43 protein-coding genes, 1 tRNA gene and 1 pseudogene are annotated in these 43,606 nt (G+C 41.5%); 16 read left to right on the top strand and 29 right to left on the bottom strand.

Translation table 11 applies throughout. From position 1 onward, the window contains the following. Together ACM0OT_RS22875 and ACM0OT_RS22870 are read left to right on the top strand one after the other, a co-directional pair. The coding region (locus ACM0OT_RS22875) for an Hsp70 family protein (RefSeq protein WP_414566672.1) at positions 1-1,242 on the top strand (1,242 nt) is incomplete at its 5' end. 5 nt (positions 1,243-1,247) lie between these two features. Continuing rightward, a complete protein-coding gene (locus ACM0OT_RS22870) occupies positions 1,248-2,756 on the top strand; it encodes a J domain-containing protein (RefSeq protein ID WP_414566671.1) in 1,509 nt (502 codons plus the stop codon). 259 nt (positions 2,757-3,015) lie between these two features. Here the strand turns inward: ACM0OT_RS22870 and ACM0OT_RS22865 are convergent, their stop codons facing one another. The 5 genes from ACM0OT_RS22865 to ACM0OT_RS22845 form a co-directional block, all read right to left on the bottom strand. Beyond that, positions 3,016-3,327 (bottom strand): DUF6679 family protein, encoded by a 312-nt coding sequence (locus ACM0OT_RS22865; protein ID WP_414543867.1) that lies wholly within the window; start codon positions 3,325-3,327, stop codon positions 3,016-3,018. 522 nt (positions 3,328-3,849) lie between these two features. Then, positions 3,850-4,065, bottom strand: coding sequence for a hypothetical protein (locus ACM0OT_RS22860; protein ID WP_414566670.1), 216 nt, complete (start codon positions 4,063-4,065; stop codon positions 3,850-3,852). Between the two features lie 217 nt (positions 4,066-4,282). Next, a complete protein-coding gene (locus ACM0OT_RS22855) occupies positions 4,283-5,071 on the bottom strand; it encodes a Nif3-like dinuclear metal center hexameric protein (protein ID WP_414566669.1) in 789 nt (262 codons plus the stop codon). A 126-nt stretch (positions 5,072-5,197) separates the two neighbouring features. Continuing rightward, positions 5,198-5,611 carry a secondary thiamine-phosphate synthase enzyme YjbQ gene (locus ACM0OT_RS22850; protein ID WP_414566668.1) on the bottom strand — a complete coding sequence of 138 codons (414 nt, stop codon included), beginning with the start codon at positions 5,609-5,611 and terminating at the stop codon, positions 5,198-5,200. A gap of 81 nt (positions 5,612-5,692) precedes the next feature. Further along, positions 5,693-5,965 carry a hypothetical protein gene (locus ACM0OT_RS22845; RefSeq protein ID WP_414566667.1) on the bottom strand — a complete coding sequence of 91 codons (273 nt, stop codon included), beginning with the start codon at positions 5,963-5,965 and terminating at the stop codon, positions 5,693-5,695. Between ACM0OT_RS22845 and namA the strand changes: the two genes are divergently transcribed. Together namA and psb35 are read left to right on the top strand one after the other, a co-directional pair. Beyond that, entirely contained in the window at positions 5,959-7,026 is a 1,068-nt protein-coding gene (gene namA, locus ACM0OT_RS22840) for an NADPH dehydrogenase NamA (protein ID WP_414566666.1), read from the top strand. The two genes, ACM0OT_RS22845 and namA, sit on opposite strands and share 7 nt — an antisense overlap. A gap of 156 nt (positions 7,027-7,182) precedes the next feature. After that, positions 7,183-7,401 (top strand): photosystem II assembly protein Psb35, encoded by a 219-nt coding sequence (gene psb35, locus ACM0OT_RS22835; RefSeq protein ID WP_414566665.1) that lies wholly within the window; start codon positions 7,183-7,185, stop codon positions 7,399-7,401. Between the two features lie 83 nt (positions 7,402-7,484). On the opposite strand, the gene ACM0OT_RS22830 is transcribed toward psb35, so the two are convergent. The 7 genes from ACM0OT_RS22830 to ACM0OT_RS22800 all read right to left on the bottom strand — a co-directional run bounded on the left by ACM0OT_RS22830 (position 7,485) and on the right by ACM0OT_RS22800 (position 14,159). Continuing rightward, complete coding sequence (locus tag ACM0OT_RS22830; protein WP_414566664.1) at positions 7,485-7,907, bottom strand: TerB family tellurite resistance protein; 423 nt, start codon at positions 7,905-7,907, stop codon at positions 7,485-7,487. A 58-nt stretch (positions 7,908-7,965) separates the two neighbouring features. Then, positions 7,966-9,315, bottom strand: coding sequence for a 16S rRNA (cytosine(967)-C(5))-methyltransferase (locus tag ACM0OT_RS22825; RefSeq protein ID WP_414566663.1), 1,350 nt, complete (start codon positions 9,313-9,315; stop codon positions 7,966-7,968). Positions 9,316-9,450: 135 nt separating this feature from the next. Then, positions 9,451-9,720 carry a hypothetical protein gene (locus tag ACM0OT_RS22820; protein WP_414566662.1) on the bottom strand — a complete coding sequence of 90 codons (270 nt, stop codon included), beginning with the start codon at positions 9,718-9,720 and terminating at the stop codon, positions 9,451-9,453. Next, a complete protein-coding gene (locus tag ACM0OT_RS22815; RefSeq protein WP_414566661.1) occupies positions 9,717-9,935 on the bottom strand; it encodes a hypothetical protein in 219 nt (72 codons plus the stop codon). The genes ACM0OT_RS22820 and ACM0OT_RS22815 overlap by 4 nt, the downstream gene beginning before the upstream one ends. A 67-nt stretch (positions 9,936-10,002) precedes the next feature. Further along, positions 10,003-11,418 (bottom strand): glycoside hydrolase 100 family protein, encoded by a 1,416-nt coding sequence (locus ACM0OT_RS22810; protein ID WP_414566660.1) that lies wholly within the window; start codon positions 11,416-11,418, stop codon positions 10,003-10,005. 330 nt (positions 11,419-11,748) lie between these two features. Continuing rightward, positions 11,749-13,197: a glycoside hydrolase 100 family protein gene (locus ACM0OT_RS22805; protein ID WP_414566674.1), complete on the bottom strand. Its 1,449-nt coding sequence runs from the start codon at positions 13,195-13,197 to the stop codon at positions 11,749-11,751. 779 nt (positions 13,198-13,976) lie between these two features. Then, positions 13,977-14,159, bottom strand: coding sequence for a hypothetical protein (locus tag ACM0OT_RS22800; RefSeq protein ID WP_414566659.1), 183 nt, complete (start codon positions 14,157-14,159; stop codon positions 13,977-13,979). Positions 14,160-14,245: 86 nt separating this feature from the next. On the opposite strand from ACM0OT_RS22800, the gene ACM0OT_RS22795 reads away from it, so the two are divergent. Both ACM0OT_RS22795 and ACM0OT_RS22790 read left to right on the top strand, forming a co-directional pair. Next, the gene (locus ACM0OT_RS22795) at positions 14,246-15,439 is read left to right on the top strand and encodes a Coenzyme F420 hydrogenase/dehydrogenase, beta subunit C-terminal domain (RefSeq protein ID WP_414566658.1); all 1,194 of its coding nucleotides are present in this window, start codon (positions 14,246-14,248) and stop codon (positions 15,437-15,439) included. 34 nt (positions 15,440-15,473) lie between these two features. Next, positions 15,474-15,851 (top strand): GxxExxY protein, encoded by a 378-nt coding sequence (locus tag ACM0OT_RS22790; RefSeq protein WP_414566657.1) that lies wholly within the window; start codon positions 15,474-15,476, stop codon positions 15,849-15,851. Positions 15,852-15,918: 67 nt separating this feature from the next. On the opposite strand, the gene ACM0OT_RS22785 is transcribed toward ACM0OT_RS22790, so the two are convergent. After that, positions 15,919-17,148 (bottom strand): aminotransferase class I/II-fold pyridoxal phosphate-dependent enzyme, encoded by a 1,230-nt coding sequence (locus ACM0OT_RS22785; RefSeq protein ID WP_414566656.1) that lies wholly within the window; start codon positions 17,146-17,148, stop codon positions 15,919-15,921. A gap of 85 nt (positions 17,149-17,233) precedes the next feature. Between ACM0OT_RS22785 and ACM0OT_RS22780 the strand changes: the two genes are divergently transcribed. From ACM0OT_RS22780 to ACM0OT_RS22770, 3 genes are all read left to right on the top strand, one after another. Continuing rightward, positions 17,234-18,052 carry an acyl-CoA desaturase gene (locus ACM0OT_RS22780; protein ID WP_414566655.1) on the top strand — a complete coding sequence of 273 codons (819 nt, stop codon included), beginning with the start codon at positions 17,234-17,236 and terminating at the stop codon, positions 18,050-18,052. A 242-nt stretch (positions 18,053-18,294) separates the two neighbouring features. Beyond that, positions 18,295-19,347, top strand: coding sequence for a fatty acid desaturase (locus tag ACM0OT_RS22775; protein ID WP_414566654.1), 1,053 nt, complete (start codon positions 18,295-18,297; stop codon positions 19,345-19,347). A 202-nt stretch (positions 19,348-19,549) separates the two neighbouring features. After that, positions 19,550-20,617, top strand: coding sequence for a fatty acid desaturase (locus ACM0OT_RS22770; protein ID WP_414566653.1), 1,068 nt, complete (start codon positions 19,550-19,552; stop codon positions 20,615-20,617). 216 nt (positions 20,618-20,833) lie between these two features. On the opposite strand, the gene ACM0OT_RS22765 is transcribed toward ACM0OT_RS22770, so the two are convergent. Both ACM0OT_RS22765 and ACM0OT_RS22760 read right to left on the bottom strand, forming a co-directional pair. After that, the gene (locus ACM0OT_RS22765) at positions 20,834-21,280 is read right to left on the bottom strand and encodes an HNH endonuclease (protein ID WP_414566652.1); all 447 of its coding nucleotides are present in this window, start codon (positions 21,278-21,280) and stop codon (positions 20,834-20,836) included. Then, complete coding sequence (locus tag ACM0OT_RS22760; protein WP_414566651.1) at positions 21,250-21,519, bottom strand: hypothetical protein; 270 nt, start codon at positions 21,517-21,519, stop codon at positions 21,250-21,252. The genes ACM0OT_RS22765 and ACM0OT_RS22760 overlap by 31 nt, the downstream gene beginning before the upstream one ends. A 141-nt stretch (positions 21,520-21,660) precedes the next feature. Between ACM0OT_RS22760 and ACM0OT_RS22755 the strand changes: the two are divergent. Then, positions 21,661-21,972 (top strand): annotated as a pseudogene (locus ACM0OT_RS22755) (DUF2891 family protein); the annotation flags it as partial. 63 nt (positions 21,973-22,035) lie between these two features. Here ACM0OT_RS22755 and ACM0OT_RS22750 read toward each other — a convergent pair. The 6 genes from ACM0OT_RS22750 to psbZ all read right to left on the bottom strand — a co-directional run bounded on the left by ACM0OT_RS22750 (position 22,036) and on the right by psbZ (position 25,909). After that, positions 22,036-22,503 (bottom strand): GNAT family N-acetyltransferase, encoded by a 468-nt coding sequence (locus tag ACM0OT_RS22750; RefSeq protein ID WP_414566650.1) that lies wholly within the window; start codon positions 22,501-22,503, stop codon positions 22,036-22,038. Positions 22,504-22,519: 16 nt separating this feature from the next. Further along, on the bottom strand, positions 22,520-23,785 hold the full coding sequence (locus tag ACM0OT_RS22745; protein WP_414566649.1) for a glutamate-5-semialdehyde dehydrogenase: 1,266 nt from the start codon (positions 23,783-23,785) through the stop codon (positions 22,520-22,522). 4 nt (positions 23,786-23,789) lie between these two features. Next, positions 23,790-24,197: a hypothetical protein gene (locus tag ACM0OT_RS22740; protein ID WP_414566648.1), complete on the bottom strand. Its 408-nt coding sequence runs from the start codon at positions 24,195-24,197 to the stop codon at positions 23,790-23,792. A 612-nt stretch (positions 24,198-24,809) separates the two neighbouring features. Next, positions 24,810-24,881, bottom strand: a tRNA-Gly gene (locus ACM0OT_RS22735). Between the two features lie 97 nt (positions 24,882-24,978). Next, complete coding sequence (ribH, locus tag ACM0OT_RS22730) at positions 24,979-25,557, bottom strand: 6,7-dimethyl-8-ribityllumazine synthase (RefSeq protein WP_414542293.1); 579 nt, start codon at positions 25,555-25,557, stop codon at positions 24,979-24,981. Between the two features lie 163 nt (positions 25,558-25,720). After that, on the bottom strand, positions 25,721-25,909 hold the full coding sequence (gene psbZ / locus ACM0OT_RS22725; protein WP_414542292.1) for a photosystem II reaction center protein PsbZ: 189 nt from the start codon (positions 25,907-25,909) through the stop codon (positions 25,721-25,723). Positions 25,910-26,049: 140 nt separating this feature from the next. Between psbZ and ACM0OT_RS22720 the strand changes: the two genes are divergently transcribed. After that, positions 26,050-28,755 (top strand): CBS domain-containing protein, encoded by a 2,706-nt coding sequence (locus tag ACM0OT_RS22720; protein WP_414566647.1) that lies wholly within the window; start codon positions 26,050-26,052, stop codon positions 28,753-28,755. A 242-nt stretch (positions 28,756-28,997) separates the two neighbouring features. Here the strand turns inward: ACM0OT_RS22720 and ACM0OT_RS22715 are convergent, their stop codons facing one another. From ACM0OT_RS22715 to ACM0OT_RS22705, 3 genes are all read right to left on the bottom strand, one after another. Beyond that, positions 28,998-29,657, bottom strand: coding sequence for a Uma2 family endonuclease (locus ACM0OT_RS22715; RefSeq protein WP_414566646.1), 660 nt, complete (start codon positions 29,655-29,657; stop codon positions 28,998-29,000). A gap of 83 nt (positions 29,658-29,740) precedes the next feature. Further along, on the bottom strand, positions 29,741-29,899 hold the full coding sequence (locus ACM0OT_RS22710; RefSeq protein ID WP_414566645.1) for a hypothetical protein: 159 nt from the start codon (positions 29,897-29,899) through the stop codon (positions 29,741-29,743). Between the two features lie 85 nt (positions 29,900-29,984). Beyond that, entirely contained in the window at positions 29,985-31,808 is a 1,824-nt protein-coding gene (locus ACM0OT_RS22705) for a serine/threonine protein kinase (protein WP_414566644.1), read from the bottom strand. A gap of 272 nt (positions 31,809-32,080) precedes the next feature. On the opposite strand from ACM0OT_RS22705, the gene ACM0OT_RS22700 reads away from it, so the two are divergent. The 3 genes from ACM0OT_RS22700 to ACM0OT_RS22690 all read left to right on the top strand — a co-directional run bounded on the left by ACM0OT_RS22700 (position 32,081) and on the right by ACM0OT_RS22690 (position 34,962). Beyond that, positions 32,081-32,407, top strand: a complete 327-nt coding sequence (locus ACM0OT_RS22700) for a DUF6825 family protein (protein ID WP_414566643.1) — start codon at positions 32,081-32,083, stop codon at positions 32,405-32,407. Between the two features lie 110 nt (positions 32,408-32,517). Beyond that, complete coding sequence (locus ACM0OT_RS22695) at positions 32,518-34,203, top strand: ABC1 kinase family protein (RefSeq protein ID WP_414566642.1); 1,686 nt, start codon at positions 32,518-32,520, stop codon at positions 34,201-34,203. An 18-nt stretch (positions 34,204-34,221) separates the two neighbouring features. After that, positions 34,222-34,962, top strand: a complete 741-nt coding sequence (locus tag ACM0OT_RS22690; RefSeq protein WP_414566641.1) for a Stp1/IreP family PP2C-type Ser/Thr phosphatase — start codon at positions 34,222-34,224, stop codon at positions 34,960-34,962. Positions 34,963-35,070: 108 nt separating this feature from the next. Here the strand turns inward: ACM0OT_RS22690 and ACM0OT_RS22685 are convergent, their stop codons facing one another. Beyond that, the gene (locus ACM0OT_RS22685) at positions 35,071-35,286 is read right to left on the bottom strand and encodes a hypothetical protein (RefSeq protein WP_414566640.1); all 216 of its coding nucleotides are present in this window, start codon (positions 35,284-35,286) and stop codon (positions 35,071-35,073) included. Positions 35,287-35,735: 449 nt separating this feature from the next. Between ACM0OT_RS22685 and ACM0OT_RS22680 the strand changes: the two genes are divergently transcribed. After that, the gene (locus tag ACM0OT_RS22680; RefSeq protein WP_414542749.1) at positions 35,736-35,933 is read left to right on the top strand and encodes an NblA/ycf18 family protein; all 198 of its coding nucleotides are present in this window, start codon (positions 35,736-35,738) and stop codon (positions 35,931-35,933) included. Between the two features lie 459 nt (positions 35,934-36,392). On the opposite strand, the gene ACM0OT_RS22675 is transcribed toward ACM0OT_RS22680, so the two are convergent. The 3 genes from ACM0OT_RS22675 to ACM0OT_RS22665 all read right to left on the bottom strand — a co-directional run bounded on the left by ACM0OT_RS22675 (position 36,393) and on the right by ACM0OT_RS22665 (position 39,953). Beyond that, complete coding sequence (locus tag ACM0OT_RS22675; protein ID WP_414566639.1) at positions 36,393-37,946, bottom strand: serine/threonine-protein kinase; 1,554 nt, start codon at positions 37,944-37,946, stop codon at positions 36,393-36,395. Between the two features lie 280 nt (positions 37,947-38,226). After that, on the bottom strand, positions 38,227-38,673 hold the full coding sequence (locus ACM0OT_RS22670; RefSeq protein ID WP_414566638.1) for a hypothetical protein: 447 nt from the start codon (positions 38,671-38,673) through the stop codon (positions 38,227-38,229). A 68-nt stretch (positions 38,674-38,741) separates the two neighbouring features. Beyond that, entirely contained in the window at positions 38,742-39,953 is a 1,212-nt protein-coding gene (locus ACM0OT_RS22665; RefSeq protein WP_414566637.1) for an anhydro-N-acetylmuramic acid kinase, read from the bottom strand. 138 nt (positions 39,954-40,091) lie between these two features. On the opposite strand from ACM0OT_RS22665, the gene ACM0OT_RS22660 reads away from it, so the two are divergent. Beyond that, complete coding sequence (locus ACM0OT_RS22660) at positions 40,092-41,123, top strand: hypothetical protein (RefSeq protein ID WP_414566673.1); 1,032 nt, start codon at positions 40,092-40,094, stop codon at positions 41,121-41,123. A gap of 67 nt (positions 41,124-41,190) precedes the next feature. On the opposite strand, the gene ACM0OT_RS22655 is transcribed toward ACM0OT_RS22660, so the two are convergent. Next, a complete protein-coding gene (locus tag ACM0OT_RS22655) occupies positions 41,191-43,479 on the bottom strand; it encodes a filamentous hemagglutinin N-terminal domain-containing protein (protein ID WP_414566636.1) in 2,289 nt (762 codons plus the stop codon). Between the last annotated feature and the right edge of the window lie 127 nt (positions 43,480-43,606).

The raw sequence follows: 43,606 nt of genomic DNA, 5'->3' as shown, positions 1-43,606 counted from the left end.
GTCTTGGCTAATTTGTCAAGCTCACTCTATACCAAATTAGATGAGCTTACCCTGGAAGGAGTGTTAGATGTCAAGTGTAGTTTTGGTGATCCTCATTTGGGTGGTAAAGATTTTGATGAAATGATGATTTCTCTGTTGCTCAAAAAATTTGCAGCACAGTATCCAGAAATTTCAATTCATAACCGTGAGGCGGAATTGAAAGAAAAGGCAGAACAAGCAAAAAAGACACTTTCTGTAGAGCAATATTGTGATATCCGCATTCCCTCTTTTGCAACTAAAGATGGCAAAGGAATTGATTTAGATATTGAAATAACGCGCATAGAATTTGAACAAGCGATCGCTCCACTTTTAGAAAAAGCAAGAATTTGTATCCGACAAGCGTTAAATGCTAAAAAAATCCGTCCTAGTGCAATTGATCGAGTCCTGTTAGTGGGTGGGACAACCTATATTCCAGCAGTGCGGAATATGGTAGCAGAAATGTTCGGACAAGAGCCAAAATTATATGTTAATCCAGACTTGGCAGTTGGTGTTGGTGCTTGTATACAAGCTGCTCTGGCTCAGGGATTAATTAATGAGGAAAGTGGCATTATCCTAACAGATGTAGCTCCATTTGGTTTAGGGATTGATGTCGTCAGTATGATTGGTGGACAACTCATGTTGACTTATGAACCGTTGATTCAACCCAACACTACCATTCCTTATTCAGTTAAAAAAACATATACCTTACTTCATGCTGAACAACAGCAAGTTGAAGTTCGTCTATATCAAGATCACACAGGTAAGGCTAAACTTCCTGTAGATGCTATTGATACGGAGATTGCTGGGCAAATTACTGATATACCACCCGCACTAAATGGCAATCCTTATCCAATTGAGATTGAATTTTCTTACGATATTAATGGGATTGCTAAACTTACAGCCAGCATTCCTGATATTGGTAAGAGCGTTGAAATTGCCTACGGACATTCAGACAAACGCATGAGCGATGAGGAGAAACGAGTTGCTATTGAGCGTAGTCAGGAATTGTGGAAACAGAATGAACGGGCAAAGCAATATGAAAGCTTGATAAATAAAGCTGAACGCTTTATGGCTGGTATCCCACCTCAGGAACGATCGCCTCTTTCTCGCGCGGTCATGGATTTGAAAGAGGCCTTGATAACTGACAATTCCAGGTCGATTGATGAAGCGGGCGATCGCCTAATAGACATGATGTTTGAATGGGAAAATCAATTAGGGGTGTAATTAAGATGGCTTACGAACTATACCAAACACTAAATATTCCCACACAAGCATCTAGCGAAGAAATTCGACGTTCATACTATCGACTAGTACGCAAGCACTCACCTGAGAAAGATCCTGAACGGTTCAAGCTTATTCGTGAAGCATACGAAACTCTATCTGATTCTAAAGCCAAGCAAAACTATGATTCACTACAGCAGCATGGTGGACAAATCATTGAATTGCTAAGTCAAGCGGAAGATAGAATGCAGGAGGAAAATTGGACTGAAGCAATTCGTCTCCTCAAACATATTCTAGTGCTTTCTCCTGGTGCTGAAGCAATTCGTAATCGTCTGGGATTATGTTATGTCCATAATCAAGAATGGGATGAAGGCATCAAAATATATCAGATTTTAACTCAATCAAATCCTGATGTAGCTTTATACTGGTCGAATTTTGGTTATGCTTACAAAGAAAAAGCAGAATCTCTTTCAGACAGCGACTCCAGACGTTATAAAATTTATCAAGAAGCTAGAAGTTGCTTTCAGAAGTCGATTTATTTAGAGTCTTTCAATTCACAACCTTTCATAGTGATCGCCCAAACTTATTTAGCTGAAGAAAATTACGCAGAAGCTTTGAATTGGGCTGAAAAAGCTATAGGTGCAGATGGTAAAGTTGATTTCCAAGACTTTGATGCGCTGTTCTTAATTTGTATTATTCATTTACGTAATAATCAACTAGAACAAGTTAAGTCCACAGCAGAACGAATTATTTCTTGTCTACCAGCAGATGAAGATGTACGCAATTATGTCGCAGCTAAATTTGCTGTAATTGGCTTTGAACTGCTTGAACTTGGTACAAAATACATAAATCCTAACATATTAACAGCTGCACTAACTTTCATGGAAGCCGCAAAACGGTTTAGTCCTGGTAATGCTGAAATTGCAAAAGTACATAAGGATATTTCAGAAGTTGTTAGTGCTTTCAATCAATTTGATATTCTCAAAGAGGATTATCAAATTATCAACGGATTTAAAAGATTAGCAGCATTCAGTATTATGAATGCGTTAGGAACACACGAATCTGACTATGAAAGAGAGACAAATTTCAAGAGTATCATCGAAGAAATTAGCAACTCAACAGACAGTGAAGTTCTTGCATCTGCACGGCGGATAAAGTCTACATATCCTGCTATATATCAGTTGAATACTGAATTTTTTGCTCGGCTAGAAAAGGTAGCTAAGGAAATTTCTAGACAACAGCAGCATCAACAGCAGTATCAACCTACTACCAATTCTTCAGACAGTTGCTTTGTTGTCACAGCTACCTACGGCACACCCTATGCACCAGAAGTAATTAAATATCGTTACTTCAGGGATGAATATTTGACTAAGAACATTTTCGGCAGGAACTTTATTAGTCATTATTATCGTTTTGGCCCGATAGCAGCAAGCTACATTAAAAAGCACCCAAATTTAAAAAAACTGATGGCGTTTATACTGGGTAATATAGCTAAATACTTACCCAATCAAAAATAGCCAAATTTAAGTCCAAGATGCCGGATGCAACTAAAATGAGTACTTTTCTATCCTGAAATTGTTCAAGGAGTTCTGAATACTAAAGAACTGAATCAGGCATTGAAAAGTCAAGCAGGCGATCGCTTATCTGAATTCTCAGAGGAAAAACATAAAAGCGATCGCTTACTTTTATCATTGGACTTATCCAGAAATGTACAGCAGCTAAAATAGTGAGTCCTGAGCAAGATGTAATACTCAGGACTCAGGACTTAACATTTAGTTATTCAGGATTGGATTCAGGATAATGGTTACGAATCCGCTCCGCTTCTGGACAATCTTCTGTCAACAGAGGTTCTACATTACCGCGTGGCACTGAGGCTAATTTTTGGGTCACAGAGCCAATGCTTTCGAGACGAACCATCTCCTCCCAAGCACAAACTTCGTCTTCCTCTTCTGTTTCATAGCGTAGAGTGACTAAATCCCCCTCTATATCGAGGATGCGGGCTTTTTCGATCCAGCGTTGCTGGTCCCGCAAAAATACACATACCTCCCGCCCGTCGCAACACAGTTGATAAATCTTGCGGTGTAGCATGTACTGCTTCTGCCTTTTTAAACAACGTAGTTAAACCTGTGAAATTTGGGTTTTACCCCATTTAGATAACACCATGAGAGGTCGGTTCCGTGGTTCAGAATCAGTGCGTCTGATGAATCATAGGTATAGACAGACTCGGTTGTCTTCGTAAGAATCTAGATGAATCATCGACTTGAACTTACTGCACCGGTTGAACTCAATCCCCTTTAGGTCATTCAACGAATGTCTACTTCGTAGAAGTCACACAATTGGGTAACTCTCCTAACCAGGTTAATATTTTCTGATGAGTACTTCCTACAAGTATGTAATAAAAAATACTCTGAATCAAGCTTTAATTGCGGTTGTTTGATTTGCCTACTTGTAATCATTGGCATTGCTGGGAAGTCTGGGAACTCAGCTTTACATTTATCCCTAATGTATTTGATCTTAACTCATTCTCTTGCCGACCTTAATGGTTTTCAACAACATTCAGCAAAGAGTTTTGAGTTGAAGGCGGTTATCTGATGCCACGCGATGGCAAATTTACCGAATTGTGTCCTGTGCGAGAAATTTTATGGGCAGTGGAGATGACGCTTCTCGTTTAATTTTACCTACACTCACTGCATCGTATAGTGCCGTTAGGGCTGCTAAGTCTTCCGATTGATAGCACTTAGTCGCCAACACCTGATGAAGTAGACCCTCAGATTCAACACTAAGATATCCAGTTTGGAAAGCAGATTCAACGAGTGTGCGAATCATCTTGATTAGGGTATGGTGAGAGTTTTCTTATATCTAGTGTGAAACATTTTTGTTCCCGCCTAATTGATATAAAGCAGTAAATACTGGTGATTTTAATTACCTAAAATTGTGATCTGCGTCACAACAGATATGGTTTAGAGAGTTTATGTGACCGTATACTGGAAGCAGATAATACAAAGACAGACAAACCAATAATTTAGTTGCTCAAAAACTAATATTACTGGAAAAATTGCCGAAAATCTTCATCTTCGTGACTTAATTCCACCCAGTCAAGATTTAAAGACCGAAATTTTTGCACCAAGCGATCGCAAGCCGGGCGTTCAGTTGCATAATGTCCAGCATCAATCAAAATTAAACCGCGATCGCGGCTTTCTTGAAACTGATGAAACTTACAATCAGAAGTAAGATAAGCTTGGGCACCAGTTTTGACTACCGCCGAAATATAACTAGCACCAGAACCACCCAACACAGCCACACGGGAAATCTTTTGTTGTAAGTCAACAGTTGGGGAAAAAATTAAATTAGGCGGAGCAAGTCGGGCTTGAATCGTCGTTAGTAACTCCTGTAAAGTCAGAAATGGTTCTAGTAAACCCACACGACCGTAACCTAAACCTGCTTGAGTCGGAACTATGGGGGCGACTTCCTGCAACTTGAAAATTTGCGCCAAAACATCAGCAGTACCATCGTCTACTTGGTCGAAATTTGTGTGGGCACTATAAACGCCGATATTGTGAGTAAAAGCTAACTTTGCCATATCCGCGATGGCCTCACCACCACATAAAGACTTAAGTGGACTAAAAATCAGAGGATGATGAGCAAAAATCAGGTTAGCATTAACTGCGATCGCCTCCTGCATCACGGCCAAAGTCGGTGTCAAACAAACCAACACCCGCGCTGGTTCCTGCAAAACCCCCGGCTCAATTTGCCAGCCACAATTATCCCAACTTTCACACCAAGCAGGATTAGCCCATGCTTCAAACCAACTAATTAAATCAGCAATTTTCATATGTGGTGATCTGCTTTGATTCTTGAATTTATTTGCGTAGGTAGAGAATGGGGCGTCGGGAGTCGGTTCAAAACTAAATTTTTTTGACTTTTGAGTTTTGACTTCCCCAAAGGAGTTTCCCAGTCCCTAACTAGAAATGTGTACCACCAACTCTCTGGTATGACTACGCTGACGGTGTTCCCACACATAAATCCCTTGCCAAGTTCCCAAAACCAGATGACCACGATTAATGGGGATATGTTCAGAACTATGAGTTAGTGCTGTCCGGATATGTGCCGGCATATCGTCTGCACCTTCAGCATCGTGGATGTATTTACCCGATTCTGGGACAAGATTGGCCATAAAATTAGCTAAATCAACCAAAACATCAGGGTCAGCATTTTCTTGGATCACTAAACTAGCTGAAGTGTGGCGCAAAAATAAAGTGCAAAGACCCGTTTCCACCCCAGACTCTGCAACTATGGCTGCAATTTTTGCAGTGATATTTTGAAAAGATTTGCCAGTAGTAGAAATTTTCAGTAGCTTTTGGTAGTGAGCCATCTTTAACAGTATCTAGGCTAAAAGAAGTGTGCAAACAGTAATACTGCTTATTAGCATTATAGGTTTATTGCCACCAGACAATTACCAAATATAAACTGCACCCAAAAAAAAGGCAGAACAACGTTTTAACAGCTTACCATTAATAATTAGTCCACTTCCTGAGATTCTATTTTTAGGGAATACGAGAAAATAAATTATCCCCTCTTGTGAGTCTCTTGAGTAATTAGCAGGCAAAATGCCCGCACCACAAGAAACTTTGGGATATTTTTTGATTTGCCAGGTTCTGCATCCAGCTTGTAAATCCATCTCAGATTTATTTGACTTTGCAAGAGAAGGAATTAATCCCAATGGCACACTTGTTTGAAGCATTCACGATTCGTGAAGTCACCTTTCGCAACCGCATCGCTGTTTCACCCATGTGTCAATATTCCAGTACAGATGGATATGCTAACGACTGGCATTTGGTTCATCTGGCTTCGCGGGCTGTTGGTGGTGCTGGTTTAGTAATCACAGAAGCTGCGGCTGTAGAACCGCGCGGACGCATTACTCCCCAAGATTTAGGTATTTGGTCTGACGCACACATAGAAACTTTAGCCAAAATTGTGTCGCTAATTCATCAATTTGGTAGTGTTGCGGGAATTCAACTAGCTCATGCAGGGAGAAAGGCTAGTACAGCCAAACCGAGTAAGGGAGGAAAAGTGTTGAATGAATCTCAAGAAGGTTGGCGGCCTGTAGTTTCTAGTAGTGCGATCGCCTTCAGTAAAGAAAGTCCAGTACCCCAAGCCTTAAGTATTAGCGAAATTCAACAAGTTATTCAAGCCTTTGTCCAAGCTACCAAACGTTCCTTACAAGCAGGTTTTAAAGTCATTGAGATTCATGCAGCTCATGGCTATCTCATACATCAGTTTCTTTCACCCCTGGCTAACCATCGTCAAGATGATTACGGTGGGAGCTTTGCCAACCGGATTCGTCTATTAACAGAAATTGTGGAGCAAGTACGAGAAGTATGGCCCCAAAAATATCCTTTATTTGTCCGCATCTCTGCTACTGATTGGGTAGAGAAAGGATGGAACATTGAGGAAAGTGTAGCTTTAAGCAAACAACTCAAATTACTAGGTGTAGATTTAATTGATAGCTCCTCCGGAGGGATTATACCAGGCATCAATATCCCAGTGAAACTCGGCTATCAAACTCAGTTTGCCGAACGTATTCGCCAGGAAGCAAATATTCCTACAGGCGCAGTGGGTTTAATTAAATCTCCAGAACAAGCTGACAAAATTATTAGCTCAGGAGTAGCCGATTTAGTTTTATTAGGGCGTGAATTACTCCGCAATCCTTACTGGCCACACCTAGCAGCCAAACAACTAGGACACGATAAAATTTGGCCAATTCAATATGACCGAGCTTGGCTTTAACAGTATCAACCCAGTTTCTCTACTGTTTAAATTAGGTGTTCTTACTCCTGATATCCTCTAAAAATCAACAACTAGTTCAAACTTGGGGTGGATGTAAGTGATACGCTCTTTTTATAGTGTCTTAAGTAGTGTTGGTTAAATTAGGAGAATATACTCATGAATTTATTAATGCAAACAGCAACAGGAGAAGCCTCCCATTTTCCTTTAGCTTTTACTTTGGTGTATGTAGTTGGTTTTATTGCTGCTGTCACAATTGGTTCCATCGCTTGGTACAACTCTAAGCGTCCCGCTGGTTGGGAAAGCAAAGATCGTCCTGACTTTGTACCTAAAGTAGACAAAGAAGAAACTCCGGGTGTGGGTGAACCAAAGTCCTAAGTGGTTTTGAGTCGAATTACCAGACGCTGTTTATCGCGTCTGGTCAACTTATTATCTCCACTATCTGGGAGTGCAACTAAATATTAATTTTGCACCTCAACCCAGCGACGATAAAGCTTTTGAATTTGTTTGAGCAAAGCCTGATAAGCAGGTTGCGGAGAATCATTAAGTTTTGTTATTTCTTGTAATTTGGTCAGAAGTCGTGCTTCTTCTACAGCCACTTCCCCATCACTATAAATCAAGCCACTAATGGCTTCAATGAGATTTTCACAATCTTCTTGACTGGGGCGATCGCCTAAATAATCTTGCACCCAGTTATAACATTCTTGCGGTTGCACAGGAACCAGTTCGTACAGCCAAGGCTTAATCTCTGGATCGGTAGCCAAACCTTTTGCTTGAGCTATTTCCCGCAGATATTGCCGTTCTTCTGGCTGGATTCTGCCATCGATCCAGGCAGCTCCAATCAGGATTTTAACTAAATTTTTCACATGAGAATCAGTAACCATCGCTGCCTCCTCCGGTAGATTCGGGGCCTCCACAAAATAGTACAATCCCAAACAGTAATCATTCGGAATCGTTGGTTTTTCTTAAGCGCACCATGAAAAAGCCATCCATATGTTGTCGATGAGGCCAGACTTTAAGCCAGCCTTGGGGTGTGGAATCGGCAAAATAAGGGGAATCAATGCTGGGAGCCTCAATTTGCCAATGGGGATGATTAGCTAAGAAGGCAGAAATCACACCTTCATTTTCGGCTGGATGCAGGGTACAGGTAGCATAAACCAGTACACCACCGAATTTGACAAACTTTGATGTTTGTGCTATTAGTTCTGCTTGCAATATTGAAAGTTGCTGGACAGATGCTGGTGTTTGTCGCCAACGCGCATCAGCGTGACGGTGCAAAGTTCCCAAACCAGAGCATGGTGCATCGAGTAAGACGCGATCGCCTATATGATGAAATTGCGGTAAATTGCGGCTATCACCCGTGTAAATTTGGATAGATTGTAAATGTAGCCGTTGAGCATTTTCTTTGAGTTTACGCAATCGGGAAGCAGTGCGATCGCACGCCCATATTTTTCCTGTATCGCCCATCAACTCAGCAATATGAGTCGTTTTCCCCCCTGGTGCAGCACAAGCATCAATTATCTCCTCACCTGGTTGGGGGTCGAGTAAATGACTAACCAGTTGGGCGCTACTATCTTGTACAGACCACCAGCCATCACTGAAACCGGGGAGATTTTGGATTGCACCGACACTACCAATTAATCGTAAAGCTTGGGGTAAATGAAGAATCCGCTTCACCAATACACCAGCCGCCTCAAAAGCCGTCTCCACCTCCTCAATTGTCGTCCGTAGGGGATTAATTCGCAGGTCAATTGTCGGTGTTTGGTTCATCCAATCACACAGTTGTGCTGTTTGAGCCAAACCCAATTCATCGAACCACACCTGAATCATCCAATCAGGAAAACTGTGTAAAATTCCCAAACGTTCCACCGGATTTTCTGGTAGTACTAAAGGTTCTGGTGATTTGTCCGCCAGACGGATATAATGCCGTAATAGACCATTGACAAAACCCGTCAAACCAGAAAAGCCATTTTCCTTAGCCAGTTGGACAGTAGTATTCACAGCCGCCGAAGCCGGAATCCGTTCTTGATAACGCAGTTGGTATAAACCCAGATGTAGAATGCTGCGGAGGTCTTTAGGTTGTTGGTGAGATTTTTTGGTGGCCAGTTGATCTATCAAAGCGTCAAGGGTACGTTGCCTTCTGACACTGCCATATACTAATTCTGTCAACAAACGGCGGTCATTACCAGGTAAATTAACCTTTTGTAGCACTCGGTCTAAAGCGACATCAGCATAAGCCCCTTTGTGAACATCTCGCAAAGCGACAAAAGCTATTTGACGGGGGTTTGTCATCGAAAAATTTAAATCAGGGATGGGCAATATTTACCATTATCGCTCCAGGCGATCGCGGAGCGGATGGAAGGGCGATCGCCCACTCCATCACCCTCTTGTCTAGCATCACATATGGAACTGATGCAAAAACCCTACTTACAACTGAGATAGTAGGCTTTCATACTCTGTATGTGACCCTACCCAAAACCAAATAACTGTATCTCCCTCTAACTGTCCAACGGCTCGATAGCTTCTGCTGACTCTTGCAGAATAAATAGGTAATTCTGGATGCACTTTTTTGAAACGTAAACTGGGATGGTTTGAGTTGTGTTTAAATTGGCGATATGCTTCACGGGTTTGCTCCCGCACATTTTCAGGTAAATTACCAAAAGCTTGGCGAAACTGAGAAGTGATACGAGAATTCACAATGTATCGGGATCTAATTGTTGAGTTTTACCTGCACGATATTCAGCCATCGCTTGAGATGCCAAGAAAGCTAGGGCATCTGAAGAACGCTCAAAAGCTTCATCCCATCGCTTTTCATCTTCCAGTTCTTCTAAAATCATCCTAGCCATAGCATCTTGTTGACTGGCTGGTAAGCTTTTGAGTTGGATAATCGCTTGTTCTAGTAATTCTGTCATAGTGAATAATTATCCTCTGTTTGATTAATTTTCTCACAGAGTCAGAACTGGGAGGAAATGCTTTAAATTACAACTCACAAGACTGGGAAGGATTCTCCGAATCAAATTGCCCAAAACTGATTAATGCTAAATGCTCAGGATTTCGCATCAACTCCTTGGCCAACAAAAAGCCAGTAACAGTCCAGGTTTGATATCTCCTAGCTTTTTTACCAATTAATAACCCCCGCGTACCATCGTAATATTCCGGCCAATGGTCTACACTTAACCGTGCTTGGGCAATTTCCAAAGCTTGTTTGCCAATATAGCTTCTACCTGTTTTTTGAGCCGCCGCAATCAAAGACCACAATAATACTGGCCAACTACCACCATTATGGTATGACCACGGAATATTTCTGGGGTCACAGCCAGTAAAAATTCTGTACTCCTCTTTTTCTACAGCCGGAAAACAGATTTTCATCGGCATTTCTCCCACTAAGTCATCCCACTGTTCCTCAATGAGATTCATAATTGCTTGGGACTGTTGTTCGCTTGCTAACGAGGAAATAATAGCCATCATATTTCCCAGTGCAAAGAAACGAGTATCTAATTGCGATGGGCCAACATTACCTGCTAGGTAACCACCATGTTTAGGCAACCAAATCGCCAAATTAGCATAGGGAATTGAATCAGGATAGATATTAAATTGATTAACTGCTGACTCTCCGTATTCTTCACCCTTAAAGCGATAAATCTGATTCAATCGCTTCATATCAATCCAATAATGATGGCGAATATGATCTCTTAATAAAGGTAAGCGGTTATCAATCCCAATGACAATTTCTTCATCACCTGCACAAATCAGTAACTTTCGCGCCGCCCGCAATGCAGCATAAAATAAAGCCTGAATTTCCAACGGATAACCATAGATACCCATGCGCCGATAAATCATACAAGCGCCATCGGGAACTAACAGCGTTGGGTACATATCAAATCGCGTCGCCAAGCAAAGTTCCATAATTAACATGATTCCTTGCTGGAATTCTGGTTGCAAGGCGAAACTGATATCTTTTGTAGCTTTTACATAAGCGTATAGTATAATGACCCACCACAGACAAGAATCAACAGGTGTAACTCGGGCGATCGCATGTTCGCCAAAATCCGCTTCTAAGTATTCTTGCCCATTATCTGAGACAACTTTGAAGCTAGCTGGTATCAAACCTTGACCAGGAGTATAAGCATCTAATTGGCTTTTTTTAGGCTGTAACTTTAAAGTTTCTTCTAGAAAATTCCGAACAATATCATATTTACCTTTAATTAAAAAAAGTAAGGCTGAAGCAGCAAAATCTCTGATAAAACAATGGTCATGATGCAAATCGCCTAGTGAAGCGTCACAGGTAGCAACCGTACCTACAGGACGGCCTTGATAATAAATAATCGACTTTTCTAAAATTTCCCACGCCTGTTTCTCTAAGTCATCAACTATTACTAATTCCTCTCTTTCCATTGCGAGAAACGCTCCATTTTGATGGGATTTTGGCAAGAGAAAAATTAGATTTAACTCCGCCGTTTCAGTGTGTTTTCTTGGCGATGAATATAGACCCACTCAACTTTTTGCCACGTTCAATTGGGGGCGATATTCCACCGTCCATATTCTCAGGATAACCCAAGTTTCTCATTTACTTTATTGTCCCATAGGCTCCATATTCAAAGTGATCACAAAGAGCAATTTAGAAAATAAAAAAGCCCCTAATAACTACAAAGGGGCAGTAACTTTAAGGTTTATTTTGGACAATTTACACACTGCAATTGAAGTATCACCAGACTTATTGCTACTTTAATGAGACAGAAATGGATCTACACTGCCAATTTCAAATTCACACGCTCTAGAAATTACTTCTGGAGATAATTCATCAAAACTAACTAATGATAAATAAATAGGATTATCCATCAGTTCTTTAGCTAATAAGAAACCAGCAATTGTCCAGGTTTGATATTTCCTAGCTTGTTTGCCAATTAAACGTCCCTTCTTGCCATCATAATACTCCGGCCATTCATCTTCACATAGGCGTGACTTGGCAATTTCAATAGCCTTTCTTGCCAAAGCTATTTTGTTGGTTTTAACAGATGCTGCTGCCAACATCCACATTAAAACAGGCCAACTACCAGCATTATGATATGACCAAGGAATGTTTTTCGGGTCACATCCTGTAACTATTCTGTACTCTTCATTTTCTAAGGCTGGGAAACAGATTTTCATCGGCATATCTCCCACCAAGTCGTCCCATCGTTCCTCAATTAGATTCATAATAGCTTGTGACTGTTCTTCGGTGGCTAAATCAGAAATGATCGCCATCAAATTACCCAGCGCAAAGAAACGCGTATCTAACTGCGATGGCCCCACATTCCCAGCTAAATAACCGCCTTTTCTTGGTAGCCATTTATCTAATTCATAGTAGGGTAGAGAATCTACATAGATATTAAATAAATTGACCGCGGCTTTGCCATATTCTTCACTCTTGAAGCGATAAATTGCATTCAGACGATTAATATCGATCCAATAATGCTGGCGAATATGCGCGCACAAAAGCGGTAAGCGGTTATCAATGGCGGCGACAATATCTTGATTACCTTGGCAAATTAGCATCTCCCGCGCCGCCCGCAAAGCCGCATAAAATAACACTTGCAGTTCCAAAGGATGCCCATAAATGCCCATCCGACGGTCAATCATACAAGCACCGTCAGGAACCAACAGTGTGGGATACATATCAAAACGATTCGCCAAGCAGATTTCCATAATTAACCGGATACCATTTTGGAAATCAGGTTGATAGGCTATGGAATAATCTTTGGTGGCGACTATATAAGCACGCAATAAAATAATCCACCACAGACAAGAATCTACTGGAGTAACTCGGGCGATCGCGTGTTCGCCAAAATCCGCTTCTAAGTATTCTTGGCCATTAACAGATACAACTTTAAAGCTAGCCGGAATTAACCCTCGTCCGGGCTTATATGCGTCTAATTCTCTTTCTTTTGGCTGCAACTTTAAAGTTTCTTCGAGAAAATTCCGAACAATATCTGTTCTACCTTTAATCAAAAAAATTAAAGCTGACGAGACAAAATCTCGGACAAAACACTGGTCATAATTCAGTGCTTCCACAGACACATCATAAGCAGCTACAGTCCCAATGGGGCGACCTTGATAATAGAGAATTGACTGTTCTAGCGCTCGCCATGCTTGTTCTTCTATATTCTCATCTGTTAGTAATTCATTTATTGGCATCGCCATAGTAACTCCATTGAGGGGGTGAATGTGTAGTGGATGCGCCTTCATTAATTACTGCTATTTTTAGCATAGCAAAAGCTATGTTTTTCATGGCAGAGTTATTTTAATAAATAACCTATAAACAATCGATTAAGTTGATAATTTATCAGCCAATAATTTATTTTTAAAAATGATATTTTGGGTGATTTGCAATTAACGGTTTTTCACCTCAAGCAATACCGTGATATCTCAGAACAATCACATAAGATATATTTCTAGATTATTCGTCCCATAGTCTGTACATCAGGAACTTTACCTACCCAAACAGAAATATATCTCCGGTATTGTTCAAGGGGTGCTATTTAAACTATTCGCAGTATATTTACTGAATCTTCATTTAGACCTGAAAATTGCCAATTAAATTATTCCCCTATAAGTTAATAATTTATAATGTTTTTTCAGAATATGCAATACAAACGCGGAAAAATTTTAGATATCAATACTCCTATGGGGGTATATATATTAACTTAATTTTCTATTAAATGGTGGATTTTAGGGAATAAGCTCGGAAAATATATATTGCACATAACTTAAAATAGGTGCAGGTTTTTCGCTACATTTTACAAATTTACAGGTAACTCTCAATATTGACTGAAAGTAATTATTGAAACAATCATCAAGCTTTCATAATGAGAGTGGAATCATCGTGACTATATGCAAGTAATATTGAGTAATTTTGCTTAATTTATAAATAATTTACATAGAACAGTTATTAAACTAAATAATTAGCGAATTAGTCATTTTTTGTCTTGAAATTCTTGATAAGTGCGATTAATTGCTGGCATTGAAGTTTGGTTACTGGCAGAACCGTTAACATCAATGAGTTCTGGTTTAATTGGTGATTCACTAATAACCAAACTTTGTACAGTGCCGGCTAATTTGCGTTCTTCTTTGCGCCTTTGCGTCTTTGCGTGAAACAAAATTCCTTTTTCTCCTTTATCTTCAAGTTCATAGCCTGTGAAGGTATTGTAATAAAAGCGATTATTGGATAAAACAAAGAATTTATATGACTTCAGTTTCTCCTCACAAAAAAGCCAAAGCCCTCAAACCTACCAGCCGTCGCCCTGCTAAAGAACTTTGTAGCGAGTGCGGACTGTGTGATACATACTATATTCACTATGTCAAGGAAGCTTGCGCCTTTATTAATCAGCAAATAGGCGACTTAGAAGAAAAAACCCACAGGCGATCGCGTGACTTAGAAAACGACAATGAACTCTACTTTGGTGTGCATCAAGACATGATAGCCGCCCGGAAACAGCAGCCCATCGAAGGCGCACAATGGACGGGTATCGTTAGTAGCATTGCCATTGAAATGCTCAATCGCGGCTTAGTGGAAGGTGTCGTCTGTGTGCAAAACACTAAAGAAGACCGCTTTCAACCCATGCCTGTAATTGCTCGTACCCCAGAAGAAATACTGGCAGCGAAAGTAAATAAACCAACATTATCGCCCAACCTATCTATTTTGGAACAAATAGAGCAATCCGGAATGAAGCGATTATTAGTAATTGGTGTGGGTTGCCAAATTCAAGCACTCAGGGCTGTGGAAAAACAACTAGGTTTAGAAAAGTTGTATGTCTTAGGTACACCTTGTGTAGATAACGTGACCCGTGCAGGACTGCAAAAATTCTTAGAAACCACCAGCCGATCGCCTGAGACAGTAGTACATTATGAATTCATGCAAGACTTCCGGGTGCATTTCAAACATGAAGATGGTTCTACAGAAACAGTGCCATTCTTTGGTTTGAAGACGAATAAACTTAAAGACGTCTTTGCCCCTTCCTGTATGAGTTGTTTTGATTACGTCAACTCACTGGCAGATTTAGTTGTGGGTTATATGGGCGCACCCTTCGGTTGGCAGTGGATTGTGGTCAGGAATGATACAGGTAAGGAAATGTTGGATTTGGTGCAAGACCAGTTAGATACCCAGCCTGTGATGTCTCAAGGGAATAGGAAAGAGGCAGTGCAACAAAGTATTCCTGCTTACGATAAGGGTGTGACTTTGCCCATGTGGGCGGCGAAACTTATGGGTGTGGTGATTGAGAAGATTGGGCCTAAGGGTTTGGAGTATGCTCGGTTTTCCATTGATTCGCATTTTACACGGAATTATTTGTATGTGAAGCGGAATCATCCACAGAAGTTAGAGGAGCATGTACCGGAGTTTGCGAAGCGGATTGTTGGGCAGTATAAGTTACCGGAGTAATGTTTCGCGCAAAGGCGCAAAGGCGCAAAGAAAAATGAATGAGAATCAGATCGCTAAGGAGGTTGTTGATGCTGCGTATAAGATTCACACAAAGTTAGGCCCTGGACTACTGGAATCAGTGTATGAGGCAGTTCTGGCTTATGAATTAGAAAGTCGAGGATTATGGGTAGTTCGGCAGCAACCAATTCCATTAGTTTATATGGGTATACACCTAAAGGAAGGCTTTCGTTCTGACCTCATTGTTGAAGATAAGGTAATTATTGAAATCAAATCCTTGGAAGCCGTTCATCCAGTACACAAAAAGCAACTGATCACATATCTTCGCCTTGCCAACAAGCGCCTTGGTTTGCTCATCAACTTCGGTGAAGAACTGATTAAAGATGGCATAACACGACTTGTCAACGGACTATAATCACCTCATAAGACGCAAAAGAAACTCTTAATTCCTTTGCGTCTTTGCGCCTTTGCGCGAAACATTCTTATACCATCCCCACAGCGTCCATCGCCGCCTCTAGCGCGATCGCCACATGAGTCCAATGAGTCCCCCCTTGGCAATAAACCACATAAGGCTCTCTTAAAGGCCCATCCGCCGAAAACTCCAAAGTACTCCCCTCAATAAAAGTCCCCCCAGCCATCACCACCTGGCTCTCATACCCCGGTATATTATCGGGAATAGGGTCTAAATAAGAACCCACAGGTGAATGCTGTTGTATCGCCTTACAGAAAGCAATTAGCTTGGCAGCAGAACCCAACTTAATCGCCTGAATCACATCCCCACGCGGCGCCAAGGGTGCAGGATTCACCGGATAACCCAACTTATCAAACACATACCCAGTCAAATGAGTCCCCTTCATCGCCTCCCCCACCATCTGGGGAGCCAAAAATAAGCCTTGGAAGAGCAGACGGTTTTGGTCAAAGGTCGCACCACCATAACTACCAATACCGGGAGCAGTCAAACGACAAGCAGCTGCTTCTACTAAATCAGCTCGACCAGCCACATAACCACCGGCGTTGACAATCGTCCCCCCAGGATTTTTAATCAGCGACCCCGCCATTAAATCCGCACCCACATTTGTCGGTTCTTTGGTTTCAATAAATTCGCCATAACAGTTATCTACAAAACAGACAGTATTGGGGTTTTGTTGTTTAACTAGATGAACTATTTTTTCGATATCCGCAATTGATAAACTCGGTCGCCAGGAATAGCCGCAAGAACGTTGAATTAATACTAAACGCGTATTCTCAGCCACACTATGAGATAAGGTTTGCCAATCTATAGTTCCTTCTGGAGTTAGCTCCAATTCACGGTAATTTATGCCAAACTCAATAAGGGAACCTTGACCTTGACCCCGCAAACCAACGACTTCTTCCAGCGTATCGTAAGGAGAACCGACCACTGCTAACATCTCATCTCCAGGACGGAGAACACCAAATAAAGCACAGGCGATCGCATGAGTTCCAGAAACAAACTGTACTCGCACAGCCGCAGCTTCAGCACCCATGACTTCGGCAAAAACTTTATCTAAAGTTTCTCGTCCTAAATCATCGTGACCATAACCACTAACACCAGCAAAATGGTGTGCGCCTACACGGTGATTACGAAAGGCATCCAAGACTCTTTTTAGATTATGCTTGACCTGAGCGTCAATTCCAGAAAAAATCTCTATCAATGCCTGTTCTGCTTGTTGCAGCTGTTCCAAGCTGTTCATTAGTTCCTCTTTCAAAAAAAATTATAGATATGCGGATTTTCCAATCGCGCAGATTAGGCTGGACAATTTCAATTCGGGTTATTGCATGACAATTGCTACTTCAACTAAACCTCAAGTTAACTGGGTAAATACCCTGTTTTTCGTTTTTCTGCACATCGGCGCGCTTTTTGCCTTTGTTCCTGGTAACTTTAGCTGGGCGGCCGTTGGTGTGGGTTTGTTTCTTTATTGGGTGACAGGTGGTCTAGGTATTACCCTGGGATTTCACCGCCTGGTTACCCACCGCAGTTTTCAAACTCCCAAATGGCTAGAATATTTCTTGGTTTTTTGTGGGACATTGGCCTGTCAAGGTGGACCAATTGAGTGGATAGGGACACATCGCATTCATCATATACATTCTGATACCGAACCAGACCCCCATGATTCCAATAAAGGCTTCTGGTGGAGTCATATGGGTTGGCTAATTTATCATTCTCCCTCTCACGCTGACGTTCCTCGCTTCACCAAAGACATTGCAGAAGACCCAGTTTATCAGTTTTTACAGAAATATTTCATTTTGATTCAGGTGGCACTAGGTTTATTACTCATGTACCTGGGTGGCTGGCCTTTTGTGGTTTGGGGTATCTTTGTTCGCATTGTCTGGGTTTATCATTGCACCTGGCTTGTAAACAGTGCTACCCACAAATTTGGTTATCGCAGCCATGATTCAGGCGATCGCTCAACTAACTGCTGGTGGGTCGCCGTGCTAGTGTTCGGTGAAGGCTGGCATAATAACCACCATGCTTTTCAATACTCAGCTCGTCACGGGCTGGAATGGTGGGAAATCGATTTAACTTGGATGACCATTCAATTGCTGCAAGTATTTGGTCTAGCGACTAATGTCAAGTTGGCCGACAAAAAGCAGTAATTTGTCAACTCATGGTCAATAGTGGATAAATTACAGAATTTGTTCACTATTGGCTAAAAAGTAATTTCTACCAACAACTAATAACCATTCACACTCTCGGAAAATATTGACCACAGCTACTAAAAATAGTGCGCTTGTGTAGCTTAGGTTGCTATAATCCGAGACGCTAATGTTAAGAAATTTTGCGACAAGTCACTGTTTTCGGTGACTTGACAGTAACGCGTGTTGTTTTCCAGGTGTCCATGACTACATCAATAATCAACAGCCAAAAATTAGGCGATGACCTCGGCGATCCCAACCTGAAGTTAAAAGATATAATCAAAAGCTTGCCACGGGAATGTTTTCAAAAGAACCGTCGTCAAGCTTGGACACAAGCTATGCTCAGTGTCTCTATGGTTGCCTTGGGCTACTATATGCTGACAATCAGTCCTTGGTTTCTCTTGCCCCTAGCTTGGATTTTTACAGGTACTGCTTTAACAGGTTTTTTTGTAATTGGCCATGATTGTGGTCACAGATCTTTTGCCAACCGTCGTTGGGTAAATGATTTGGTGGGACACATATTTATGATGCCTTTAATTTATCCGTTTCACAGTTGGCGGATTAAGCATAACTATCACCATGCTCATACCAATAAGTTGGATGAGGATAATGCTTGGCATCCCATTAGAACACATGTGTTTGCCAATTGGACTCCCTTCAGACAGTCAGCCTTTGAAGGATTCATGCGTAAGCGTCTGTGGTGGGTAGGTTCCATAGGACATTGGGCAGTAGTGCATTTTGACTGGCGGAACTTCAAAACCAAAGACCAATCAAGTGTAAAGCTTTCGGTGGCTGTAGTCGTTGTATTTGCTGCGATCGCATTTCCTCTGTTGATTGCTACAACTGGTATTTGGGGATTTGTCAAATTTTGGCTACTCCCCTGGATGGTTTACCATTTTTGGATGAGTACCTTCACTATCGTTCACCACACTACCTCAGATGTGCCATTTGTGGCAGCAAACAAGTGGAATGAGGCTTTAGCACAGCTATTTGGTACCATTCACTGCGATTATCCCCGATGGGTAGAAATCCTGTGCCATGATATCAATGTCCATGTTCCGCATCACATTTCTACTGCTATTCCTTCTTATAATTTGCGGATGGCTTACAGTAGCATCAAGGAAAATTGGCAGCCTTATCTACATGATGAATGTCAGTTTTCTTGGTCTTTAATGAAGCAAATTACAGACGAATGTCAATTGTACCAAACTGATATTGGTTATCAAACTTTCAACGAATATTACGCAGGAAAATAAATAGCATTGCCAGTAGTTGGACTATGAGCGTATTTGCTGTTTGCAATATCGTTTATTATCCTGTAAATTGAATAGATTCTGGTAATTCTTTATCTACTTAAATTGTTAGGTGAATTACCAGAATTATCTTCTTGCGTATTAGTCAAAGCTGATACTAGAGATATGTCAAAAAAATCCGATTTATATCCCACAAAAGAATCCAGTGCAATCAAATACCATCGCTTTTAATAATCCTGATGACTGTAATTTGTCTGAAGAAAAAACCCAACTGCCCTTTACTCTTCAGGATTTGAAAGCCGCAATACCTGCTGAATGTTTTCAGCCTAGTGTGACCAAATCCCTATTTTACTTTTTTCGTGACATCCTGATTATCAGTGTGCTTTATGCCGTAGCACATTATCTGGATTCTTGGTATTTTTGGCCTATTTTTTGGGTCATGCAAGGAACAATGTTTTGGGCTTTGTTCGTAGTTGGGCATGACTGCGGACATCAATCTTTTTCTAAACAGAAATGGCTCAATGATTTAATTGGACATTTATCTCACACACCGATATTAGTTCCTTATCACGGTTGGAGAATTAGCCACAGAACTCACCACAAAAATACTGGCAATCTAGATAACGATGAAAGCTGGTACCCTGTGACGGAATCACAATATAAGGAAATGCCCTTGATGCAAAAGATAGGCAGATATTATGTCTTTCTTTTGGCTTATCCTGTATATTTATTTAAACGTTCTCCGGGTAAGGAAGGCTCTCACTTTTCACCGAGTAGCCCACTTTTTAAGCCATCTGAAAAATGGGATATTATCACCAGTACTGTACTCTGGATTGGCATGGTAGGTTTGCTGGGTTTCCTTACCTATCAATGGGGTTGGATGTGGTTACTAAAATACTACGCCATGCCTTACATTGTGTTTGTAATTTGGCTAGATTTGGTGACATTTTTGCATCATACAGAGCAAGATATTCCTTGGTATCGTGGAGAAGATTGGAATTTTCTCAAAGGTGCAATTTCTAGTATTGATAGAGATTACGGTTTTATCAATCATATCCATCACGATATTGGTACTCATGTTGCTCACCATATTTTCCTCAATATGCCTCACTACAATTTACTGAAGGCGACTGAGGCGATTAAACCAATTATGGGTGAATATTTCCGTAAGTCCTCAGAACCTATTTGGAAATCGCTATGGCGTTCTGCTATTAGCTGTCGTTTTGTCCCGGATACAGGTAGTAAGGTTTACTACACTTCGGATAAGAAGTAGATGACTAGCAGATGAAAATCTGGTGTTATGTAGTCCGCTTGTGCGGACTTTTTTTTGTCTCACACAAAGAGGAGAATAAAGATATTGAGTGTTGATTCTAAAATTGGATGGTAAATTTAAGGTGAAGGATATCTAAAAAGTTGTATGACTCTCACTATTAAAGATTTTGAGCTAGTCCCTTAATTGCATTCCAAGAAAATACTCAATGGATCTGGTTTATTTTTGAAGTGGATCTGATTGTGGCGGATGCCAACCTGCTTCTACCCAAAAACGACGAGCCACTTGAATTGAAGGCTCATCCCGACGTTCATCATTGAAGTCAAAGCGATTGCAAGTTGCTCTCCCTGTAAGTGTTGTACCGACAATTTTTATACCGTCTTTTGTCCAAATAAAATGATCTGACCATTGTTGCTGACGAGGATTAAACAAAGGTACTTGTTCTTGGGTTTGAGGATCAGTAGCTAATATGAAATTGTAGTGACGCTCATTACAGCGATGACAAGCTAATGCCAAATTATCCAGTTCATCAGAGCCACCCAAAGACTGGGGCATAATATGGTCAATGGTAAAACGGTCTGGACTCAGATATTCTGGAGAGTGACAGTATTCGCAAAGAAATTTAGCTCTTTGTCTTACAAGTCTTCGAGTTTGTTCGGACACCATTGACTTTTCGCTGCTAGTTGAGCATTAATCAAAGTAAAGATTCGCTCTAATTCGGAAATACCTACATATTCAGCTTCTTCTTCAGGAGTAAGAGTATTACTTTTTTTCTTTTCTAAAAGTTCTTCAAAACGTGACTGTAGTTCCTCAGTAAATTTAAATAGGTAGATGTTACCAAATTCGCTCATCCTCATGCCAGAAGATATTAAGGATGATGGTTGAACCATTAGTTGAGTCGTCATGGTGTGTTCACGGTGTCTTTAGTTATATTGTGCCTTAAATTCTAATTTAGAATACTAAGTTTTCTATTTATGTTGAGTATATTTTTCATTCTTGTTAAGCAAAGCTATGCTACAAAGGCTTGATGATTAGATTTTGCTAATTGGCTGACTACTTTTCTCCCTCAGTTACTTACTGAAGAAAAGGGAAACTGGTTACCACCTGTAAAAGTCACGAATCCTAACGACTTTTTACAATCTCATTTTCGCGGTCTTAATCTTAGTCGTGCTTGGATGATGGAAGGTATAATTTCAGGGTTGCCAATTGATGATTGTCGAGTTGATGTACTTCGTTGTGCTGCTGATTTACATCGTCAATTTGGGCTAATAGATGTCGCAGATGAACATTATTCCAGTAGTCATTGGTTAGGGACGTTTGCGGTTTATCTCGTAACTGCGCGTGGATTATTTCAGTAACACGCTACATAAGACTACAAAAATATGTTGCTTGCAGGAATTACAGCAATTGCTTTTCGGAAACTAGACAAGGCGTTTTTCTAAGAAAAGACTTAATGGATCTGGTTGATAATCTCCAAATGAAGGGATTCTATAAAAACCAAGTTTTTCATATAGTCCAATGGCTTCTGGTTGATAGATGCCTGTTTCTATCCGCAGCGTATAAATATTGGACTGCTTTGCGGTTAATTCTATTTGATTTAGGATTTTTTTGCCAATTCCTTTCCCTCTAAAACCGGGTTTCGTATACATACGCTTCACTTCTGCGTAACCCTCTGGAAAATATTTTAAAGCTCCACAGCCAACTGGTTCATTGTTTAATCTGGCAAGGAAAATAGTGACCGATTGATGAAGTAGATCAGAAATATCAAGACCGTGATTACTCTCAGAAGGATAAAGAGCCGCTAAATAATTATCCAGTTCCCTAATCAATTCTTGAATAGCAGAACAAGTGGGATTTTCAGGGGTAACTACTATTTGTGGCAAAATCATTTAACATTCCCCACTGCTAAAACCGTCCATTCCCCTGAACGATGTGTTTCACAGTGGTTAGAGTTTCCAAACTAATAAATCCCCGGCGGTGTCCTTTTTGATTGGACATACCAAGAAATACTGAGTCTCCCCGTGAAGGGTTACGTGAAAAACGTGGCGAGGTGTTGATGTAGGTGGAGGCGCTGTTCACACCCAAGGCAAACTGGCGACTTTCTTGATAAGATTCCGTGACAATAGAGTCAGCATGACCGCTACTATATTGATTAATCCAGGCGATCGCATCTTCTAAACTATCTACCAGTTTAAAGGCTACGGTTTTTGTTAAATAAGCGCTACCCCACTCGCCTTCTTTCACTAGGTGTAAGTGAGGGAAAGCTTCTACTAGTTCTTCGTCGCCTTTGATTTCAAAGCCTTTTTCCTTCAAGCTGTTCCACAGAACCGCTAAAGATGAAGGTAAGGCTTGGCGATGAATCAGTACTTTTTCAATGGCGTTTACTTGGTCTGGTTCGCTTTCATGGCTATCCATAATCATCCAGCGAATCATGTCTAAACTGCTGTTGAGTGACCAGTAGAGGTAGCAGTTACCCATTGCTGATTTTAATACTGGACAAGTTGATTGTCGCATCACCTGTTGGACTAAAGTCGAACGTCCGTAGGGGATGACTAAGTTTACATATTTATCTTGGGTGACTAAATCACGAATGGAAGCACCGTGTTCGGCTGTAATTAGTTCCACACAGCCTGACGGTAAACCAACTTCCTCAATGGCGTTTTGCAAGACATTAGCGATCGCCTCGTTGGAATGACTAGCTTCTGTACTACCCTTGAGAATAATACTATTGCCAGTTTTAATACATAAACCAGCTGCGATCGCCCCTAAATCGGGAAATGCTTCATAAATAAACCCAATTACTCCCAAAGGCATTAACTGAGTGTAACTTTGGGAGTCTTCTAATTGATAGTCAGCATTCCTCACCCGCCGCAACGGATCTGATAATTCCCCCAACCTTTGGAGAATTTCCACTGTGGTTTCTAGTCGTGAAGGAGTGAGCTTCAGCCAATCTAAAATTAACTCTGGTACAGCCATTTCTTTGCTGGCTTCCAAATCCAAAGTATTAGCTTCTAAAATGTCGTCAAATGAGCCTTCCAGAGCCTCAGCCATTGCCAACACAGCACGACTGCGGTCTGCTCCCTTGGTGAATCCCAATTTTAGGGAAGCTTGATAAGCGCGTTGAGCGCTAGTAATTGGTTCGGGGTAATCATCTAAAACTTCAACGGTCATGGAATTAACGTCTGTAGGTAAGCCAGACCATTAGTGCTGGCAGAATAGCCAACAGCACCGCCACCATCGCCCAAGCAATAATGCTGGAACTATTTGCCAATCGCAGTGCTAATGGTAACCATATAATCACTAGCACGAAAATAATGCCTAGTGCTATGGGTAGATAGCTTTCTCCCAACCGAGTCGGCACAATATGCCAACTATTTCCTGTCCAGCGCCAAGCTCGCTTGTAGGGATAGGTGGTGGAAAGCTGTTCTAGGACATGACCATTATCCTCTACTACAAAGATTTGCTGACAGCGATCGCAACCAAATGCTTCTGTCAGGGTAATCGGAACTAATTGTCCTTTGCGACGGCAAGGACAGGGATATTCCTTATTAAAGTCAATTTTTTCAGGTTTTTGTGGTTGCACAAGCGTTCTACTGACTTGAGCGTGTTTTTCATGTTGCGTGAGCAAACCGTTTCCCCATGCCTGGGTTTTGGTTTATCTCTAATCAGCTTTTTTATCAATACCAAAGGCGATGCTAACATTGTGATGATTAGCAATGCTAGATACAGCTAACCATTACCATTATTTTTGTCTTCTTTGAGTGCTGACCATTTTGTTGAATAATCTACTTCTGTTCATGTGATCTAGATTTTGGGCATTTACTGTGCTGGCATAACTGGTACATTTCTAAGCTTACGTGGCGAACATTCCTAACACAAGTTTTTTGGGAAGGCTGCACCTACGGGCAACAGATACCAGCAAACCCTAATTTTTTGGGGTCACTACTATTAGTATCAACTTTTTCCGATTAAATCAGGATTGCGGTGATATTTCACCAATCACGACATCAATCAGTGACTTTTTTTTCAGGTAGATGGCGGCTCACTTCAGTACTGAACTATGTTTTGCACCTGACAATACTATTGTTTCACTAGCCACCTTGAATCAAGTGTAGTACACCATATAAAATAAAAATAAACTACAAACACAAAAGTTGTAGTTACAATCCTTGACTTACATATTAGGTTTTTCATAAGCGGGTAACGCGATTCGAACGCGCGACATTCACCTTGGCAAGGTGACGCTCTACCACTGAGCTATACCCGCATTTCTCATGTAAACTCTATGTTCTCAGATTTATTTTTGTTTGTCAACCCCTAATTTTTCAGTGCTGAGTCAATTTACCCAGCACTTAGGATAAGCCTCAGCCCAGTTCTTCAGACTCCGCAGCTAAATTGCCTAAACTGTTACCCTGAAACGATGCTGGCAAAGATTGGGTATTCCGAGGATATGACTCATTGAGGTTAGAGCGCAATTGCCGCATTAAACTAGCCATTTCTAGGGCATTCATGGCGTAATCCCAACCATGATTACCTTTAATACCTGCTCTTTCTAATGCTTGCTGCATGGTATCCACTGTCAAAATGCCGAAAATCACTGGTACTCCTGTTTGAAAACTAGCGGCGGCAATGCCTTTAGATACTTCAGCAGATACATAATCAAAATGGGGCGTTTGTCCGCGAATTACTGCACCCAAACAAATTACAGCATCATAATTATGGGAAAGTGCTAGTTGACGAGCGACCAGAGGCACTTCAAAACTTCCCGGTACCCAAACATAGTCCACCTGATTACCGTGGGGGTCTGGGTCTACACCGTGACGTTTCAAGCAATCTTGACATCCCTCTAGCAGTTTGCCTGTTACCAGGTCATTAAATCGACCGATAACCACTGCTAAACGCAAAGGTTCCGTTTGTGTAAAAGTTCCCTCGAAAACTGCCATGACTGCCTCTTATCAAATATAACTCTGGCCAATATACATTTCTTCTTTAAATGCAGAAGAGCAGGAGAGCACAATTAGGTAAATAGAACAAGCAAATCTTGTTCTTGGCTCTTCTGCTCCTGTAGTCACTATGCTATTTGTCTGTATAAGAAAGTGAAATCGCCTAAACTACAAAAAAGTTTAATACACCAACTAACAGTACCAAAGCAATCCAAACTCCGGAACCCAGCCACAGAAGCTTTTTAGATTCCACCCAATTTTGGGGGGTAGCATAGGCAACAGGTACGCCAACCACCAAAACAAAAGACATGGCAACAAGAGCTATTAAAGCGAATTGGAATATTATGGTCATTTTTGCTTCTCCCAAGACAGCGCAATACTAAAAATAGAATATCCTAAAGGACGACACTAACAGTTTTTCCTTATTTGTTAAGCTAGCAGAAATCGCGTCACTATAGATAGTCAGTGATCAAAGACTATTGACTAAAGACTATGGACTTAATTCTTTGCCATACAACTGCTGATTTTGATGCTTTAGGAGCGGCAGTCGGGCTAACATGCTTACTACCAGGAAGTAAAATTGTCCTGAGTGGTGGCGCACATCCACCCGTCAGAGATTTTTTGGCGTTACACCGAGATGAGTATCCTCTCATTGAAAGACGTGCGGTGAATCCCGAAAAAATTCGTTCTATCAGAGTTGTGGATACACAACAGCGCGATCGCCTGGGTAAAGCTGCTGAGTGGTTAGATTTACCCCATTTAAAAGAGATCATAGTTTATGACCATCACTTAGGGCAAGAATTAGATATCCCAGCGACACAATCCTACATTGAAGCTGTGGGAGCCACGACCACTTTAATGGTGGAACAATTGCAAAAACAGCAAATTTCCTTGAATTCCTCCCAAGCTACAGTTATGGCTTTAGGGATTCACGTTGATACTGGCTCGTTAACTTTTGATAGTGCCACACCACGGGATGCTTTAGCTTTGGCTTGGTTGATGCAACAAGGAGTAAGTTCGTCGGTAATTTCGACTTACCTTGACCCTGGGTTATCGCCACAATTACAGCAGTTATTAACAGAGGCGCTGGAAAATTTAGAGAATTTTTGTTTGCATGGATATACTATTGGTTGGGTAATATTAAAAACAGAAAATTTTGTCCCAGGGTTATCAAGTTTAGCGTCACAACTAATGGAGTTAACCGAAATTGATGCCTTACTGTTAGCCAACGAATATAGCCACGGACAAGACGATTCACGTTTATCAGTAATTGGGCGATCGCAAATTCCCGGCGTACATCTTAATGTATTATTTGAACAGTTTGGTGGTGGTGGACATTCTCAAGCCACATCGCTGAGTTTACGGGGAGTCGATACCCAAGAAATAGTCCAACAACTTCTAGAAGGGATTAAAACCTCAATTCCCCATCCCCCCACAGCCAGGGATTTGATGTCATCCCCTGTACGAACCATTCGCCCAGATACCACCATTGCAGAAGCGCAGCGCATTTTATTACGGTATGGACACTCTGGTTTATCGGTAGTGGATACCCAAGGGCAATTAGTCGGAATTATTTCCCGACGGGATATTGATATTGCTTTACATCACGGATTTAGTCATGCGCCAGTTAAAGGCTATATGACCAAAAACTTGAAAACCATTACACCAGATACCATCCTGCCACAAATTGAAGCACTGATGGTGACATACGATATTGGACGCTTACCAGTCCTAGAAAAAGGGCAATTAGTCGGAATTGTCACTCGTACAGATGTGTTACGAGAATTACATCAAGCTGATGAAGAAGGAAGATGGCGAGATGGCGAGATGGGGGAAACAGAAGTTAAGCTTCCATCTTTGACTGAGTTGCAAAATCGTCTTACACCTAAATTGTGGCAATTACTGACTACAGCATCACAAGCAGCAGAAAAACGGGGTTGGCATTTGTATTTAGTAGGCGGTGCAGTGCGGGATTTGCTGCTAGCAGAATCAGCCACAGGTACATTAATGATTTCCGATATTGACCTAGTAGTTGATGGCTTTCATCAAACAGCAGATGTTGGGGCTGGTGTAGAATTAGCCAAAGCACTCCAGGAAATTTACCCAGCAGCGCGGTTAGAAATTCATGGGGCTTTTCAAACTGCGGCTTTATTGTGGCATAAAGATCCAGAATTAGATTCTTTGTGGGTAGATATTGCCACCGCTAGAACAGAATTTTATCCTTATCCAGCAGCAAATCCGGAAGTAGAAGCTAGTTCTATTCGTCAAGATTTGTATCGTCGTGACTTTACAATTAACGCCTTAGCTTTACGCCTTACCTCTCCCCGCGCTGGGGAATTACTCGATTTCTTCGGTGGTTTACTAGATTTACAAGCCAAGCACATTCGAGTATTACACGCCAACAGCTTTATTGAAGACCCCACCCGCATTTATCGTGGTGTCAGGTTTGCGGTGCGTTTTGGCTTTGCAATTGAACCACAAACAGCAGAGTTTATTCACTATGCCATTAACAGTGGTGTTTACGATCGCACTGCCCAAAGCAATACCAAAACCCCAGCCCTACAAACTCGACTGAAGACAGAATTAAAACACATCCTAGAAGCCCCATATTGGCAACTTGCTTTACAGTTACTCGATAACTTAGGGGCGTTAAAGTGCATTCATCCTACCCTAGAGTTAAACCCAGAACTTTTACGACAATTGCGATTATTAGAACGTTGTTTACAGCGATTTGACCCCCAATTAACTCTAATTCACTGGCAAATGCGCCTAGAAGTTTTAATTGCCCACTTAGCACCCAAATATCGAGGTAAAGTAGCTAATAATTTGCAATTACATGAAGATGGCATCAAACGGTTACAAAACTTAGCTAAATCCCAAACTGAGGTCATGGAATTATTACCCCAGTGTCAGCGTCCCAGTCAAGTAGTGAAGTTGCTCAGAAATTATGATTTACCCATGTTGATTTTAATTGCCTTACAAAGTCAGCGAAATATTAGGCGGCAGATATGGCATTATTTGACAAGTTTGACGAATGTACAGCCAATATTAAATGGCAATGATTTAAAGCAATTAGGTTATAAACCAGGCCCCCAATATCGACAAATTTTAGATGAGTTACTTGCAGCTACGCTGGATGAAGTAATTAAAAATAAAGAAGAAGCTGAAGAATTTTTAGCCCAGCATTACCCTCAATAAATTTTAATTATTTTACATTATTATCACTACAAATAAGAGATTTTCAACTTCCCCTCAGTGATACTTATGCAGGGGTAAATTTTACAGTAGAGTCATGAAATTTTTCACCCATTTTATTAACAAAATATAGGGGTTTAAGTCCCCGGCTCCTATCAAGCCGCAAGTGTTGTGGCGGGGTATAAATCCAAGTTACAACAAGTAATTGCGAATTGCGAATTGCGAATTGCGAATTGCGAATTGGTTTAAATAGTATCTGGATCAATATTTAACTCTCGCAGTTTTGCAGCCAAACGTTCTGCCGTTTCTTCAGGCGTTGGTACTAATTTGCCGACTTCTGTGAAAAATCTCACTAGCCCCTGATGAACTCCCAGATATAAACCTAGTTGATGACTCCACAAATGTCCTTGTTCATTTGCTTGTAGAGGTTGATATTCTCCATCTACTAAATGAAATCCCGCAAATTCTAATGTGTAGGGGTCAAACCAAAAGTAATCCGGGGTACGGAAAGTATCTTGATAAATTTGTTTCTTTAATTCTTTATCTGTATTAGCTGTGGAATCAGAAAGAATTTCTACAATGACATGGGGATATTTACCGTCTTCTTCCCAAACTACCCAACTTTTGCGGGTTTTATGTTCCGTTCCCAACACCACAAAAAAGTCTGGCCCCCGAAAGTCTTGTGATTTGCGTTGGTGTGGACTGTAGTAGATAGTTAGGTTTCCTGCCGCATAAAAATCATTTCTATCTCGCCACAGCCATTCCAAGCACTTGAAAAGTAGGATTATTTGCTCTAGATGTAGTTCAGTTTCCCAGGGAGGCTCATCACTATATAAATCACTAGGGGGAAATGTTACATCTTGAGTGATGTTTTCTGCTGATTCTATTTCTTGAGCAATGGTCATAACTATTGAGCCTGCTGCAAGCCTTTATTGTATTTTATCATTAGCGATCGCAGACCTTACTGTTCCATCTTCATATTCATCATCTATTGCAGGTTAATAACCCCAGAACCATTTTCATTGATAGCATTGACAGCAAAGTAAACACTGATAACGATATCAATTACTGCAAATAATAAATCACCTCCCAGCGCTAAACCAACTAGCAAGGCGTTTAACCGTGATTTATTAAGTTTAGATTCCATAAGTTTCAACTATCCAAATATGATTAAAACGAATTTTCTGGTCTTTCTTTTAGTTCAAAGATACGAAAAAAATCTATTTACATTTTTACGGTTTAATTAATGATTCCTCAGACTGGCGATATTTAGCAATTAACTTGCGTCGTTTTAGAGGTGAATAAAGCAACATAGAAAGTGTAGTTAAACTGGTTCCTATTAGTGCTAACAAAATAAATGGATTTAGAAAGCCCGCTATTATTCCAGTTCCTACACTAGCCCCAAATCCTAATATTAGTAGTATTAGTACAGTTGTAAATGAGTCTTTAGCCAAATTTATAACCCAATCTCTAGCCGAAAGCACCACAGCCATACCCACAATACCCACCAACCCACCCACCAACCCACCCACAGCCCCACCCACAGCCTCACCCACAGCCCCACCCACAGCCTCACCCACAGCCCCACCCACAGCCTCACCCACAGCCTCACCCACAAACAAACCCACAGCCTCACCCACAAACAAACCCACAAACCAACCCACACCAGAATGCACAGCCCCGGCTACTCCTAGCTCTAGTTTGTAATAACCAACCCAAAACCCAGCCATAAGTGAGAGAATACCCATAAACAGAGTCTTCTCATATCTTTGTTGTAACAACCAACTCGCAACCGCACTTGCAGGATAAGTAATAAACCAAGTCGTAGCCATAGCTACCACCACAGCCATTAAAAACAGCTGAATTAAATCACCAGAGGCTATCTTTCGCTTTTCAATCGGTAAAGCAGCCGTCTGCACCTTCACCGTTAAAGTGTGAGTCTGTGGATATGCATTACTGTGCAGTATGAGTTGACGTTTATAGTGCTTATCTGCCATTAATGTACTCGTATCCACCTCAACCTGAAACCGAGTATAATTCCCGCTAAACTGAGCAGGTATCATCGAAATCCAAGCATGATTATCTGGGGTATGGGGTGGGTCTTGAGGATGGGGTGCAACTTCCCATCTCCCTTGTAGTAAAGTATCTGCTATGGGGTTCTCAATAGTAATGCTTTGCGTTAGCTTTTCCCCTAATCGGTTCGCTTTAAACTCCAGCACTGTTTCACTGAAATCAACTCCCGCTACACGAATAACATCAAGTGGCTTGAGTGCTTCTAAAGCCGATTGTGCATTAGCAAAGCGGTTTTTCTGTAACGGTTGTACCATCTTTTCCAACCAACCCAGAAACCGTAGACTCAACCGAGGTAAAAGATGGTGAAACTTAATTAAATATGGATCATCTTGATCTTGCAATTGATCTATTTTTGTCGATTGGATTCCTGTTAGTAAGCAAATCAACGTTACACCCAAAGCATACAAGTCTGTAGCGTCTGTTGGTTTAAACATTTGCTCAGGTGGAATAAAACCTGGAGTACCTCTAAACACACTACTTGCTGAAACGTCCTGGCTCCCAATCCGAGCAAAACCAAAGTCAATTATATAAACCTTGAGTTGTTCATCTACCAAAATATTTTCTGGTTTGATATCCCGATGAATTACAGCAGGATTGAGACTTTGCAGATATACAAGAATTTCTAAGGCGTTGATAGCAATTTGTTTAATTTCTTCTGGTGCAAAGCTACGGGTTTGTGCTAAAGATGGAGCGTTAATATATTCTTGCACCAAACAAAAGCCATCAGATGTCGCAAAGGAACTCAGGTAACGGGGAATACCAGAATGCTCTAATCCTTTTAGTACATCAATTTCTCTTTGATGAGCCTGAAACCCAGACCAACTTGAACCAGCTTGGGCAAAGCAAAACTGCTTTAATACGACTTCTCTATGATCAATATTTGATGCTAGCCAAGTAATCCTTCCTCCTTCACGATTACGTCCCAATTCTTGCAAAATTTGATAGCCGTGTTCGCTGAAATCTGGATATGGATAGCTATTCATAATTTAAGGGCGACTGGTTATGATATGCCATCTTTGCTGTGTGTTACGCAAATATACATAGATTAACAGGGGCAATTCTCTTAATCAATGTTGTTCACAATAGTTATTTAAGTGTTTCTAACGAAAAATGGGGCGTGGGAAAATAGAAGAGGCTGGCTTTGCTCTTGTCAGCATCAAGTCATCTCTAACTTCAAATTTCTCGCTCCCCAGCAGAAGCCGTAAAGCAGACAGGCAAGTTATAATTCTCTTGCGGAGCAACGTAACAAAAATTTATGAGTAACCCCCTTTTGCAAGCCTTTTTCGTCGGTAGAGCCGTAGCTGAAGTAATTAATGAGCGCGTAGAAATCGCCTTAACCGATGCTTTGAGTGATTTGGGCAAATTTGATGCCGAAGCTAGAGAACAAATGCGCCAATTCACAGAAGAAGTCCTAGAACGGGCAAATCGGGCAGCAGAAGCTGCCAATGCTGGTCAAAGTACTCCTGGTGGTGGGTATTCTAGTCCTGATTCGGTTGATATCCAAGCAACCATTGATGAGCTACGGGCAGAAATTGCCGTTTTAAGAAACGAATTGCAACGTTATCGCAGCAGTTCTGTTTAATTTTGGTCATTAGTCATGATCAAATAACACTTGCTCGTCAATCGTTTAAACATCAGAGCGTCTTTTAATCCAGGTGATTTGGTTAAAAACCAACGGTACACATTAAAGATATGGAAACAGGTTATTCAGATAAGGCATACCGTTGGAATCGGGAAAACTACTCTAGTCGGCGGCGCTTTGTGGACATTTGGTCTTTTGTTTTGACCTTAATGTTCAAGCTTTGGCGTTTCAACAAATCTTGGAGTTATCCTGGCGGTGTCACAGAGGCTAAACAAGCTGCAAGACGCAAAGCCCAAGCAGTCTGGATTCGTAATACCCTACTGGACTTAGGGCCAACTTTTATTAAAATCGGGCAGTTGTTTTCTACCCGTGCTGATATCTTCCCTGGTGAATATGTCGAAGAGTTGGCCAAGTTACAGGATAAAGTGCCAGCATTTAGTTATGAGCAAGTAGAAACAACAATTGAGAAAGAATTAGCCAAGAAAATTCCGGAATTATTCCAGAGTTTTGAACCTATTCCCTTAGCAGCCGCGAGTTTGGGACAAGTACACAAAGCCGTGCTGCATACAGGGGAATCAGTTGTGATCAAAGTCCAGCGTCCTGGATTGAAGAAGCTATTTGAAATCGATTTACAAATTCTCAAAGGAATTGCCCGTTATTTCCAAAACCATCCCAAATGGGGACGGGGACGAGATTGGATGGGCATTTACGAAGAATGTTGTCGGATTCTGTGGGAAGAAATTGATTATCTCAATGAAGGTCGTAACGCTGATACTTTCCGCCGTAACTTTCGCGGCTACGAGTGGGTAAAAGTCCCCAGAGTTTATTGGCGTTACGCTTCACCCAGAGTACTGACTTTAGAATATGTGCCAGGCATTAAAATTAGCCAATATGAAGCTTTAGAAGCAGCAGGTTTAGATCGTAAGGTACTAGCCCGTCAAGGCGCTCAAGCTTACCTGTTGCAGTTGTTGAATGATGGCTTTTTTCACGCCGATCCCCATCCAGGCAATATTGCGGTGAGTCCCAATGGTGATTTAATTTTCTACGACTTCGGCATGATGGGGCGCATTAAGTCGAATGTGCGTGAAGGACTCATGGAAACACTGTTTGGGATTGCCCAAAAAGATGGCGATCGCGTAGTCCAATCTCTGATAGATTTAGGAGCGATCGCACCCACAGATGACATGGGGCCAGTGCGGCGTTCAGTCCAGTTTATGCTGGACAATTTCATGGATAAACCCTTTGAAAGTCAATCTGTGGCCGCCATCAGTGACGACCTTTACGAAATAGCTTATAATCAGCCATTTAGATTTCCGGCAACCTTCACTTTTGTGATGCGCGCTTTTTCTACTCTTGAGGGAGTAGGTAAGGGCTTAGATCCAGAGTTTAACTTTATGGAAGTTGCCCAACCATATGCAATGCAATTAATAACAAATATGAACGGTTCTGATAATAATAGCTTTATTAATGAATTAAGCCGCCAAGCAGTTCAAGTCAGTACAACCGCATTCGGATTACCCCGAAGATTAGAAGACACATTAGAAAAACTGGAACGCGGTGATATGCGTGTGCGTGTCCGTTCTATAGAAACAGAGCGTTTACTACGCCGACAAAGCAATATCCAGCTAGGCACAAGCTACGCCTTGATAATCAGTGGATTTACCCTTTCAGCTACAATTTTATTCGTTAATCATTATGTATGGCCAGCCCTGCTGACTGGTTTAATTGCCGCCGCAATGTCAGTATTACTCATTCGTTTGCTTTCACGCCTCGACCGTTATGACAGGATGTCTTAATTATTTTCCTAAAAAATTATGAAACTTAACTTCACGGGTTCTAGTGATCCGGGACTTGTTCGCTCTAGTAACCAGGATGCTTATTATATCGATCCCGAAGGGCGATTTTTCATCGTTGCTGATGGCATGGGTGGCCATGCGGGAGGAGAAGAGGCGAGTCGGATTGCTACAAGGGAAATTCAAGAATTTTTGGTAGCTAACTGGAATGCTGCTGAACCTACAGCGAAATTGCTAGAAAACTCCTTGTGGCAAGCTAATAAAGCAATTTTACATGATCAACAACAGCATCCTGAACGTGCTGACATGGGGACGACAATTGTCGTAGTGATTTTTCGCTCACCAGATTCTCCTTGGTGCGCTCATGTGGGCGACTCCAGGTTATACCGCTGGCGAGATGCAAAATTAGCACAAATCACAGAAGACCATACTTGGGTAGCAAGAGCTATCAAGACAGGTGAAATTACCCCAGAAGAAGCACGTTCTCACCCCTACCGCCATGTGTTATCACGTTGTTTGGGTAGAGAAGATTTGCATCAAGTCGATGTCCAACCCCTAGATGCCAAAGTTGGCGATCGCCTGCTTTTATGCAGTGATGGTCTGACTGAAGAACTTGACAATCATCATATTGCTAATTGCCTGCACAACTACCCCTTACTGGAAAAAACCTCTTTCGCTCTCATTGAAGCTGCCAAAGAGCAAGGTGGCCACGATAACATCACAATCGTTATCGTGTCCCTTGAGGAAGATACCCCAGAATAGTCAATCAATTTGAAAATTTCAAATTAGCGTTAAGCAAGTATTTTGGATTTGCTCGATCCAAGATTTGATAGTGCTGTTTAATTTGAGATTTTTTGTACTTAAGGCTATTTATTGCCCCTGATTGTCCCTTTTTTTGTCCTTGGCGACTCCATAAAGCCCCTGCAAGCTCCCAATACCCGGGAAGGGAAAACTTGTCCAGCGTGCTGCTTCCGCACCCCTAAATACCTTATTTTTTGATTTTTCAGTCCTTAAATATTTTTTCCGGTACATATACTCAGTAATTTGTTCAGCCTGAGCATTTTTCCTCTTTACAACTTGATACAACTACTTTTAACCGCCAATTTTACCCATTGGCGGTTAAGTTTACATAATTCGGTAAATTGACTTCTTGCACATAATGGTATATGGCGAATATAATTCACGCTTAATACCTTTTATTTTTTCACCCCTGGATTCCGTATCTCCTGGCACGAGAAGTGAAATTGAGGGGGAAAAGTCAAAAAAGGTGCTATTACCTGAAAACGTTGTATAGCAAGAGCTTCCTTCTCCCACAAAGTTAGAGAAGTCTTAAGTTATACATCTGTTGATTGACGTGCAAGATATCAAAACAGAAAATTTACCCTTAAAGGATGTGGGCAATTCGTCAAACAATTGTTATCTTTCTTAATACAGAGGTACAAATGTATGTATGAAGATTATCAGCCCATTTATTACACCTTTAGGACTTCTGTAACCGTTGTAACTTTTACGCGTTGTTTTTTCTGGAGTTTATTATGAGTCAACCCATCGAACTATCTTTGGAACAGCAATTTAGCATCCGCTCTTTTGCAACTCAAGTCCAGCACATGAGTCCTGACCAAGCCAAAGACTTTTTAGTCAAGCTTTATGAGCAAATGATGGTGCGCGAAGCTACTTATCAGGAGTTGCTCAAGCACCAGTGGGGCTTAGATTCCGGTTCCACTATGGCATAGAGTAGGTTATGTGTCGCAGTGGGCGACCTCCTTCTCTTGCTCAGTTCCAGGGAGGAAAAGAGCTGGGGATGCTGGGGCGTCAACTTCAATTAAAAAATCTAGTACAGATAATTCAGAACTCAAACACTGATTCAGCAAACTTTCAGGCTGCATATATTTTTCCAATTTACCGTAGCTTTCGGTTTAAATTAGTCAACTAATCTCCAGCCAAACTTAATTTGCTTTTGGCTACATTAGGTGCTGCATCTATGTAAAATCATTTACTTACTGTAATGCACACCAAGGAAAATTTGCTGAGATTTACGGAAATACAGTTTTGTTTCTGTCATTGATGCTCATTATATTTTCTATAAATAAAGCTTACAACCAGATATATATATTTCTTAACAAAGTTTTACATTTGCTAAAAATCACTGTTTTATGATATGAGGCTATAAAAATCTAACATCCAGACTGGCGTTAGGTGGAAACATGGAAAGCAGAATTAGTGGCCATTGCTGCTAACTTAGCTATGATTTGGGGTTTAATTTTTTCGTACTCGCTTTTGAGTAAACGTTTACTGAGTTGGGGATCGGCAGACGACACAAAAGTTTTACTCATGGCTACCCATTGTCGCAATCGTTGAGGTTGAGCTGGGTCAATACTAGATGTGAGAATATGAGAACAGCGATCTGGGGCTTCCTTGGCAAATAACAACAAACGATAGGAAGTTCTCTGTGCCAGTAAACAGGCCATTTCTTGCCCCAGGCTAGTTTTCATATCTAGGTAGTAAGGTAAACATTTAGGCTCATGTTTGCGGTTATAGATGACTGTAATCCATAACAACATGGGGTGAGGAGTTGTAATAAATAGAAATTGATTATAAATATTACAAACTAAACGACTGATAATTTCTCGCTGCGGGAGCATGATCCATAAGGCTGGTAATATTTCCCCATTAAACTGAATGGGTTGAGGGAAGACAATATTGGCAATTGGTTTATTTTGGGGCCAACAAGCAGAGCGAGCAATTTCATCATTGGATAAATATATCTGCACATCGCCTTTGGTTTGCGGTGGCGACTCAGAGCTACTGGTAATAGCATGAGTAGGGATATGAATTTCATGAGTATTCGTCCCCTTTTTGTAACGCACTTCTAAAGATTCTAGAACCTGGAGGATATCACCAATACTTTGAGGGCGATCGCTTGGTGCTTTAGCTAGACAACTCATGATTAAATTTTGGACTTCCTGAGGAATTGGCAATCCAGGGGCCACCTCAGCAAAAGTACGTGGTGGTTGACTGTGATGTGTTTTATACCATGCTCCAAAAGAATGAGTTGGTGTGACTAAAGGCATTTCGCCTGTCAGCATCTCAAACATCATCACGCCCAAACTATAAATATCGGCGCGATTGTCTAATTCCTTCCCTTCCATCTGTTCGGGAGAAGAATAAGCCAGCGTTCCTAAATAATATTTTGTTTGGTCGCCATTGGACTGTAGTAACTTAGCAATGCCAAAATCAAGAACCTTGACCAATTCTCCAAAACTAGGGTCTTGAATCACCAACATGTTGCTGGGCTTAATATCACGATGAATAATTGGGTAAATTGCACCATCCACAGGGATACCGTCATGAGCGCACTTTAACCCCAAACTAATTTGCCGCGCCATACTCAAAAATCTTGGCAAAGAGAGATTTTTTTGGCGGATAATTTGGTTAAGGCTATCTCCTTGCAAGTATTCCATGACATAGAACGGCGTGTTATTTTCGTCTACACCGTAGTCCATGACTCGGACAATGTGAATACTTTTTTGCCCTAGTAAAGCACAAGTTTTTGCTTCGCGCTCAAAGCGGTCTTGCAACCGCATCTTTTTATTTTGTATGGACAGAGACAGAAACTTCACAGCTACAGGTACGCCGCCCAACAAAATATCCTTGGCACGATAAACACGGCCCATAGCTCCAGTACCAATCAACTCTTGAAGCTGATAGCGTTGGCCAAGTAAGCGACCAATGTTGGGGTCTGACATAAAAAATTCGACTCCAATGTTCAATAATCGTCAGTGATGCCTGTTCAATAGGCAGATGGTCAGTGTTTGTCTGCAAAAGTGCCTGCAAACAGACGGAACTAGTAGATGCACCTTCATTTTTGGTTCCATCCTGCACTTTGATGCTGGTATATTTTTAGTCTGCCCAAATTTGACTAACTAGATATCTCGAAAACTCAGATTGGTTACTAGGAACTGGGGTGGGGATTATTTATTCATTTTTGGTTACGCTAAAAGCACTCAATAACCAATATTCAATATTCTATGTTGACTGACGTTCTAAACTGGCTTCTAGTGTATTAGTTAAAACATGTCCAGCCATCACACCACTGCTGAGATAATATGAGTTTTCGGAAATGCGGTACATAGTTTCAAAGCCACTACGACGTTGGCGATCGCCTATTACCCAATAACGCTGCACAATGGTATCTAGACCAATCCAACCTTCACCTTCAACTTGTCCCCAGAGGTTGTGCTGGAGTAAAAAAGTATACTGACGCTCTCCATCATGTAAACGTCCCCGATATTGCAAAGAAATTTCCGCGCGATCGCTACCAGGAAAAATCAGCTTTGTTGCCATAGTGAACCAGTTATCTCGATTCCACGCAACTAAGGTCATACCCTTAACGCTGATTGGCATACCATGACGCTCCAACCAACTGCCTTGCATTGTCCAGCGTCCTGGTTCCAATAAAAAAGTATGAGCCACCTTATATATTCCTTGTCTTGTTCCAAATACCCCTAAGACTTAAAGATATATTAGTCATTAGTCATTGGTCATTGGTTATTTTCCCTACTCCCTACTATAATTTCCCCCAACAGCACTTCATAAGGCGCACCAGTGGCAGCAGGGAGGTTGCCGGGAATACCTAACTGTCGCCAGTAGGCTAAAACTGCAAAGGCGATCGCTTCTTTAAAATCTGCATTTAAGCCGACTTCATCGGTAGTCATTACTGGTACTGATGGTAACAACGACTGTAACCTTTGCTTTAAATAGAGGTTGCGACTACCACCGCCACATAGTAGTACCTGCTGGGGCATTTGCGGTAAAAAAGTCTGATAACTGTGAGCAATGGAAGCTACTGTGAGTTCTGTGAGTGTTGCTAACAAGTCAGCTGGACTGAGTTGGGATGATTCGGCATCCTGAAGACATTGTTGTAAATAAGCTACACCGAATAACTCACGACCAGTAGATTTAGGTGGTGGGAGATGAAAGTAATCTTGTTGTAGCCATTTTTCCACTAAGGGATGGCAAGGAGTACCGCTAGCTGCCCAATTGCCGTTTTCGTCGTAAGTCTTAGTACCAGCTGATAAATGCTGTACTGCTAAATCCAATAAACTATTTCCAGGGCCAGTATCCCAACCACAAATTTTTTCTAGCCAATTATGATCACTACGAGGTGGAATGTAAGCAACATTGCCAATTCCCCCTAAATTTTGAATGCAACGTCCTATTTGGGGATGACTGAGTAAAAAAGCATCGACTCTCGGCACCAGAGGCGCACCATGACCCCCAATGGCAATATCAGCAACACGAAAGTTACTCACAGTTGTAATTCCCGTCAGATGGGCAATTAAGGCACCGCGTCCTATTTGCAGGCTGTAACCAAGGGGGCGAGTCGGGGGGGAATTAAAGTTTGATAACTGTTTGGGTGGTTTGTGGTAAACGGTTTGTCCGTGGGAACCGATTAAGGTTGCTGGTGGGTGACCAGTTTGAATATTTTGAGCGGCTTGGGCAAAGGCACAGGCGATCGCATCATCTATTTCTGCCAATTCTGCCATTGAGATGGCTTCCCCAGCACACAGCGCTAAAATTTTTTCTTTGAGGACGGGGGTATAAGGATATGTTTCTCCTGCTAGCAACTCAATTTTGAGATCCAAATCTGCACCCGAAATCTCTACTAAGGCAGCATCTATGCCATCGACGGAAGTGCCGCTGATTAAACCGATGACGCGAGTAGGGGCGGTAGCTTTGGCTGTGGGGTACATTGGCAAAGAATTTTTGATCAATTGTGAGAAGTTAATCAACGGTAGTTTAACTTATACACCAATGTCTGAAGAAAATCGCTTCTGAGATTATCAATATGTAATAATAAGCCGATCGCATACCCTAGTCAGTTATCAATGGTGCAAGATATCGACTCTATTAATGACCTTGCGGCTGCGTTGCAACAACCAGCTGACCTTAGCTTTGAACTACCAGACCCAGAAGATGAACAGATTCTAGAGTCAGATTTTCAACAACAATTAGATGTAGCATGGCAAGTATGCGATCGCTTCGATTTGCAAACCGAAATCTGGCGGGGACGAATTTTACGGGCTATCCGCGACCGGGAGAAAAGAGGTGGCGATGGTCGGGGTACTGGCTTCCTTCGATGGTTAAAGGAACGGGAAATCAGTAAAAGTCAAGCTTATTCCTGGATTCAATTAGCTAATAGTGCTGATACCTTGCTAGAAGAAGGCAGGCTTGACCCCAGCGCGGTGAATAACTTTAGTAAACGCGCATTTGTAGAAACTTCCAAAGCTGTACCCGAAGTGCAACAAATGGTGAGTGAATCTGCCCAAAAAGGCGATCGCATCACTAGAAGAGAAGTCCGCCAACTCACCGACGAATGGACAGCCATGTCCTCGGAGTTACTACCAGAAGAAGTCAAGGTAAAAGCCGCCGAAAACTCCCTACCTCCGCGCTACATTGCCCCTCTGGTGAAGGAAATGGAAAAACTGCCAGAACCACACCAGCAATTCATTCAAAAGGAAATTGCCGCCAATCCCGATGTCGATACCATCAAGCAAGCAACCACAGAAGCGCGTCACTTAGCCAGATATCTCAAATCTGCCGCCCAAGTCCAAGCTTTAACGCAGCAAGATATTGATATAGAAACAGCCTTAGAAGAAGCCCAAAGAATCGGCTGTTTAAGTGTAGCCGCCGACTTGGTAAATCAGGCATCTCAAATCGAACAAACTATTGCTAAGTTATACATGACCTGGAAACGCATCGCTAACTTAGCAGATCGCCTATATGTAGATACTGGTGCTAGTACACCCCACCTGCGATCGCTCCTCACTTGCATCGAACCCCTCGGTGGTGAAGTCATGGAACTGCAATTGAGTGGCGGGACGGAACATACAATTCGGTTACAAATTCAGGAAATGATTTAGGGATGGGGATTGGAAGCGGGACAAGAACAAAAATACTTGCTTCTCTCCCACCTCTCCCACCTCCCATCTAATCCGCAGCACAAGACGCACGATTAGACACCTGGGGCATGACAGTGGGGGCTTGCGCGACTAGAATTACATCACCATTAGTATCCCTTACCCACCCTTGGGCTTCCACAATTCGAGTTTTGGGCTTGACAGAATTACTTTCTATGTGTGCTAAATCCTGCATACCATTGGTACGATTTTCACTTCCTGCTTCTAATGGAATCCAATCGGCTAGCACCGTATCACTCATTAAAATCTCACTGGGACTAGAGGCGATGCCTCCACGTCCTGTAACTACAAATGAACTTCTTTGTCCTCCACTGGCATAGCAACCACTGGCAACTTGCTGGGAGGCATCAACGACATTTAAAGGGAGTTCTACTAATCCATTACTGGGGTCAACTTCTGGTGTGTTAATTTCTACGGTGCCAGTTAATGAAGGGTTTTGCTGAGAAATGGCTGTGATGTCGCTTGTTGGTAGGTTTTTGGGGTCTAGGTTGTCTGGATCTAGTCTTTCTAAGTCGGCGCGATCGCGTTGCACAAATCCAAATATACTGTTAGCGGTGATGCTGATTTTACCCCCGGCTCCAGAAAAAGCATTAGCAGTAATATCGCTATTTTCTAAAGGAACAGCAACTATAAAGCCATTAGGTGCATTAATTGTTATATTACCGCCATCTCCACCGGCTTCGGCTGTGCCTGCATTAGTAGAGATTTGACTGTTACGACGCATTTGTAATAAGTCTCGCACCTGTAGTGTAATATCGCCACCCTGACCAGTTCTAGTATCAGATGAGAGTGTTCCTTGATTATTTAACAGTATGGAGTTAGCTGTGACATTTATGTCGCCTGCTTTTCCTAAATCATTGGCATCTCCTAAATAGATAAAACCTCGCGGAACTCGATTTCTGACATTAATTCTAGCTCCATCTTGAATAATCAATTTTCCTGTCTTGATTGTTACTGTTCCTGCTTCTCCAGGACCAAAAGTTGAAGCAGATAAACTACTACCAAACTTGTTTTCTGAAGTTCCAATTATTTCCACTGATTCAGAGGCAGTAATAATTAAATTACCTCCGTCTCCTGTAGCTGGTCGAAATTCAGTATCGTTAGGAGGAATAGATGTTCCACTAGACTGTGTTGATATTTGCGAGCCATCTTGAACACGCAACCTCTGTGTATTTATGTTTATATCTCCTGCCTTACCACCACCAGCAGTTGCACTAGTCAATATATTAACTTGATTCAAAGAGGTACCAATCAGATCAACAGACTCAGAGGCATTTACAAATAAATTTCCGCCTCTACCATTATCTATAGTCGAAGTATCTATTTGCGCTCCATCTCGAAGAATTAATTTGTTGGCGTTAATTGTTAAGTTTCTACCATCTACAACGCCTGTAGTCCTACTAATTAGGAAAACAAAGCCAATTAATTCTACTGTTTTGCCTTGTAACTGGATACGACCGCCACCATCTTTGCCACTGGTATCTATGGTAGAAGGAATATTAGATTCACCGACAGTATGCTGAATTAATTGAATGTTCTGAAAATTTTGCACACCTTCATATCCCAAAACCCAGTCTTGGTTAGTGGAATTTAAACTGACTAAACTATTACTCCCAACACTACCTAACTCAATTTGTCCTGATACTGCTGTTAAACTTCCGCCTTCTAGCACAATATCACCACCTACAAGTGCCAAGGTTTTCCCTGACTGCACTTGTAAACCAACTGGTTCGAGACGAATATTAGTTGTACCATCTGGACTGTTAGCTTGAGATTGATTCCGGATAGAAGCCACAGTAGAGCCAAATTGTAAGCCTATGGGAGCAGTGATTGTGAGCAGTGGTGTCGTTTGTGCTTCTGTAGTAGTAAACTTAGTACCATCGGCGAAATTCAGACTAGTGCCTGTACTCGCCAAAAATGAACCACCAATGTCTAAAGCAGCATTTGTACCGAAGACAATTCCGTTGGGATTAATGAGAAACAGATTGGCTGTACTGTGTGCCTTTAAAATGCCGTCAATTTGAGAAATAGATGTACCTGTAACTCGACTAATAATATTCTGAATATCCGCAGAATTGTTAAACTCAACTGTACTTCCATTTTGTACAGAAAAACGCTCAAAGCTGTGAAATAAATTCATTCCTGCACGGGTTCCACCTTCAATGGTCGTGAGATCATCCTGAATTATGATCTGAGAATTTTGAGGTAGAGTACCATCTGGAATAATTTCAGCAATAGTAGAGTTGCTATTGAAAATAATTGCAGTAAATATTAAAATCCCTACTTTTCGTGCCCCCATTATTTTGTTCTCCAACAAATTTAAGTAACTTTAGCAAAAGCACAACATATACTAATCCTAAATTAGTTGTGAACATTGACATCCTCTCCCGCTAAATGCAAGCATTGTAGCGGGAGATTCCAACATC

It is taken from the genome of Anabaena sp. CCY 9613, from assembly GCF_963920895.1.
Classification (GTDB): domain Bacteria; phylum Cyanobacteriota; class Cyanobacteriia; order Cyanobacteriales; family Nostocaceae; genus Cyanocohniella.
This window is presented reverse-complemented; position numbering and strand designations above follow the sequence as displayed.

Excerpts from the sequence above, each read along its gene's own strand:
- ACM0OT_RS22710 (WP_414566645.1), bottom strand. The coding sequence starts at position 29,899 with ATGGAATCTAAACTTAATAAATCACGGTTAAACGCCTTGCTAGTTGGT.
- ACM0OT_RS22785 (WP_414566656.1), bottom strand. The coding sequence starts at position 17,148 with ATGAACAGCTTGGAACAGCTGCAACAAGCAGAACAGGCATTGATAGAG.
- ACM0OT_RS22745 (WP_414566649.1), bottom strand. The coding sequence starts at position 23,785 with ATGACCGTTGAAGTTTTAGATGATTACCCCGAACCAATTACTAGCGCT.
- ACM0OT_RS22680 (WP_414542749.1), top strand. The coding sequence starts at position 35,736 with ATGAGTCAACCCATCGAACTATCTTTGGAACAGCAATTTAGCATCCGC.
- ACM0OT_RS22695 (WP_414566642.1), top strand. The coding sequence starts at position 32,518 with ATGGAAACAGGTTATTCAGATAAGGCATACCGTTGGAATCGGGAAAAC.
- ACM0OT_RS22720 (WP_414566647.1), top strand. The coding sequence starts at position 26,050 with ATGGACTTAATTCTTTGCCATACAACTGCTGATTTTGATGCTTTAGGA.
- ACM0OT_RS22675 (WP_414566639.1), bottom strand. The coding sequence starts at position 37,946 with ATGTCAGACCCCAACATTGGTCGCTTACTTGGCCAACGCTATCAGCTT.
- ACM0OT_RS22825 (WP_414566663.1), bottom strand. The coding sequence starts at position 9,315 with ATGACAAACCCCCGTCAAATAGCTTTTGTCGCTTTGCGAGATGTTCAC.
- ACM0OT_RS22780 (WP_414566655.1), top strand. The coding sequence starts at position 17,234 with ATGACAATTGCTACTTCAACTAAACCTCAAGTTAACTGGGTAAATACC.
- ACM0OT_RS22805 (WP_414566674.1), bottom strand. The coding sequence starts at position 13,197 with ATGCCAATAAATGAATTACTAACAGATGAGAATATAGAAGAACAAGCA.
- ACM0OT_RS22830 (WP_414566664.1), bottom strand. The coding sequence starts at position 7,907 with ATGGTTACTGATTCTCATGTGAAAAATTTAGTTAAAATCCTGATTGGA.
- ACM0OT_RS22860 (WP_414566670.1), bottom strand. The coding sequence starts at position 4,065 with ATGATTCGCACACTCGTTGAATCTGCTTTCCAAACTGGATATCTTAGT.
- ACM0OT_RS22855 (WP_414566669.1), bottom strand. The coding sequence starts at position 5,071 with ATGAAAATTGCTGATTTAATTAGTTGGTTTGAAGCATGGGCTAATCCT.
- ACM0OT_RS22700 (WP_414566643.1), top strand. The coding sequence starts at position 32,081 with ATGAGTAACCCCCTTTTGCAAGCCTTTTTCGTCGGTAGAGCCGTAGCT.
- ACM0OT_RS22790 (WP_414566657.1), top strand. The coding sequence starts at position 15,474 with ATGAATGAGAATCAGATCGCTAAGGAGGTTGTTGATGCTGCGTATAAG.
- ACM0OT_RS22760 (WP_414566651.1), bottom strand. The coding sequence starts at position 21,519 with ATGACGACTCAACTAATGGTTCAACCATCATCCTTAATATCTTCTGGC.
- ACM0OT_RS22750 (WP_414566650.1), bottom strand. The coding sequence starts at position 22,503 with ATGATTTTGCCACAAATAGTAGTTACCCCTGAAAATCCCACTTGTTCT.
- psb35 (WP_414566665.1), top strand. The coding sequence starts at position 7,183 with ATGAATTTATTAATGCAAACAGCAACAGGAGAAGCCTCCCATTTTCCT.
- ACM0OT_RS22850 (WP_414566668.1), bottom strand. The coding sequence starts at position 5,611 with ATGGCTCACTACCAAAAGCTACTGAAAATTTCTACTACTGGCAAATCT.
- ACM0OT_RS22775 (WP_414566654.1), top strand. The coding sequence starts at position 18,295 with ATGACTACATCAATAATCAACAGCCAAAAATTAGGCGATGACCTCGGC.
- ACM0OT_RS22810 (WP_414566660.1), bottom strand. The coding sequence starts at position 11,418 with ATGGAAAGAGAGGAATTAGTAATAGTTGATGACTTAGAGAAACAGGCG.
- ACM0OT_RS22795 (WP_414566658.1), top strand. The coding sequence starts at position 14,246 with ATGACTTCAGTTTCTCCTCACAAAAAAGCCAAAGCCCTCAAACCTACC.
- psbZ (WP_414542292.1), bottom strand. The coding sequence starts at position 25,909 with ATGACCATAATATTCCAATTCGCTTTAATAGCTCTTGTTGCCATGTCT.
- namA (WP_414566666.1), top strand. The coding sequence starts at position 5,959 with ATGGCACACTTGTTTGAAGCATTCACGATTCGTGAAGTCACCTTTCGC.
- ribH (WP_414542293.1), bottom strand. The coding sequence starts at position 25,557 with ATGGCAGTTTTCGAGGGAACTTTTACACAAACGGAACCTTTGCGTTTA.
- ACM0OT_RS22870 (WP_414566671.1), top strand. The coding sequence starts at position 1,248 with ATGGCTTACGAACTATACCAAACACTAAATATTCCCACACAAGCATCT.
- ACM0OT_RS22690 (WP_414566641.1), top strand. The coding sequence starts at position 34,222 with ATGAAACTTAACTTCACGGGTTCTAGTGATCCGGGACTTGTTCGCTCT.
- ACM0OT_RS22655 (WP_414566636.1), bottom strand. The coding sequence starts at position 43,479 with ATGGGGGCACGAAAAGTAGGGATTTTAATATTTACTGCAATTATTTTC.
- ACM0OT_RS22705 (WP_414566644.1), bottom strand. The coding sequence starts at position 31,808 with ATGAATAGCTATCCATATCCAGATTTCAGCGAACACGGCTATCAAATT.
- ACM0OT_RS22865 (WP_414543867.1), bottom strand. The coding sequence starts at position 3,327 with ATGCTACACCGCAAGATTTATCAACTGTGTTGCGACGGGCGGGAGGTA.
- ACM0OT_RS22815 (WP_414566661.1), bottom strand. The coding sequence starts at position 9,935 with ATGACAGAATTACTAGAACAAGCGATTATCCAACTCAAAAGCTTACCA.
- ACM0OT_RS22665 (WP_414566637.1), bottom strand. The coding sequence starts at position 39,953 with ATGTACCCCACAGCCAAAGCTACCGCCCCTACTCGCGTCATCGGTTTA.
- ACM0OT_RS22765 (WP_414566652.1), bottom strand. The coding sequence starts at position 21,280 with ATGGTGTCCGAACAAACTCGAAGACTTGTAAGACAAAGAGCTAAATTT.
- ACM0OT_RS22715 (WP_414566646.1), bottom strand. The coding sequence starts at position 29,657 with ATGACCATTGCTCAAGAAATAGAATCAGCAGAAAACATCACTCAAGAT.